Source organism: Neorhizobium sp. JUb45 (genome assembly GCF_004343585.1).
In the GTDB taxonomy this organism is placed as follows: Bacteria; Pseudomonadota; Alphaproteobacteria; order Rhizobiales; family Rhizobiaceae; genus Neorhizobium.
Window position 1 is genome coordinate 863,921 of sequence record NZ_SLYW01000003.1, and the last position, 47,936, is coordinate 911,856.

42 protein-coding genes (1 of these 42 cut by a window edge) are annotated in these 47,936 nt (G+C 60.6%); 27 read left to right on the forward strand and 15 right to left on the reverse strand.

Annotated elements, in window-relative coordinates; all coding sequences use genetic code 11:
- The 8 genes from dgoD to EDF70_RS16570 all read right to left on the reverse strand — a co-directional run.
- Window positions 1-181 carry the 5' portion of a galactonate dehydratase gene (gene dgoD / locus EDF70_RS16535; protein ID WP_132275646.1) on the reverse strand. 968 nt of this gene lie to the left of the window's left edge, so only the first 181 of its 1,149 coding nucleotides appear in the window; it begins with the start codon at window positions 179-181; its stop codon lies beyond the left edge, outside the window.
- 309 nt (window positions 182-490) lie between these two features.
- Window positions 491-1,909 carry a glucuronate isomerase gene (gene uxaC, locus EDF70_RS16540; protein WP_132275649.1) on the reverse strand — a complete coding sequence of 473 codons (1,419 nt, stop codon included), beginning with the start codon at window positions 1,907-1,909 and terminating at the stop codon, window positions 491-493.
- A gap of 197 nt (window positions 1,910-2,106) precedes the next feature.
- Window positions 2,107-3,234: a glycoside hydrolase family 88 protein gene (locus EDF70_RS16545; protein WP_132275651.1), complete on the reverse strand. Its 1,128-nt coding sequence runs from the start codon at window positions 3,232-3,234 to the stop codon at window positions 2,107-2,109.
- Complete coding sequence (locus EDF70_RS16550; RefSeq protein WP_132275654.1) at window positions 3,231-4,796, reverse strand: glycoside hydrolase family 28 protein; 1,566 nt, start codon at window positions 4,794-4,796, stop codon at window positions 3,231-3,233. Before EDF70_RS16550 ends, EDF70_RS16545 begins: the two co-directional genes overlap by 4 nt.
- Window positions 4,797-4,863: 67 nt before the next feature.
- Window positions 4,864-6,132 (reverse strand): ABC transporter substrate-binding protein, encoded by a 1,269-nt coding sequence (locus tag EDF70_RS16555; RefSeq protein WP_132275657.1) that lies wholly within the window; start codon window positions 6,130-6,132, stop codon window positions 4,864-4,866.
- A 21-nt stretch (window positions 6,133-6,153) separates the two neighbouring features.
- A complete protein-coding gene (gene ugpC, locus EDF70_RS16560) occupies window positions 6,154-7,272 on the reverse strand; it encodes a sn-glycerol-3-phosphate ABC transporter ATP-binding protein UgpC (RefSeq protein ID WP_132275659.1) in 1,119 nt (372 codons plus the stop codon).
- A gap of 1 nt (window position 7,273) precedes the next feature.
- Window positions 7,274-8,107 carry a carbohydrate ABC transporter permease gene (locus EDF70_RS16565; protein WP_348639723.1) on the reverse strand — a complete coding sequence of 278 codons (834 nt, stop codon included), beginning with the start codon at window positions 8,105-8,107 and terminating at the stop codon, window positions 7,274-7,276.
- Window positions 8,108-8,182: 75 nt separating this feature from the next.
- Window positions 8,183-9,064: a sugar ABC transporter permease gene (locus EDF70_RS16570; protein WP_132275665.1), complete on the reverse strand. Its 882-nt coding sequence runs from the start codon at window positions 9,062-9,064 to the stop codon at window positions 8,183-8,185.
- Between the two features lie 212 nt (window positions 9,065-9,276).
- Here EDF70_RS16570 and EDF70_RS16575 point away from each other — a divergent pair, with 212 nt between their 5' ends.
- A complete protein-coding gene (locus tag EDF70_RS16575; RefSeq protein ID WP_132275668.1) occupies window positions 9,277-10,188 on the forward strand; it encodes an AraC family transcriptional regulator in 912 nt (303 codons plus the stop codon).
- A gap of 54 nt (window positions 10,189-10,242) precedes the next feature.
- Here the strand turns inward: EDF70_RS16575 and EDF70_RS16580 are convergent, their stop codons facing one another.
- From EDF70_RS16580 to EDF70_RS16595, 4 genes are all read right to left on the reverse strand, one after another.
- Window positions 10,243-10,599 (reverse strand): DUF6665 family protein, encoded by a 357-nt coding sequence (locus EDF70_RS16580; protein ID WP_132275671.1) that lies wholly within the window; start codon window positions 10,597-10,599, stop codon window positions 10,243-10,245.
- Between the two features lie 126 nt (window positions 10,600-10,725).
- The gene (locus EDF70_RS16585) at window positions 10,726-11,433 is read right to left on the reverse strand and encodes a GntR family transcriptional regulator (RefSeq protein ID WP_132275674.1); all 708 of its coding nucleotides are present in this window, start codon (window positions 11,431-11,433) and stop codon (window positions 10,726-10,728) included.
- Window positions 11,426-12,100: a GntR family transcriptional regulator gene (locus EDF70_RS16590; RefSeq protein WP_132275677.1), complete on the reverse strand. Its 675-nt coding sequence runs from the start codon at window positions 12,098-12,100 to the stop codon at window positions 11,426-11,428. The genes EDF70_RS16585 and EDF70_RS16590 overlap by 8 nt, the downstream gene beginning before the upstream one ends.
- A 110-nt stretch (window positions 12,101-12,210) precedes the next feature.
- Window positions 12,211-14,100, reverse strand: a complete 1,890-nt coding sequence (locus EDF70_RS16595; protein WP_132275680.1) for a sugar phosphate isomerase/epimerase and 4-hydroxyphenylpyruvate domain-containing protein — start codon at window positions 14,098-14,100, stop codon at window positions 12,211-12,213.
- Window positions 14,101-14,292: 192 nt separating this feature from the next.
- On the opposite strand from EDF70_RS16595, the gene EDF70_RS16600 reads away from it, so the two are divergent.
- The 7 genes from EDF70_RS16600 to EDF70_RS16630 all read left to right on the forward strand — a co-directional run bounded on the left by EDF70_RS16600 (window position 14,293) and on the right by EDF70_RS16630 (window position 19,944).
- Entirely contained in the window at window positions 14,293-15,123 is an 831-nt protein-coding gene (locus tag EDF70_RS16600) for a transporter substrate-binding domain-containing protein (protein WP_132275683.1), read from the forward strand.
- A gap of 245 nt (window positions 15,124-15,368) precedes the next feature.
- Window positions 15,369-15,812: a type II 3-dehydroquinate dehydratase gene (locus tag EDF70_RS16605; protein ID WP_132275686.1), complete on the forward strand. Its 444-nt coding sequence runs from the start codon at window positions 15,369-15,371 to the stop codon at window positions 15,810-15,812.
- 21 nt (window positions 15,813-15,833) lie between these two features.
- Window positions 15,834-16,502 (forward strand): amino acid ABC transporter permease, encoded by a 669-nt coding sequence (locus tag EDF70_RS16610; protein WP_132275689.1) that lies wholly within the window; start codon window positions 15,834-15,836, stop codon window positions 16,500-16,502.
- Window positions 16,503-16,515: 13 nt separating this feature from the next.
- Complete coding sequence (locus EDF70_RS16615; RefSeq protein ID WP_132275692.1) at window positions 16,516-17,157, forward strand: amino acid ABC transporter permease; 642 nt, start codon at window positions 16,516-16,518, stop codon at window positions 17,155-17,157.
- 97 nt (window positions 17,158-17,254) lie between these two features.
- Window positions 17,255-17,986, forward strand: coding sequence for an amino acid ABC transporter ATP-binding protein (locus tag EDF70_RS16620; protein WP_132275929.1), 732 nt, complete (start codon window positions 17,255-17,257; stop codon window positions 17,984-17,986).
- Between the two features lie 64 nt (window positions 17,987-18,050).
- The gene (locus EDF70_RS16625; RefSeq protein ID WP_132275695.1) at window positions 18,051-18,878 is read left to right on the forward strand and encodes a shikimate dehydrogenase; all 828 of its coding nucleotides are present in this window, start codon (window positions 18,051-18,053) and stop codon (window positions 18,876-18,878) included.
- Window positions 18,879-18,888: 10 nt separating this feature from the next.
- A complete protein-coding gene (locus EDF70_RS16630; RefSeq protein WP_132275698.1) occupies window positions 18,889-19,944 on the forward strand; it encodes a Gfo/Idh/MocA family oxidoreductase in 1,056 nt (351 codons plus the stop codon).
- A 122-nt stretch (window positions 19,945-20,066) separates the two neighbouring features.
- Here the strand turns inward: EDF70_RS16630 and EDF70_RS16635 are convergent, their stop codons facing one another.
- Complete coding sequence (locus EDF70_RS16635) at window positions 20,067-21,089, reverse strand: LacI family DNA-binding transcriptional regulator (protein WP_132275701.1); 1,023 nt, start codon at window positions 21,087-21,089, stop codon at window positions 20,067-20,069.
- Between the two features lie 168 nt (window positions 21,090-21,257).
- On the opposite strand from EDF70_RS16635, the gene iolG reads away from it, so the two are divergent.
- The 10 genes from iolG (at window position 21,258) to EDF70_RS16685 (ending at window position 32,736) form a co-directional block, all read left to right on the forward strand.
- Window positions 21,258-22,250 carry an inositol 2-dehydrogenase gene (gene iolG, locus EDF70_RS16640; RefSeq protein ID WP_132275704.1) on the forward strand — a complete coding sequence of 331 codons (993 nt, stop codon included), beginning with the start codon at window positions 21,258-21,260 and terminating at the stop codon, window positions 22,248-22,250.
- Between the two features lie 145 nt (window positions 22,251-22,395).
- Entirely contained in the window at window positions 22,396-23,319 is a 924-nt protein-coding gene (locus EDF70_RS16645; RefSeq protein ID WP_132275707.1) for a sugar ABC transporter substrate-binding protein, read from the forward strand.
- Window positions 23,320-23,399: 80 nt separating this feature from the next.
- Window positions 23,400-24,506: an ABC transporter permease gene (locus tag EDF70_RS16650; RefSeq protein ID WP_132275710.1), complete on the forward strand. Its 1,107-nt coding sequence runs from the start codon at window positions 23,400-23,402 to the stop codon at window positions 24,504-24,506.
- A 3-nt stretch (window positions 24,507-24,509) separates the two neighbouring features.
- On the forward strand, window positions 24,510-25,289 hold the full coding sequence (locus tag EDF70_RS16655; protein WP_132275713.1) for an ATP-binding cassette domain-containing protein: 780 nt from the start codon (window positions 24,510-24,512) through the stop codon (window positions 25,287-25,289).
- A 10-nt stretch (window positions 25,290-25,299) separates the two neighbouring features.
- Entirely contained in the window at window positions 25,300-26,433 is a 1,134-nt protein-coding gene (locus tag EDF70_RS16660) for a Gfo/Idh/MocA family oxidoreductase (RefSeq protein ID WP_132275716.1), read from the forward strand.
- Window positions 26,430-28,355 carry a 5-dehydro-2-deoxygluconokinase gene (iolC, locus tag EDF70_RS16665; protein WP_132275719.1) on the forward strand — a complete coding sequence of 642 codons (1,926 nt, stop codon included), beginning with the start codon at window positions 26,430-26,432 and terminating at the stop codon, window positions 28,353-28,355. The genes EDF70_RS16660 and iolC overlap by 4 nt, the downstream gene beginning before the upstream one ends.
- Complete coding sequence (gene iolD, locus EDF70_RS16670) at window positions 28,352-30,184, forward strand: 3D-(3,5/4)-trihydroxycyclohexane-1,2-dione acylhydrolase (decyclizing) (protein ID WP_132275722.1); 1,833 nt, start codon at window positions 28,352-28,354, stop codon at window positions 30,182-30,184. The genes iolC and iolD overlap by 4 nt, the downstream gene beginning before the upstream one ends.
- A gap of 10 nt (window positions 30,185-30,194) precedes the next feature.
- Window positions 30,195-31,091, forward strand: a complete 897-nt coding sequence (iolE, locus tag EDF70_RS16675) for a myo-inosose-2 dehydratase (RefSeq protein WP_132275725.1) — start codon at window positions 30,195-30,197, stop codon at window positions 31,089-31,091.
- A gap of 35 nt (window positions 31,092-31,126) precedes the next feature.
- Window positions 31,127-31,924: a 5-deoxy-glucuronate isomerase gene (gene iolB, locus EDF70_RS16680; RefSeq protein ID WP_132275728.1), complete on the forward strand. Its 798-nt coding sequence runs from the start codon at window positions 31,127-31,129 to the stop codon at window positions 31,922-31,924.
- A 23-nt stretch (window positions 31,925-31,947) separates the two neighbouring features.
- The gene (locus EDF70_RS16685) at window positions 31,948-32,736 is read left to right on the forward strand and encodes a TIM barrel protein (RefSeq protein ID WP_132275731.1); all 789 of its coding nucleotides are present in this window, start codon (window positions 31,948-31,950) and stop codon (window positions 32,734-32,736) included.
- Window positions 32,737-32,779: 43 nt separating this feature from the next.
- On the opposite strand, the gene EDF70_RS16690 is transcribed toward EDF70_RS16685, so the two are convergent.
- Together EDF70_RS16690 and EDF70_RS16695 are read right to left on the reverse strand one after the other, a co-directional pair.
- Window positions 32,780-33,217 carry a helix-turn-helix domain-containing protein gene (locus tag EDF70_RS16690; protein ID WP_132275734.1) on the reverse strand — a complete coding sequence of 146 codons (438 nt, stop codon included), beginning with the start codon at window positions 33,215-33,217 and terminating at the stop codon, window positions 32,780-32,782.
- A gap of 113 nt (window positions 33,218-33,330) precedes the next feature.
- Window positions 33,331-35,685: a helix-turn-helix transcriptional regulator gene (locus tag EDF70_RS16695; RefSeq protein ID WP_132275737.1), complete on the reverse strand. Its 2,355-nt coding sequence runs from the start codon at window positions 35,683-35,685 to the stop codon at window positions 33,331-33,333.
- A gap of 238 nt (window positions 35,686-35,923) precedes the next feature.
- Here EDF70_RS16695 and EDF70_RS16700 point away from each other — a divergent pair, with 238 nt between their 5' ends.
- From EDF70_RS16700 to EDF70_RS16740, 9 genes are all read left to right on the forward strand, one after another.
- The gene (locus EDF70_RS16700) at window positions 35,924-36,952 is read left to right on the forward strand and encodes an ABC transporter permease (RefSeq protein ID WP_132275740.1); all 1,029 of its coding nucleotides are present in this window, start codon (window positions 35,924-35,926) and stop codon (window positions 36,950-36,952) included.
- A complete protein-coding gene (locus EDF70_RS16705) occupies window positions 36,952-37,833 on the forward strand; it encodes an ABC transporter permease (protein WP_132275743.1) in 882 nt (293 codons plus the stop codon). Before EDF70_RS16700 ends, EDF70_RS16705 begins: the two co-directional genes overlap by 1 nt.
- Before the next feature lie 3 nt (window positions 37,834-37,836).
- Window positions 37,837-39,483 (forward strand): ABC transporter ATP-binding protein, encoded by a 1,647-nt coding sequence (locus EDF70_RS16710; protein ID WP_132275746.1) that lies wholly within the window; start codon window positions 37,837-37,839, stop codon window positions 39,481-39,483.
- 12 nt (window positions 39,484-39,495) lie between these two features.
- Complete coding sequence (locus EDF70_RS16715; protein WP_132275749.1) at window positions 39,496-41,052, forward strand: hydantoinase/oxoprolinase family protein; 1,557 nt, start codon at window positions 39,496-39,498, stop codon at window positions 41,050-41,052.
- Complete coding sequence (locus EDF70_RS16720) at window positions 41,045-42,178, forward strand: DUF917 domain-containing protein (protein ID WP_132275931.1); 1,134 nt, start codon at window positions 41,045-41,047, stop codon at window positions 42,176-42,178. Before EDF70_RS16715 ends, EDF70_RS16720 begins: the two co-directional genes overlap by 8 nt.
- A 38-nt stretch (window positions 42,179-42,216) precedes the next feature.
- Complete coding sequence (locus EDF70_RS16725) at window positions 42,217-43,815, forward strand: ABC transporter substrate-binding protein (RefSeq protein WP_132275752.1); 1,599 nt, start codon at window positions 42,217-42,219, stop codon at window positions 43,813-43,815.
- A gap of 88 nt (window positions 43,816-43,903) precedes the next feature.
- Window positions 43,904-44,980 carry a DUF917 domain-containing protein gene (locus EDF70_RS16730; RefSeq protein ID WP_132275755.1) on the forward strand — a complete coding sequence of 359 codons (1,077 nt, stop codon included), beginning with the start codon at window positions 43,904-43,906 and terminating at the stop codon, window positions 44,978-44,980.
- Window positions 44,977-46,515: a hydantoinase/oxoprolinase family protein gene (locus EDF70_RS16735; protein WP_132275758.1), complete on the forward strand. Its 1,539-nt coding sequence runs from the start codon at window positions 44,977-44,979 to the stop codon at window positions 46,513-46,515. Before EDF70_RS16730 ends, EDF70_RS16735 begins: the two co-directional genes overlap by 4 nt.
- 86 nt (window positions 46,516-46,601) lie before the next feature.
- Complete coding sequence (locus EDF70_RS16740; protein ID WP_132275761.1) at window positions 46,602-47,546, forward strand: isoaspartyl peptidase/L-asparaginase; 945 nt, start codon at window positions 46,602-46,604, stop codon at window positions 47,544-47,546.
- Window positions 47,547-47,936: the final 390 nt, after the last annotated feature.

Here is a 47,936-nt window from a genome sequence, read left to right on the forward strand (position 1 = left end):
CGATCAGAAACGGATCCTTACCGATCAGGTAATCTTCGAGCTCGTGAACGGCGGCCTGAACGGTGAGGGCACGGCCTTCGACAACCGGTTCGCCCCAGCCGAAAATGCCCTCATCCGTCTCGATTTTCAGGAACAGCCAGCGCGGCGGCACGATGTAGGTGGTGAGCTTGGTGATTTTCATGCGTCTATACCCATTTGCCCGGCCGGCGCCGGATTTCTGCATGCGTCTGCGGCCGTGTTGCGGCGTGCCGGATCGTTGGAGATCGTCACGGAGCCTGCAACGCTGCAGGATTTCAATTGCCTCTCCCGCTGCCGACATCTTCGATGTCAGCGGAGGCGAAGCTAAATAAATCATACTTATTGTCAAACTAAATATGATTTTTTGCCGCAGCTTTATCGAGGGTCTCTCCTGCAAGCCGCAAACCTATTCAGCACAAAAAAACCGCGCCCCGAGACAGGGCGCGGCTGCAGGTCTGGACTGTTTACGCGATCACAGCTTGTAAGCTGTCTTCGCCAGGTTATAGGCCAGTTCCCAGGCCAGTTCGTGGGCGTCGTCGATCTCCAGACGATGCTCGGCCACCAGTCGCGCAAGGAAACCGCAATCGATACGGCGCGCCACGTCATGGCGGGCAGGGATGGACAGGAAGGCGCGGGTGTCGTCGTTGAAGCCGACCGTGTTGTAGAAACCGGCCGTTTCCGTCGTCTGCTCGCGGTAGCGGCGGATGCCTTCGGGGCTGTCATGGAACCACCAGGCCGGGCCGAGGCGCAGCGCCGGATAATGGCCCGCCAGCGGTGCCAGTTCGCGGGCATAGGCGGTTTCGTCCAGCGTGAACAGGATGACGGTGAGGCGCGGGTCGTTGCCGAAACGGTCGAGCAATGGCTTCAAATTGCCGACATAGTCGGTTGCCTTCGGAATGTCGGCGCCCTTGTCCTTGCCGTATCGGGCAAAGATCTGGTGGTTGTGATCGCGGAATGCACCGGGATGGATCTGCATGACCAGACCGTCGACAACGCTCATCTTGGCCATTTCCGTCAGCATCTGGCCACGGAAGGTTTCGGCATCGGCGGTAGAAACCGCGCCGCTGATGACCCGCTGGTAAAGTGACGCGGCATCTTCATCGGAAAGGTTTTCGGTACGGGCCGTTGCATGGCCGTGGTCTGTCGACGTGGCGCCGGCCACCTCCTTGAAATACTGGCGGCGGTTCTGCAGGGCGCCCAGGTAACCGGCGAAACTGGAAACGTTGCCGCCGGTAATGCGGCCGAGTTCCGCGACATTTTTCGCAAAATTCGGGAATTCCGGATCAACAACCGGGTCGGGACGGAATGCCGAGACGACGCGGCCCTTCCACCCACTCTCACCCAGTTTGCGATGGTGGCGCAAATCGTCGAGCGGGCTTTCCGTGGTGGCGATCACCTCGATGTTGAAACGCTCGTAAAGTGCGCGCGGCAGGAATTCGGGGCGCTGAAGTGCTTCGGAAATGTGGTCATAGAAGCGGTCGGCGCTTTCCGCAGTCAGCCGTTCCTTGATGCCGAACACCTCGGTGAAGGCATGGGCCAGCCAGATCCAGGACGGCGTGCCGCGGAACAGGTGAAAATTCTCGGCAAAGATGCGCCAGATCTTGCGCTTGTCAGTCTCCACTTCCGTGCCGTCTATGGTCGGAATGCCGAGGCTTTCGAGCCGGATTCCCTGGCTGTAGAGCATGCGGTGGACATAGTGGTCGGGAACGATGAAGAGGCTGGAAGGATCGCCGAACGGCGCATTGTCTGCAAACCAGGAAGGTTCCGTATGGCCATGCGGGCTGACGATCGGCAGGTCGGCAACCTTGGCGTAAAGGCTGCGGGCAATATCCCGCGTGGCGGGCGCATCGGGAAAAAGCCGATCCGGATGAAGTGAAAACGTGTTGGTCATTCGATACCCTTTCTAGACATGCCCCGCCTCCCATGGCTGTGCATTCCGTGATGCTGTCTCCGGCGCGTGGCTTTGTGTCGTGTGGTGACGATCAAAATCCATTCGCCGGCAAGGCTCAGTGGATGTCGTGCCGCGCGCGAGCCTCCAAGGCGCGAAACACGAATCTCAGTGGTGGTCCCGCTTGGCGGGATGCCGCGTCAGTTAGATGCCAAGTGCCGTACAGGTGCAACCTGATCTTTGAGCGACAAAATGACTTGCGCATACGCCATCATGAAAGGGCCCACGCCCTTGGCATCGTCGGACACGACCTCTTCAACGAGGTAATATTCCGGTGAACCATCACGGTAGCGTCCATTGAACGGCCCGAGACCGGCGACCTGGCAAATGCCGGTGAGGCGGGTTTCGCCGTCCTCATCGATGAGCCGCGTATCGGCCAGTGCATCGACTGCTTTTGCGCCTGCTGCGGTAACACGCTGCATGTCCGGTGCATCAAGATGGAGGTCGGTGGCGTAGGAAAGTGCATAGGCAAACATCGCTGAGGCCGAGGTTTCCTCGTAGTTGCCGTCAAGGTCCGGCGCGTCGAGAACCTGGGGCCAGAGGCCTGACGCCTGCTGTCGGTTCGCGATTGCGGTGAGGATGGTGCCTGTCTGCCTTCGCAGCGCTGCCGTTGCGTGATCGTCCGGCAGAACCGCCAGAATATCCACCAGCGCCATTGCCTGCCAGCCCATGGCGCGTGCCCAGACTGCCGGCGATTTGCCGGTGGCGGAATCCGCCCATTTTTCCTTGCGGCTGTCGTCGTAACCGTGAACATGCATGCCGCCGCCGATCGCCGTCAGGGCAAGCGCCGTCGCCATCTGCTGCAATGCGTCGCTGATCCGCGGTGTTTCACCGGCCGCCATCGCGTATTCCACCTGAAACGGCAGGCCCATGTAGAGGCCATCCAGCCAGACCTGGGAATGATACCGCTTCTTGTGCCAGTAATTGCCGGCGGGGATGCGCGGATGGGTGTCAAGCTGGGCGATCAGGCGTTTCGCTGCAGCCATGTAACGCGGATCGCCGGTTTCGCGATCAAGGAACAGCAGGTTGCGACCGGGCAGGATGTTGTCGATATTGAATTCATCCGGCGTGTAACCCGCCAGACTTCCATCCTTGCCGACCTGCGGCGAGATCAGCCGGATAAGGTGGTCGAACCAGCGTTGCTCGCCGGTTGCCTTGTAGAGCAGTTCCAGCCCACGATAGATGCAGCCGTCCTCATAACACCAGGCGCCGTTCTTATAGGCTTCGTAGCGGCTGCAGAATTGGTCGAAATATTCGGTGGGTTTCATGAGGCCGCCAACAGGTTGGAGAGAGAGATCGGATCGGTTGAAAGAAGTTTGAGGTTGTCGCAATCGATCTCGGCATGTTCGCCGAGAATGCCTTCGTGACGCATCGGGCGAACCCCGTCGGCCATGATCGGCGGCATCGGTGTCGCGGTCGGATCATGGGAGTGAACGCGCAGTTGCCGGATGCGAATGTTGCGTATGGGCATTTCCGGCAGGCCCAGAAAAACACCGGTCGCCAATGCGAGGCCATGCACATCGACATCCTCGACGAGGATGCCATCGATCTCCGGCGTGCCTTCGACAACGGCTGCCGGTTCGCGCGATTGTACCCATTCATCATGGCCGTCCGCATCGCAGAAATAATGAGCGTTGGCCGACAGCGGCACCAGTACACCGTCCATCCTGACCCGGCGCATCGCAATATTGCTGATCGCTCCACCGCGTCCGCGCCGTGTCTTGATGCGCAAGCCGCGATCGGTGCCGATCATCTCGCAATCCTCGACCGTCACGTCATGAACGCCGCCGGACATTTCCGAGCCGATGACGACGCCGCCATGGCCGCGTTCCATCATGCAGTGGCGGATGTCGATGCCGCGTGTTTCGCGCAGATGCCCGGCTTCTCCTGAGCGACCGCGTTTCCCGGCCTTGATTGCAATGCAATCGTCCCCGACGGAGAAACGTACACCTTCGACGCGCACATCGGTGCAGCCTTCTGGATCGAACCCATCGGTGTTGGGGCTGTCATGCGGAGCCTGAATATGAAGTCCGACTGCTTTCAGGCCGTCACAGCCTTGCGGATGCACTGTCCATGACGGCGCGTTGCGAATGGTAAAGCCGAGTAGGGTGACATCCCTGCAGTCGATCAGATGCAGACCGCGCGGGCGTCGCGCGCCGTTGCGGGTTTCCTTGGGCCATGTCCACCAGTCGCCGGCATTGCCCGAGCCGTCGAGAACGCCTCTGCCTTCGATGATCAGCCGCTCGGTGCCGATCGCATGCACCGGTGCCGCGAAACACGCGTCCGGCAACCCTTCCCAACTGCCGAGCATATGATCGGCGGCATCATGCGCCGGCAGAATGGGCCAGCCGTCGCGCAGGCTTGGTGCGCGAAGAACGGCGCCCTTTGCCAGATTGAGCGTCATGTCGCTCTTGAGCGCCAGTGGCAGTGTTGTCCAGACGCCCGGGCCGATATGAAGCGTGCCGCCGACAGGAACATAGGCCAGCGCCTCGTTCAGCTTGCTTGCATTATGCTGGGCAGACTCGAGATCGGTCAGCGGCGCATCCGCGACGAGCCCGAAATTTGCGGCATTGACCAGGCCCGCGCAGCCCCGTGTCTGGAAATGGAAATCCGCAAAGCCCTCGACAGAAAGCCGATAGCGCGTGTCGGGTTCGAGTCCGTCAACAAGCGTCACAACCCGGTCGGTCGTACCCTGCTGCGAAAATTCATTGCTTCCGGCCTGAGACAAGCGCCAGGAAAGCGGTTGTGTCAGCTCATAACGTGCGCCGGGCACAGGCAATCTTATGGCCGCGATCCGGCCGGAGATCGCAACTGCAATGGCTTTGTTCATCATCTCTCTCTTGGATTGGTTCGCCACCCGGCATGACGCGCAGCCGGGTGGCGGTTGCCACTGGCGATTAGTCGAACTTGGCGAGAACGTCGTTCACGCCTTCGATGATCTGTTCGGCGGCTTCCTTTTCGTCGATCTGCTCGTAGGCATATTCTTCAAGCGTATCGATGATCAGGCTGCGGATGACCGGGTGTTCGTTGAACGGCGAAATCGTCGGGCCGCTGGCGGCCATGGCGATTTCGTTCGCGGCACGAACTTCCGGCTCTCCTTCCTTGCCGAGGCGGGCGATCGCTGCCTTAGAGGCCGGAATGCCGCGCGACGTGCCGAGAATGTCGATGCCTTCCGGTTCGTTCAGCAGGCAATTGACGATCTGGGCGGCGGCCTCCGGGTTTTTGGAGTTTTTGGAAACGGAGAACACCATCGAAGGTTTGCGATAGACGCCGTCGGTGACGGCATTCGTCAGCTTCAACATCGGAACGGGTTTCAGAACCTGTCCATCCTTGAGCGGGTCTGCATATTTCGAATAGGTCGAATCCCATTCATAGGAGCCGGCAATCTTGCCTTCCGACCATGCCGGCTTTTCGAAAAGGTTGACGTTGCCATCAGCCGCTTCCTGCTTCTGCGAGCGGATGGCACCGGTTTCGACCAGCTTGCCAAGGAAGCTGATGCCGGCTTCCAGTTCTTCCGGCGTCCATGCTACACGGTTGGTCTTCGGATCGACCATGTCCTTGCCGGTTGCCTGGGTGACAGCCAGAATGGTCAAAAGATGCGCCGTCTCCTTGACCGCGTTGAACGTGTAATAATCCGGGCCGAGCTTTGCCTTGACCGTCTTGGTCATCTCGAAGAACTCTTCCCAGGTCTTCGGCACGGCAACGCCCGCTTTCTCAAGCGTCGTCGTATTGAAGAAGAACACGCGGCCGGTCGTCGATACCGATACGCCCTGCAGCACGTTGTTCATCGAACCGGATGCCAGATCTGCGTCCGACCAGTTGGAGAGGTCGATTCCCTTCAATGTGCGCAGGTCGGCAAATCCGTTGCCGTCCTTGGAAAACAGCGGCAGCCATGGCCAATTCACCTGAATGATGTCCGCTTCGGTCTTGCCGGCCATCTGGGTCGTCAGTTTTTCCAGATACCCGTCGAAGCCGGTGAATTCCCCCTTCACTGTGTGCCCGTGTTTGGTGCCGCAGGCGGCAATGGCTTTCTGTGTGGCAACGTGGCGGCTTTCACCACCCCACCATGACATGCGCAGTTCCGCCGCTCCTGCCGACGGTGCCATCGCGATGAGACCCAGTGCCGTACCGGCCATGATGACTGACGATTTGAGTATGCTCTTCATAATCCTGCCTCCTCTTTGAAATTAAGCCGCGATGCTGCTGCCTCCATGCAGCGAAACATTGCGGCCGTCCGATTTATCGAAAATGTGAAGTGTCTTCGGGTCGGGGCGCAGGCGGATCACATCCGACTGTCCGCGTGCCTCGAATTCCGCAGCGCCGACGACGCTGATCAGGCGGCGCCCCTCGCAATCGGCGTGCATGTAGACCTCGTGGCCCATGAACTCGGCATTGACCAGTCTGGCATGCAGTGCCGGCCCTTCCGATACCAGCGAAAACTGCTGTGGCCGAATGCCCAGAACCGCCTGATCGGGCTGCCCCGAAAGCCGGCCGTGCAACTCGCCGCCCAGCGTCAGACGCTGGCTGCCCATGACGAAATCGCCGCCCTCCATCGCCCCTTCCACGAGGTTCATTTCCGGCGTGCCGATGAACCCGGCGACGAACAGATTGGCGGGTGCGTTATAAAGCTCCTTCGGCGTCGCGACCTGCATGATGCGGCCGGCCTGCATGACGCAGATACGGTCACCCATGGTCATGGCTTCCGTCTGGTCATGGGTGACGTAGACGACAGTGGGTGAGCTTCCCTGTGCCTTCAGCTGGCGGTGCAGATCGGTGATGCGCACCCGCATCGAGGCGCGCAGCTTGGCATCGAGGTTCGACAGCGGTTCGTCGAACAAGAAGACGCCGGGATCTTTAATCAGCGCCCGTCCGAGCGCGACACGTTGTGCTTGTCCGCCCGACAACTGTTTGGGCAGACGATCGAGCAGCGGCTCGATTTCCAGAATGGCGGCGACATGAGCGACGGCCGCTTCGATTTCAGCTTTCGGGCGGCCGGCAATGCGCAGGCCGAAGGAAAGATTGCCGCGCACCTTCATATGCGGATAAAGCGCATAATTCTGGAACACCATGGCGATCGAGCGTTTGCTCGGCGGCAGATCGTTGACGCGCTGCCCGCCGATGATGACGTCGCCACCGCTGATGTCTTCAAGCCCGGCGATCATGCGCAGTGTGGTCGATTTGGCGCAGCCGGATGGGCCGACCAGTACCATGAACTCCCCGTCATGGATATCGAGGTTGAGACCGTGAACGACCTTGTTGGTCTTGTTGTAGATCTTTTCGAGGTTTTTCAGTTGAACGTGTGCCATGTCAGCCTTTCCTGCCTCCCGCAGAAATCCCTTCGATGAAGTAACGCTGCGCCACAAAGAACACGACCAGCGCAGGTGTGATGGTGAGCACCGACATCGCCAGGATGCGGTTCCATTCGAAGGCTTCGGTTGTATCGATTGAGAGTTTGAGCGCGAGGCTCACCGGGTATTTGTCGACGGACGAGATATAGATCAGCGGCCCGAGGAAATCGTTCATCGTCCACATGAACTGGAACAGGCAGACCGAGACCAGTGCCGGCCCGAGCATGGGGACGACGATATAGACCAGCGTCTGCAGGCTGTTGGCGCCATCGACGCGGGCAGCCTCTTCCATATCCGTCGGCAGCGAGCGCAAGAACTGCACCAGCATGAAGACGAAGAAGGCATCACCGGCGAGTGCCGACGGCACCCACAGCGGCAGAAAGCTGTCGAGCCAGCCGAGATCCCGGAAGAGAATATATTGCGGGATGCGGGTGACGACGTTGGGCAGCAGCAGAACGGCAATGACCGATCCGAACAGTACTTTCTTGAACGGAAACTCGAAGCGCGCGAAGGCATAGGCCACCATCGTGCAGGAAATCGCCGTGCCTATAACCTTCGGCAGGATGATCAGGAACGAGTTCCAGAAAAACCGGCCGAACGTGTAGGGCGTGGACGTCTGCCAGCCGCGAGTATATCCTTCCAGCGTCGGGCTTGAGGGCAGGAAACCGGCACCGGAGAAGATCTCCGAATTGGTCTTGAAGCTGGCGCCGACCAGCCAGATCAGCGGGTAGAGCATCAGGAAACCGACGCCGAACAGCAGCGCGTAACGGATGACCGATGAGATCAGGTCCATGCGCGCCCGCCGGGCGGCCGCGGCTTCGTCGGTTGTGTGGATCGATGTGTTGGACAAATGGATGTCTGTCATGGCTCAGCTCCTCTTGTCGCCGGCGTAATAGACCCATTTCTTCGAGGACCAGAAGGCCACGAGGGTCAGGACCATGATGATGGCGAAGAGCACCCAGGCGATCGCCGAGGCGTAGCCCATGTTGAACTTCTTGAAGGCCTCTTCGTAGATGTAGAGGGGCAGCAGATAGGTGGATTTCAGCGGGCCGCCCTGGGTGATGATGTAGGGGCCGTTGAACTCCTGGAATGCCTGGACCATCTGCATGACGAGGTTGAAGAAGATGACCGGGGTCAAAAGCGGCAGGGTGACGAAGATGAAGGTCGTGACCTTGCCGGCACCATCGATGGAGGCTGCCTCATAGAGCGACTTGTCGATCGATTGCAGGGCGGCGAGGAAGATCACCATGGCCGAGCCGAACTGCCAGCAACGCAGAAGCGTGATGGTGAAAAGCGCATTTGCCGGATCGCCGAACCAGTCGACAGGACCGAAACCGAGCGTGGCGATCGCCATGTTGACGAGGCCTTCGGTCGAAAACAGGTAACGCCACAGAACGGCGATGGCGATCGATCCGCCAAGGATCGACGGCACGTAAAATGCCGTGCGGAAGATGTTAATGAACTTCAGCTTGTAGTTCAGGATGGCCGCGATGAAGAGCGCGAAGGCCAGCTTCAACGGCACGGTGCTGAACACGTAGAGAAGCGTGACGCTCAGCGATTTTTCAAAAGTACGGTCACGGGTGAAAAGTCGTTGGTAATTGGAAAGCCCGGTCCATTGCGGGCTGCTCATCAGGTCGTAGCTGGTGAAGCTCAGATAAAGCGACGTCAGAAACGGTATCGCCGTGAAAATAACGAGGCCGACCAGATAGGGTGCCAGATAGGCATAACCCAAGAAACGCTGCGACCTCATGTGATACCTCCGGAGGGTGCATGACACCCCGAAAAGGCAAATTCATTTTTGTACAAATTCAATTCCTCCTCCAGCCAGAAAGTGCAAGGCTGTTATGCGTCAAGCACTTAGCTCTCAATCCAAACAAAGATCAATTTGTCCAATTGAGCTGTAATACCCGTGACATAATGGGATTTTTGTCCCAGAATGAATAAACAAACATGGGAAAAAAAATGGACGAAATCGAAGGTGGAATTCTCTCCAGTATTGCACCATCGGCGCTGGCGCTCAGCCTGACGCGTGCAACCATCCGGATGCAGCATTCGAGGGTCTGGAGGATCGATAAAACCAACCCGGTGGAGGATCTGGTGATCTGCCTTGAGGGGCGCGGGCACTATGTGATCGAAGGCGAGCGTTACGTGATGGAGCCGGGCGACGCGATGTTGATCCGGCGGGGGCAGCGTTTCCGCGGCTGGAACCACGGACCGGAAGCCTATACCGGCATCGCCCAGCATTTCATGCTCGACATCTACGGCAAGCACGATCTGATCGCGCAGATGGAATTGCGGCCGCTGGTGCGGCTGAAAAAATGGTCGCTGCTGGAGCCGCTCGTGCGACAGTACCGGCAGACCGCGCCGCCGTCATCGATCACGCTCAGCCAGCATCACCTCTTCATGTATCTGCTGATCGCCTATATCGAGGATGCATTCGTTCGCTGGCACGACAGCGCCACCTATCAGGCAGAGGGGGCGGACGCTCTGGATCTGGCGGTCATGAAGGCAGTGGCGATGATATCCGCCAACGCGCTCGATGCGGATATTTCGGAAAAGGCGGTCGATGCCTCGCCGTTCAATGCCGATTATTTTCTGCGTGAGTTCAAGAAAAGGGTGGGGCAGACGCCGCGCAAATATCAGGAACTCAAGCGGATGGAACGTGCCATGCACCTGCTCGAAACCGGAATGCCGGTTGCCACCGCGGCCGCGGAAGTGGGCTATGGTGATCCCTATTATTTCTCACGCATGTTCCGCCGCACGACCGGCATGAGCCCGCGCGACCATGTGAACCGCGTGAAGCGAAATCGCAATGGCGGGCTGATGGGGCTGGACGAGCCGGAACAGCAGCGCCTGATGAATGCCGAGCCGTAATCGCGAGGCTGCGCTTCGATATGTGCGGCGCCACATGGCGCCAACGGCGTGGTCTCAGAGCTCATCCTTGTCGGGATCGACATGGCGCGGTTTCGCACCCAGCCGGGCCAGCACCTTGCCCGGAATGCCGTATTCCCTGATGACGTCCTCGCCATTGTGAAGCCCGCAAGTCTCGCGATGGACGAAGAAACCCCAGACGGCTTCGGCAGCGGCATCAAGCAGCCGTTCGTGTTTTTCCGTGTCCAAAGCCTTGCTCTCGCCGGCAACGAGCGCGGCAATCGCCTTTTCGACGGCTTGTCCATGACGGCCAAGCGCGCTGGCACGCTCTGCCATCAGTTCATATTCAAGGACGGCAAGGCCGCTTTTCATCGGATCGGATTTTCCAAAATTCCCCGGTGGGCGAACTGTCATGTCGATCTCCGTGGATGATACCGTGCCCGATATGGGCGCGATGACAAGCACCATCATGGCCCGACATGGCCGGTATCGCGACCGGCAATATGACGCATGCGCTTTGAATGCGTTTTAGGACGCGCGTCAGAGAAACGTTTTGCTCTGAAGAATATGCTCCACACCGCTGCGGATATGCCTGCGTAAAATGTCCTTGGCCGCAGCGACATCTTTTTTGAGGGCGATCTCGAACAGCATCCGGTGATCATCGACGACCGGCTGGCCGCGAAAACTTTCGGCCAGCATGTGGTAGCGCAAAAAGCGGTCAAAGACGGATGAGAGGTTCTGCATCAGCGCCGCCGAATTGCAGGCAGCGACGATCGCCTGATGAAATTCCCAGTCGTAACGCACCCAGTCGATCGTGCGGGAAAAGTCACCGCTCAGGAGCCGGCGCTCCACCGCAGCTAGTCGGTGGTGGGCGGCGACGATATGTCCCTCCCATTCCAGATCACCGGCGGCAAAAGACAGTTCGATCGCGTGACATTCGAGCAGGATGCGCAGGTCGGCGAGTTCCATCAGCTCCTGTCGCGATACGGGACTGACCTCGAAGCCGCGCTGGCCCTCGGCAATCACCAGATTTTCCGCCGTCAGCCGATAGAGGATTTCGCGCAGCGACGACACGCTGACCGAATATCGCTGCCGGGCCTGTTCCAGCTTGATCTTGCTGCCCGGTGGCAGGATGCCGAGGATGATATCCTCGCGCATCTGCCGGAAAACGGCGTCGCTGACCGTCTGTCCCAGCTCGTTTTCAGGCGAAGACAGAAGCGCTTCAAGCGTGGTCGATTTCTTAGCCATCCGTCAGCGGCCTTCTTGCAAGCGCATGTTCGACACCGCCCTGGATATGCCGGGCCAGCAGTTTTCGTCCGGTTTCCTGATCACGTCGCATGGCCGCGTCGAGAAGCTGCTGGTGCTCCTCGGCTGCGACATCGCCGCGATAGGAGAGCGCCACCATCTGATATCGCAGGTATTTGTCGAACACGGCGGCATGCGTATTCATCAGCAGCTTCGAGCCGCAGGCGGAAATCAGCGCCTGATGAAATTCCCAGTCGTAGCGCTTCCAGTCTTCGGCCTGGCTGGTGTCGCCGGACGCCATCACCTGTTCCATGCGGGCGAGCTTGTAATGCGCGGACACCAGCCGTGCTTCCCATTCGACATCGCCGTTTTCAAAGGATTGGGTGAGCGCATGCGTTTCCAGAAGGAGGCGGAGTTCGGCGGTTTCGCGCAGATCCGCTTCGGAAATGCCGGCGACCTCGAAGCCGCGCTGCCCTTCGGCGGCAACAAGCCCTTCGGAATGCAGTCGGTTCAGTATCTCCCTCAGCGTGCTGACGCTTGTGGCGTAATCGTCCTTGAGTTTGTCGAGTTTCAGCTTTCGGCCGGGCAGCAGGCGACCGAAAATGATATCCGCCCGAATGCGCTTGTAGGTACTTTCGGCGACAGTCTCGTTGCTTGGGTCGATAGACATATGTGAATCTCGGGCATTTCCTTGATCCTCGTATAGTCTGCCAAACGCCATCTGCTCAAACGATATCGTCATTGCTTGCCAGACTTTCGAATGCAGGTGGTTTCACGCGCCTAGAGTTTCGGGACGCCTTCCGGCCGAAGCGCCTTCTTCAAGGCCGCGATACGGAAGATTGCGTTGGCCGCACCATAACCGCGATAACCGCTGCGCTGGACGATCTCGAAGAAGAAACCTTCGCCGAAGGTGGTGCTGTAAAGCTGAAAATATTCGCCGTGGTCGTCGCGGTCATAAAGGATGTTGTCGGCCTTCAACCGCTCGGTCAGATCGGGATCAAGGCCGAACCGGGCTTCGACATCGCCATAATAATTGGGCGAGATCGGCAGGGGCCGGAAGCCATTGGCTTTCAGCGCTGCCGCCGTCGCAAAGATATCGTCGGTGTGGAACGCGAGATGCTGAATTCCCGAGCCGAATTTTTCGGCGATGAAATGTCCGGCCAGCGTGCGTCGGTTTTCTGCGCCGTTGAGGGTGATGCGCAGGCTGCCGGAGCCGTTTTCCACCACCTGGCTGCGCACCACGCCTGCCGGGTCGATGATATCCACCATCGGCGTCTTGTCGGCGTCGAAGATGGATGTGTAGAACAGCAGCCAGGTCAGCATTTCGTCATAAGCGACGGTCTGGGCGAAATGGTCCACATGTCGAAGATGGGTCGGTGCGACCTGCGGACTGTCAGCGACCGGCAGGAAATCGATTTCTGCGAAACGGCCAAGATCGCTTCGGTCGTCGATCAGATAGATCAACCCACCACCGACGCCACGAATGGCGGGGATTTCGACCTCGCCTTCGGCAACGGCCTGAGCAAAGGGTTCCGCACCGAGCGCGATGGCGCGGGCATAGGCCTTGGCGGCGTCATCGACGATGAGCGCCACCGCATAGGCCGAGGTGCCGTGAACCGCAAAGGATGCGTTGGCAAAGCCCTGCTCGTCGGTATTCAGCATCAGGCGGATATCGCCCTGTTCGAACAGCGAGACTTTTTTGCTGCGGTGCTCTGCCGTTCTGCGAAAACCCAGCGTCTGCAGAATGGTCGTCAGATTTTCCGCGTCCTTTTCGTCGGCCGAAAACTCCACGAAACCGACGCTTTTGACCGTCGCTCGATCCGGCATGTCGGCGACAGTCAATGCTGACGCTTCGGGAATGCGACGCACCTTGTCGCCCAGATAGATCAGCGATCGATGTCCATCGGCGGCAATCGCCTTGGGCGAGCCGCCGCGGAACTGGTCGTTGAAGATTTCCAGCGAGAGATAACCGTCATATCCGGTTGCGGCGACGGCGGCGGTAAACTCCGTCACCGGCAGATCACCTTCACCCGGCATGTTGCGGAAATGGCGCGACCAGTAGAGCAGATCCATGTCGATCAGCGGCGCATCGGCCATCTGCACGATAAAGATCTTGTCCTTGGGGATGGAGCGGATCGAATTGATGTCGATCTTGCGCGACAGGGTGTGAAAACTGTCGAGAATGATGCCGATATTGGCATGGTCGGCGCGTCGAACGATTTCCCACGCGTCGCGGTGGTCGTTGATGTGGCGACCCCAGGCAAGTGCTTCATAACCCACCCGCAAGCCACGTTTCGCCGCCCGTTCGCCAAGCTCGTGAAAATCCGCTGCTGCCCGGTCGATGCCGCCAAGCGATGCCGGCGAGACATTCGAGCAGACAAGAACGAGATCGGTTCCGAGTTGCTGCATGATGTCGAACTTGCGCTCCGCCCGATCAAAGGTGCGGCTGCGCAACGGTTCCGGCATGCCCTCGAAATCGCGAAACGGCTGGAACAGGGTGATCTCCAGTCCATGGTCGCGCACCATGCGGCCGACATCGGCCGGACTGCCGTCGAAAGCCAGAAAATCATTCTCGAATATCTCGACCCCGTCGAAACCGGCGGCGGCAATGGCCGCCAGTTTTTCGGGAAACTCTCCGCTGATTGAAACGGTGGCGATCGACGTTTTCATCGCTCTCTCCTCGCAAAGCTCCTCCCGAGCCATTGCCGTTCATATAATAGACGCAGGTTTTAAGGTGCAAATGAAAAATATCATATGTTTTTGATAAACTCGGTTGAAATGAGAATTATCTCGTGGCAGTTTGACAATTGTCAGCGGGAGGAGCTGGCAAGGCCGACCAAGGCCTGCAAAGGGAGGAGCACCATGTTCAAATTCGCATTGAAGCGCCGTCAGGCGCTGCTGGGCGCACTTGCGCTCGCCGCCGCGACGTCGCTGTCGCAGCCCGCCGCTGCCATCACGCCGGACGAAATCAAGGCCAGAGGCAAGCTCATCGTCGGCATCCAGGGTGACAATCCGCCCTGGGGTTTTGTCACCAGTGCCGGCAAGCAGGACGGTTTTGACGCCGAAATGGGCGCCTTGTTCGCCAAGGAGCTCGGCGTCGAGGTCGAATTCGTCCCGCTGGAAGTCAACAACCGCATTCCCGCGCTGACATCCGGTCGCGTCGACATCCTGTTTGCGACGATGGCCATGCTGCCGGATCGCGCCAAGGCCGTGCAGTTCAGCCAGCCCTATAATGCCAATGCCATCGTTCTGATCGGCCCCAAGGACAAGTCGATCAAGACCAACGAAGACATGGCCGGCCTGACGATCAGCGTCGCCAAGGGTGCTGCCCAGGACACGCAGGTGACCAAGAATGCACCGCCCACCGCCACCATCCGCCGTTATGACGGTGATGCTGCCAGCGTTCAGGCGCTTGCTTCCGGCCAGACGGATGCGCTCGGCGGCAACATCTTCTATCTCGATCGCGTCGAAAAGGCCGTGCCCGGCAAGTTCGAAAACAAGCTCGAGTTCCAGAAGCTTTATAACGGCGCCTGCACCCGTCTGGGTGAGAAGGAGCTCAACGTCGCGGTGAACGCGTTCATCGACAAGATCAAGACCAATGGCGAGCACAAGAAGATCTACGACAAGTGGATGAAGGTGCCGGTGCCGGAATTCCCCAAGAGCCTCGAAGGCATTTCGTTCACGGCGAACTGAGCAAGAAAAGTCCCCCTCTGGCCTGCCGGCCATCTCCCCCACAAGGGGGGAGAAAACCTGCCGCATTCGCCTGCCTCGATTGGGCTTCAGCGGATCGGCTGGGTTAAGCCCTCCCCCTTGTGGGGAGGGTGGGGAGGGGTCTTCTTCAAGTGTTGGACCTGCCTGATCCGTCAGTACGTCCGTGCCAACACCGGCCGCCGTTCCCGGCGGCGGTTATCAAGGCATTCACTGCCCGGAGCATTGCAATGAGCAAGACCATATTCGTGCTCAACGGTCCCAACCTCAACCTTCTGGGCGAGCGGGAACCGGAGATCTATGGCACGACGACACTCGCCGACATCCGCGACGCCTGCCATGCCAAGGCGGAAAGCCTCGGCTTCTCGGTCGATTTTCGGCAGACGAATTTCGAGGGTGAACTGGTGGAGTCCGTCCATCAGGCGCGCCGCGAGGCCTGCGGCATCATCATCAATCCGGCGGGCTACACGTTCACGTCCATCGCACTTCTGGATTCGCTGAAGATGTTCGATGGCCCCAAGATCGAGCTGCATATCTCCAACGTGCATGCCCGCGAAAGCATCTACCACAACTCGCTGATCTCCCGCACCGCGACCGGCATCATGATCGGTTTCGGCGCGCGCGGTTATGAGCTCGCCATCGAGGCGATGGCCGGAATGGTCAAGCCATCCTGAGGCCTATCTGCAGGAAACGCCATGAACTACACATTGGATTTTACACCGGTCATCGATGGCCTTCCGGATCTGCTGACGGCTTGTCTGGGCACATTCACGCTGGCGATCTGCGGCATGCTTCTGGCCACCGTCATCGGCATCGGCGGGGTCGTGCTTCGCCAGTCGCCGATCAAGGCGCTGCGCTGGCTGGTCATCGGTTTCGTCGAGATCATCCGCAACACGCCGTTTCTGGTGCAGATCTTCTTCATCTATTTCGCGCTTCCGCTCGCCGGCATCCGGCTGGACCCGACGCCGACGGCCATCATCGCGCTCGGCATCAATGGCGGTGCCTATGCGATCGAGATCATTCGCGGCGGCGTGCAGTCCATCTCGAAAGGCCAGATGGAAGCCGGGCTGGCGCTCGGTCTGCACAAGGCGCAGGTGTTTCGCCTGATCATTCTGAAGCCGGCACTGCGGGCGATCTATCCCTCGCTCACCAGCCAGTTCGTGCTGCTGACGCTGTCCACCAGCATCGCCTCGGCCATCTCGGCCTATGAGCTGACCTCGGTATCGCAGCGGATCGAATCCGACAGCTTTCGCAGTTTCGAAGTCTATTTCACCGTGACGGCTTTCTACCTCGTCATATCCTGGGTGATGATGCGCATCTTCGCGTTCTTCTCGGCCCGTTATTTCGCCTATCCGGTCAAGTGAGGAGAACGGCACCATGGGTCGCGATGAATTTCTCTTCCTTCTGATCGGTCTGAAATGGACCGTTGCCCTGTCGATCGTCGCCTTCATCTGCGGCTCTATCGCAGGCCTTGCCGTGGCGCTGGCGCGCACATGCGGCATCGCCATCATCGAGCGTGTGACCGCCGGTTACATTGCGGTGTTTCAGGGTACGCCGCTGCTGATGCAGCTCTTTGTGGTCTATTACGGACTGGCGCTGATCGGCATCAAGATGGATGCCTGGGCCGCCGTCTCCGTCGGCCTGACTTTGCATGCCAGTGCCTATCTGGGTGAAATCTGGCGCGGCTCGATCGAGGCTGTGCCGCGAGGGCAGACGGAAGCCGCCAAGGCACTTGCGCTGCGTTATGTCTCGCGCATGAAAGAGGTCGTGTTGCCGCAGGCGATCCGCATCTCGCTGCCCGCGACGATCGGTTTCCTCGTGCAGTTGATCAAGGGCACCTCGCTTGCCTCGATCGTCGGGTTCACCGAACTCACCCGTGCCGGCAACATCATCTCAAACCAGATCTTTCAGCCGATCACCGTCTTCGGCGTCGTCGGCATCCTCTACTTCCTGATGTGCTGCCCGCTGACGATCTATGGCGCCCATCTCGAACGCAAGTTCGCGACCGAGGTCCGCTGACCGTGACCCCGACCGTTTTCTCTGCTGCCCATGCCGGCAAAATTTTGGAGTTTTACCCATGACCCAGGCCGCGATCCGCACGGATGTTCCCGAGCAGATGATCACCATGACCGGAGTCGGAAAATGGTATGGAGCCTTTCAGGCGCTGCACAATGTCGACATCACCGTCAACAGAGGTGAAAAGATCGTCCTCTGTGGCCCCTCGGGCAGCGGAAAATCGACGCTCATTCGCTGCATCAACCATCTCGAAGCTTATCAGGAAGGCCAGATCCATGTTGGCGGGATGTTGCTCGGACATCAGGCGAAGACGATCGACGCGGTGCGCCGCGAGGTGGGCATGGTCTTCCAGCAGTTCAACCTGTTTCCGCATCTGACCGTCTTACAGAACTGCATGCTGGCGCCGGTCAAGGCGCTGGGCCTCAGCAAGGCCGAAGCGGAAGAGCGGGCGCGGCAATTGCTGGAACGCGTGAAGATTTCCGAGCAGGCGGAAAAATATCCGGCCCAGCTTTCCGGCGGCCAGCAGCAGCGTGTCGCCATCGCGAGGGCGCTGTGCATGCGCCCGCAGGTGATGCTGTTCGACGAGCCGACCTCGGCGCTCGACCCGGAAATGGTCAAGGAAGTGCTCGATACGATGATCGCGCTGGCCGAAGAGGGCATGACGATGATCTGCGTCACCCATGAAATGGGCTTTGCCCGTCAGGTCGCCGACCGCGTCATCTTCATGGCCAGCGGCGCCATCGTCGAAGAGGCGCCGCCGGCCGAATTCTTCTCCAATCCGCAGCACGAACGCACCCGCAAGTTCTTGGGCGAAATTCTCGGACGGCATTGATGCCGTCCGCATTCCATTCACGTGTCAGGAGCGATCTCATGTCGCGGCCGGAAGGTAAAAGCCGATGATCAACGGCAATACGAAACTCATCGCGCATCTCGGCTTTCCGACGCACACGTTCAAGGCGCCGCTGATCTACAATCCGTATTTCGAAAAGAACGGCATCAATGCTGTCGTCGTGCCGATGGGCTGCCGGCCGGAGGATTTTCCGTCTTTTCTGAAACACGTGTTTCGACTTTCCAATATCCATGGCGCTCTCATCACCATGCCGCACAAGATCACGACCATGGCGCTGCTCGACGTGATCTCCAAAAATGCCCAGGTGGCCGGCGCCTGCAATGCGGTGCGTCTCAATGCCGACGGCGCCTTGGCCGGCGACATGTTCGATGGCGAAGGTTTTGTTCGCGGGCTTGTGCGTCGGGGGCGAAAAATCGAGGGCGCCCGCGCAGTCATGGCCGGTGCCGGCGGCGTGGGTTCGGCGATTGCCGCCTCGCTTGCCAATGCCGGTCTGTCGGAACTGGCGCTCAGCGATGCCTCCGCGGTGATGATGGACGGTCTGGCCGATCGGCTGCGCCTCCATTATCCGGCGCTGCAGGTGCAAACCGGAATTTCCGACCCGGTTGGTTATGACATCGTCATCAATGCAACGCCGCTCGGCATGAACGACAATGATCCGCTGCCCTTCGATGTGTCGCGCATAGCCCCCTCGGCCTTTGTCGGCGAGGTGGTGCTGAGCCGGGAAATCACGCCCTTCCTCGCCGCCGCCAGCGCGCGCGGTTGTCAGTATCAGGTCGGCACCGACATGCTGTTCGAGCAGATTCCCGCCTATCTGGAGTTCTTTGGCCTGCCGACGACAAGCGCCGAGGAACTGCGCGCCGTCGCGAGACTGTGAGGACAAGACGATGATCTATTCCCCGCAAAGGATCGGCCTGATGGGGGCCGGCCTTATCGGCCGCGAACATGCCGTTCTGCTTTCCAAAAATCCCGGGACGGAACTGGTCGCCATTGCCGATCCGGCGGATGCGGCAGCGGTTATGGCCGCCGAATTCGGCGCGCAGCATTATGTCGATTTCCGCCGGATGCTGGATGAAGAGCGTCTCGATGGTGTGATCATTGCCCTGCCGAACGCGCTTCATGCCGATGCGGCGATTGCATGTCTGGAGCGCGGTATTGCCTGTCTGGTGGAAAAGCCGATCGCCGACACGCTGGAGGCAGCATTGCGGGTGGTCGAGGCTGCCGAGCGCACGGGTGTCCCGGTGCTGGTCGGCCATCAGCGCCGCCACAGCCCGGATATCGCCAAGGCACGCCGGATGGTGGCGGGCGGCGAACTGGGCAGGCTGGTCGCCGTCAACGCCATGTGGATGGCGGATAAGCCGGACGCCTATTTCGATGCGGCATGGCGACGCCAGTCGGGCGGCGGGCCATTGCTCATCAATCTCATCCACGACATCGATTGCCTGCGGTTCATCTGCGGCAATATCGAAGAGGTCATGGCCTTCACCTCGAATGCGGTGCGTGGCTTCGAGGTGGAGGATACGGCGAGTATCAGTGTCCGCTTCACCTCCGGTGCGCTGGCAACGATGGTGATGAGCGATGCGGCGGTCTCGCCATACAACTGGGACACGGCGGCCGGGCAGGCGCTGTATTTTCCGCACCAGCCGGAAAATGCCTATTTCTTTTCCGGCACCAAGGCCGCGCTGGCCGTTCCCGGTATGGACCTTTGGCGACATGAAACCGAGGACGGGCACTGGCAGCATCCGCTGGTTCGCCGCCACATCACGCTCGATGGCAGTCGTGCCTATGACAATCAGCTTGCGCATTTTATTGAGGTTATCGCACGACGTGAGAAACCGCTCGTTTCCGCGCGCGACGGCATGACCACATTGGCAAGCGTGCTGGCAATCAGCAGGTCCGCGGCAGAAAGGCGGCCTGTCAGGCCCTCGGAAATGCTTGGCTGACTGTCACGATCGGCCGCCTTCGAGGCTGGCTGCAGCGGACGATGGCTTTGATCCCTCGAATAACGGATCGTTTCTGATTGGCGTATTTCGCGCCGGATTCCGGCGACGGAGTGGCCGCGTCGTCAGGCGCTGTCGCGCACCATCAATTTTCCTGCAAATAGCCGATCGAAATCACGGTCTTCCTCGCTGCCGAGAACCTTTACGAGATATTCGGCCATATCCGTCAGTGGCTGCCGGTAGGTGGTCAGCCGGTAATTGGCGCCTTCCGCCTGCGGCACGTCGTCGAAGCCGGTAATGGCAATGTCCTCGGGGATGCGCAGACCAAGCTTGTGGCGGATAACATCGGTTGCGCCGATCGCCAGCGCATCGTTTTCGCAGACAAGAATATCCGGCAGCCTCGCCCGCGGCCGATCACCAAGTGCGTCTTCGACAATGCCTGCGGCAAGCGAAGGATCATAGGCGGAAACGGAGACGGTTTCCGGCTCGTTGCCAAAATGCTGGCGCCAGTAATCGACAAACGTTTCCTTTCGCAGCAGGTGCGCCGACGAGGTGCGCGGACCCGCCAGAAACATGGGACGCCTGTAACCGCGTTCATGCACGTAGTTGGCAATCTCCTTCATCGCATGAACGTCATCGACCGCGATCGAGATCGTGTTCGGATTTTGCGATGTGCGGGCAAAGATGATCAGCTTGCGGAAGCGGCGGGCGTGCAGCGCGGTGTCGAGAACATCGTCATCGAACTGGATGCCGATCAGGATCACCGCATCGACCCGGCGCTGACTGGCGTTCAGAAGCGCATGGCCGGCATCGGCGCGGTCCAGCGTGTTGACCAGCAGGATATCCCAGCCTTCACGCCGGAGAATCCGCGTCAACCGTTCCATCATCACCAGCTTGTGGGGATTGGCAAAGTCGTCGATCAGCAGGGCCACCAGATTGGAGCGATCGGAGGCGAGGCTGGCTGCGCGCAGGTCCGGCACATAACCCAGTCGTTCTGCCGCAACCCGCACCTTTTCAAGACTTTTCGAAGAAATCGAAGCATCCTTGCGGAAGGCACGGTTGACCGTCCAGCGGGACACGCCGGCCTCGGCTGCGACGTCGTCTGCAGTGATGTTGCCCGCAAAGGCAGGTTTTTTTTCGTCCGGCATTTCCGCTCCCGAATCCTCTGGTGGACCGGCTGGCACCATTCATAGCGGGTTTTTCCGTTCGCCTGAAATTATTTTTGCTCCCGCGAGCAAAATGCTCTTGCTCGCGGGAGCAAAAATTGCAATGTTCAAATCAAGGGCGGTCGGGAGCTGCCTTTCGGGAGGATAACAGTGCTGAAAATCGGATTGCTCGGCGCCGGCCGTATCGGTCGTGTGCATGCCATCAATATTGCCGGTCACGCTCGCAGCCAGCTGGTTGCCGTGTCGGATGTTAACGAAGACTCGGCGCGGTCACTGGCCGACGCTTATGGCGCAAAGGCCGCCAGTTCGGATGCGATCCTGTCGGATGCCTCGATCGATGCTGTGTTGATCGCCACCTCGACCGACACCCATTCGGACCTGATGGAAAGAGCCGCTGCCGCCGGCAAGGCGATCCTCTGCGAAAAGCCGGTCGATCTGTCTCTGGAGCGGGCGCAGGCGTGCCTGGAAACCGTCAGCAAGACCGGCGTGCCGGTGATGATCGGCTTCAATCGTCGTTTCGACCGCAATTTCGCATCCATCAAGGCGTCCATCGCGGCCGGCGAAATCGGCAAGCCCGAGCTTCTGTCGATCACATCCTTCGATCCGGCCCCGCCGCCGGTGTCCTATGTCAAAGTGTCCGGCGGCCTGTTCCGCGACATGATGATCCATGATTTCGACATGGCAAATTTTCTGATGGGCGATGTGCCGAAGACGGTGCACGCCGCCGGCACCTCGATCGTCGATCCCGAGATCGGCAAGGCCGGCGATGTCGATACCGCCGTCGTGACGCTCACCTATGCCGATGGCCGTATCGCCGTCATCAAGAACAGTCGGCGTGCTGTTTACGGGTATGACCAGCGGGTCGAGATCCTCGGCTCCGAAGGTCTGTTGTCCGCCGGCAATGTGCTGGAGAATACGGTTTCGAAAGCGACCACGCAGGGCGTGATGAGCGCCAAGCCGGAGTTCTTTTTCCTCGAGCGTTACATGCGCGCCTATGCGACCGAATGGGATGCGTTTGTCGCTGCCATTCTCGATGGCGCTGCCATTCCGGTATCGCTCAAGGATGGTGTTGCCGCGCTCGCGCTCGCCGAAGCCGCGACCCAGTCGGTGAAATCGGGTCAACCCGTTTCTTTGGTTCGATAAGTCGGAAGGCGGCGGCGAATGCCGTCGCCACAAGAGATTGCTGCGGAGCAGGGGAGTGTGCCGCAGACTTTCGGTGCCGGTCCCGTGTGACCGGATGGACGGGGTGTCGGGGAGTGACACGCCGGAATTCACTTGGGAGGAAGTCATGAAGAAATTGCTTGCCGCAGCCGCAACGATTGCGCTCATTGCCGCTGCCAGCCCGGTGCTCGCCACCGATATCATCGTCGTCGCACATGGTCAGGCCAACGACCCGTTCTGGTCGGTGGTCAAGAACGGCGCCGAAAAGGCTGCCAAGGATACCGGCGTCAATGTCGAGTTCCGCTCGCCGGAAACCTTTGACATGGTGGCCATGGGCCAGCTGATCGACGCCGCCGTCAATCAGGATCCCGATGGTCTCGTGGTCTCGATCCCGGATGGCGATGCGCTTGGTCCGGCGATCAAACGCGCCGTGGATGCCGGTATTCCGGTCATCTCGATGAATTCCGGCTCGGATGTCGCCCACAAGCTCGGCGCCAAGCTGCATGTCGGCCAGTCCGAGTTCGATGCCGGCAAGGTGGCCGGTGCCAAGCTCGCCGAAATGGGCGGCAAGAAAGCCATCTGCGTCAATCAGGAGGTCGGCAACGTCTCGCTCGACCAGCGTTGCGCCGGCTTCGCCGAAGGTTTCGGCAAGAACGTGAAGGTGCTTCCGACCAGCAATGATCCGACCGAGGTCGAATCCAAGGTGCGCGCGGCATTGGAATCCGACAAGGATCTTGATGTCATCCTGTCGCTCAATGCCTCTCTGGTAGGCGAGCCGGCCGTGAAGGCGGCCCAGGCACTTGGCCGCGACAAGGTGCTGATCTCGACCTTCGACATGTCCGCCGGTTTCCTCAAGGATATCGCCGACGGCAAGGCCGCCTTCTCGATCGACCAGCAGCAGTATCTGCAGGGTTATCTGCCCGTCTCCTTCCTGGCGCTGCATGCGCAATACGGGCTGATGCCGGGTGGTGACGTTGCTTCCGGTCCGAACCTCGTGACCAAGGAAACCGCAGCGCAGGTCATCGAACTGTCCTCCAAGGGCATCCGCTAAGCACATCCTCTTCCGGGTCGCCGCAGTTTTTGCCGCGGCCCGGTCATCGATCCCAGGGGACAGACCCAGGAGACATATCCATGTCGACAGACACGCTGGCGCTTAGCGACGAGCGCATCAAATCCGAGCCTTTTCTCACCAAACTCATGAAACGGCCGGAACTCGGCGCAATCGGGGGCGTGGTCCTCGTCACAATCTTCTTCATGATCACCGCCGATCGCACGATGTTCACGCTGTCGGGCGTGATGAACTTCATGACGCCGGCAGCCCAGCTCGGCATTCTCGGCATTGCCGCGGCCATGCTGATGATCGGCGGCGAATTTGATCTGTCGATCGGTTCCATGGTTGCCTTTGCCGGCATGGTGTTTGGCGTCTTTGTCGTCAATATCGGCATGCCGCTTGTCATCGCCATTCCGCTGACGCTCGCTCTGGCCGCCGTACTCGGTGCCACCAACGGCATGATCGTGCTGCGCACTGGCCTGCCGTCCTTCATCGTCACGCTGGCGGGCCTGTTCGTGCTGCGCGGTGCAGCCCTTGTCGGCCTGAAACTTTTCACCGGTGGCTCGACGCAGCTGCGCGGCATTCGTGAAGCGGTGGAAGGCGATTTTCTGGCGCCGATCTTTTCAGGCGATGCCTTTGGCTTCATCATGCGCTGGCTGGCGGAAGCCGGCATCGTCGATAGTTTTAAATCGGGCGTGCCAAAGGTGCCGGGCATTCCGGTGGAAATCATCTGGTTCGTCGCCTTTGCCGCGATCGCCACCTATATCCTCCTGCGCACCCCCATCGGCAACTGGATCTTTGCGACCGGTGGCGATGCGCTTGCGGCGAAAAATTCCGGCGTGCCTGTGCGCCGTGTCAAAATCTCGCTGTTCATGCTGACGGCCATGGCCGCTGCGCTCGTCGCCATCATCACCGTCATCGATGCCGGTTCCACCGATGCCCGCCGCGGCTTCATGAAGGAATTCGAGGCGATCATCGCAGCCGTTATCGGCGGCTGCCTGCTGACGGGTGGTTACGGCTCGGCGATCGGTGCCTTCTTCGGCGCAATCATCTTCGGCATGGTCACGATCGGCCTGACCTACACCAAATTCGACCAGGACTGGTTCCAGATCTTTCTCGGCACGATGCTTCTGCTGGCCGTCATCTTCAACAACGTCATTCGCCGACGTGTGACCGGGGAGCGCTGAACGATGACCGCACCCATCATCCACATGGAAAACATCAAGAAGCACTATGGCAATGTCATTGCGCTCAACGGTGTGACCTTCGATCTACGTCCCGGCGAATGCCACTGCCTGCTCGGCGATAACGGCGCCGGCAAGTCCACCTTCATCAAGACCATGTCGGGCGTGCACAAGCCGACCGAGGGTTCGATCACCTTCGAAGGCAAGCCGCTGTCCTTCGGCAGCCCGCGCGACGCGATGGAGGCGGGCATCGCCACCGTGTTTCAGGATCTCGCGATGATCCCGCTGATGTCGGTGACGCGCAATTTCTTCATGGGGCGCGAACCGACCAAGGGCAGGGGCATCTTCAAGCGGTTCGATATCGACACCGCCAACGAGATCACCATGGCGGAGATGCGCAAGATGGGCATCAACCTGCGTGGTCCCGATCAGGCTGTCGGCACGCTTTCGGGTGGTGAGCGGCAGACCGTGGCGATTGCCCGCGCCGTCTATTTCGGCGCCAAGGTTCTCATCCTCGATGAACCCACCTCGGCGCTCGGCGTGCGTCAGACCGCCAACGTGCTTTCCACCATCAACCGCGTGCGCGAACAGGGCATCGGCGTGGTGTTCATTTCTCACAATGTCCGCCATGCGATGGCGGTCGGTGACCGGTTCACGGTTCTGAACCGTGGCCAGACGCTCGGCACCGCGACACGCGGAGACATCAATGCGGCCCAGTTGCAGGACCTGATGGCGGGCGGACAGGAAATGGCCGCGCTCGAAGGTTCGCTCGGCGGAACGATCTGAGGCATTTTTCATGGTACAGACTTCAACTCTCCCGGATCGTCCGCTTGGTATCGCGCTGATCGGCACCGGTTTCATGGGCAAGTGCCACGCCATGGCCTGGCGCAATGTGGCCGCCGTCTTCGGAGGTGCACATCACCGGCTGGAAATCCTGTCCGACGCCACGCCGGAGAGTGCGCAACGTTTTGCCGATCAGTTCGGCTTTGCGCGTTCCACGGCCGCTTGGCAGGAAGCCGTCGGCGATCCGAATGTCGATGTCGTCTCGATCACGGCGCCAAACGGCATGCACCGGCCGATGGCCGAGGCGGCGCTCAAAGCCGGAAAACATGTCTGGCTGGAAAAGCCGATGGCGCTGACGCTGGCCGATGCTCAGGCAATGGCCGCAACCGCCGCCGCCTATCCGCGCCAGGCAACGATGCTCGGTTACAACTATCTCAGAAGCCCCGCCTTTCAGGCTGCACGCAATCTGATCCGCGATGGCGGGATCGGAAAACCGCTCGCTTTCCGCGGGGTTTATGACGAGGATTATTCCGCCGATCCACTCCTCCCGTGGTCGTGGCGGATGACTCACGAAGGTGGCGGTCTGGGCGCGCTTGGCGATCTCGGCTGCCATCTCGTGAGCCATATGCTGGCGCTGATGGGGCCGGTGGCCGAAGTGGTCGCCCAGACCCAGGTTGCCATTCCCGCGCGTCCGTCGCCGGAGGGTCCCAAGCCGGTTGAAAACGAGGACAGCGCGCTGGCCATGCTGCGGTTTGCCTCCGGCGCGCAAGGCTCGTTTGCCACGTCGCGCGTGGCGCGTGGCCGCAAATGCAGGCTGCAATGGGAAGTGCATGGCAGCGAAGGCACGATCGTTTTCGATCAGGAAAACATGAATGAACTCTGGGTTCATCGTGCTGGCGAGGCGGGTTTCACCCGGCACCTGACCGGCCCGGATCAGCCGGATTTTGCCGCCTTCTGCCCGGCACCCGGTCACAACTTTGGTTTCAACGAACAGAAGGTGGTGGAAGCCCGCGATCTGCTTGTCGCGATTGCCGGCGGGCCGAATTCCGGTCCTGATTTCGGCCACGGGTTGGAGATCGAAAAGGTCATTCACGCCATGGCCGCCTCCAACGGCAGCACCATCCGCATCGAAAGGGTGACGACATGACGAAGACACTCGACGTCATCACGATCGGCCGCGCCGGTGTCGATCTGTATGGCGCCCAGATCGGTGGACGGCTGGAAGACATGGGCTCGTTCGAAAAATATATCGGCGGCTCGCCCACCAACATCGCCTGCGGCAGCGCGCGGCTTGGCCTGAAGACGGCACTGATCAGCCGGGTCGGCAATGAGCACATGGGCCGCTTCATCCTCGAGCAATTGAAGCGCGAGGGAGTTTCGACCGAGGGTGTAAAGACCGATCCGGAACGGCTGACGGCGCTGGTCATTCTCGGCATTCGCGACGACACCCAGTTTCCGCTGATCTTCTACCGCGAAAACTGCGCCGACATGGCGCTGTGCGAAGACGATATCGATGAGGACTTCATCGCCTCCGCCCGCGCCGTTGTCGTCACCGGCACGCATCTGAGCAATAACCGTACCGAAGCCGCCGTGCTCAAGGCGCTGACGCTCGCCCGCAAGCACGGTCTGCGCACCGCGCTCGATATCGACTATCGCCCCAACCTCTGGGGTGTCGCCGGTCATGGCGATGGCGAAAGCCGGTTTGTCGAAAGCGCCAGGGTCACGGCCCGTTTGCAGACAAGCCTGCACCTGTTCGACCTGATCGTCGGTACCGAAGAGGAATTCCATATTGCCGGTGGCTCGACGGACACGCTGGCGGCCCTCAACGCCGTTCGCAAGGTCAGCGCCGCGACGCTGGTGTGCAAACGTGGTCCGCTTGGCGCCACCGCCTTCGAACATGCCATTCCGACCAGCCTGGATGATGGTCAGAGCGGTCAGGGTTTTCCGATCGAGGTGTTTAATGTGCTCGGCGCCGGCGACGGCTTCTTTTCCGGGCTTCTGCGTGGCTGGATGACCGGCGAGGACTGGCCGACATCGCTGAAATTCGCCAATGCCTGCGGCGCCTTCGCCGTCAGCCGACATGGCTGCACGCCGGCCTATCCGAGCTTCGAGGAACTGGAATTTTTCCTGAAGCGCGGCGTCGTGCGTCCCGATCTGCGCAATGATGCGGAACTGGAGCAGCTGCACTGGTCGACCACGCGTCAGAGGCGGGTCGATGGCGACTGGTCGACCATGCGGGTGTTTGCCTTCGATCACCGTGTCCAGCTGGAGCAGATGCCCGGATACACGTTGCAAAAGGGCGCGGCCTTCAAGGAATTGTGCCTTCAGGCAGCGCTTCGCGTGCAGGCGGGCAAATCCGGTTACGGCATTCTCTGCGACAACCGCATCGGCCGGTCGGCACTGCACAAGGCTTCGGGGTCCGGGCTTTGGATCGGCCGTCCGGCCGAGTGGCCGGGGTCGCGGCCGCTGACGCTGGAACCGGAGCTGGGTACGGATTGCGGCACGCTGTCCGAATGGGCGCGCGAGGATGTGGTCAAGGTTCTGTGCTTCTGCCATCCGGATGACGATGCGCAAACGCGGGCGCAGCAGGAAGCGACGGTCAAGAGATTGTTCGAAGCGGCACGGCGCAACCGGCTGGAATTTCTTCTCGAAGTCATCCCGTCCAAGGTCGGACTAACGGATGACCACACGGTTGCGACGCTGATCCATCAATTTTATGCGGCCGGCATCTATCCCGACTGGTGGAAGCTGGAGCCGATGAAAACCACGGCCGGCTGGCGAAATGCCATCGCAGCCATCGAGGCGCATGACCGCCATACACGCGGCATCGTCGTGCTCGGCCTGGATGCGCCGGAAGCGGAACTGTCGACCAGTTTCGAAGTCGCGGCAGGTTTCGATCTGGTGAAGGGCTTTGCGGTCGGACGCACGATTTTCGGCGAGGCCGCCAAACGCTGGCTGGCGGGTGACATCACGGACGAGACGGCCGTTGACGACATGGCCAAACGGTACCAGCGGCTGTGCACCATTTGGGACACGGCACGCGAAAAAGCACAGGAGCAGGCGGCATGACCACGTTACGACTGACGGCGGCGCAGGCCATGGTGAAATGGCTCTCGGCACAGATGACCGAGGATGGCGAGCGTTTCGTCGATGGCGTCTGGGCGATCTTTGGCCACGGAAATGTCGCGGGTCTTGGCGAGGCGCTGCAGAAGGCCGGCAACAGCCTGCCGACATGGCGCGGCCAGAACGAACAGACCATGGCGCATGCCGCGATCGCCTATGCCAAGGCGAAAAAGCGTCGGCGCATTCAGGCGGTCACGTCCTCGATTGGGCCGGGCGCCACCAATATGGTGACGGCGGCGGCACTCGCCCATGTCAACCGACTGCCGGTTCTTCTCATTCCCGGCGATGTGTTTGCCAATCGCCGACCCGACCCGGTGTTACAGCAGATCGAGGATTTCGATGACGGCACCGTCTCGGCCAATGACTGCTTTCGCCCGGTCAGCCGTTATTTCGATCGCATCATGCGGCCGGAACAGCTTCTGACGGCACTGCCACGCGCTTTGCGCGTAATGACCGATCCGGCAAATTGCGGGCCGGTAACGCTGTCCTTCTGCCAGGATGTGCAGGCCGAAGCATATGATTGGCCGGATGCCTTTTTCGAGCCGAAGGTTTGGCGCATTCGCCGGCCTGAGCCTGACGCCCGAGATCTCGATGAGGTGGCGGCGCTTGTTCGTGCAGCGAAAAATCCCGTCATCGTCGCGGGTGGGGGCGTGATCTACAGCGATGCGGAACAGGATCTTGCCGAGTTTGCCACACACCACGCCATCCCGGTGATCGAGACGCAGGCCGGCAAATCGGCACTCGCCCAAAGCCATCCGATGAATTTTGGTGCGGCTGGCGTCGATGGTTCGGCCGCCGCCAATGCGCTTGCCCGCAAGGCTGATCTGGTCATCGGCATCGGCACGCGGTTTCAGGATTTCACCACCGGATCGTGGTCGCTCTTCGAGGCGAAGGACCGAAAACTCGTTTCGATCAACGTGCAGGCCTATGATGCCGACAAGCACGGTGCCATCGGCGTTGTCGCGGATGCCAAGGTTGCGTTGGCGGCACTGGGCGAAAAGCTGGGCGGCTATCGCGCGCCGGAATCCGATGCCGTGTCCCGTAGCGAATGGCTTGCCGCCGTCGATCAGCATTGCGCCGCACCGTCGCAGGAAGGTCTGTCGACGGATGCGCAGGTGATCGGCGCTGTACAGCGGGCAACGGGCGAAAACGCCATCGCCATGTGTGCGGCCGGCACCATGCCGGGCGCGTTGAAACTTCTCTGGCAACCGAGCCAGGGCGGCTACCACATGGAATACGGTTTCTCCTGCATGGGTTATGAAATCGCCGGCGCCATGGGTCTGAAACTGGCGAGGCCGGACCGCGAGGTGATCTGCTTCGTCGGTGACGGTTCCTACATGATGGCCAATTCGGAGCTGGCGACGGCGGTCATGCGCCGCGTGCCGTTCACCGTCGTGCTGACTGACAATCGTGGTTACGGCTGCATCAACCGGCTACAACGCGGCACCGGCGGCGAGCCGTTCAACAATCTCTACGCAGACTGCAATGTCGAGCAGCAGCCGGAGATCGATTTCGTCGCACATGCCGCGTCGATGGGCGCGGCATCCGTGAAGGCCAAGGACATTGCCGATCTCGAAGCGCAGATCGCACAGGCCCGTGGCCGCGATATCCCCACCGTCATCGTCATCGACACAGATCCAACCGATGGCCCTGGTTTCGGCGATGCCGGCCACTGGTGGGATGTCGCTGTGCCGGAAGTGAGCACCACCGACAAGCTGAAACAGACCTATGCGCGCTATCTGACAAGTGTCGCCAAGCAGAACACCGTGAATTGAGGACAGGACCATGATCCGCTTCGGCACCAATCCCATCGCCTGGGCCAATGACGACGACCAGACCCTTGGCGCCAACATTCCGACCGAGCAAATCCTGCGTGAAGCCGGCGAGATCGGTTTTGACGGTATCGAAAACGGCCATCGCTGGCCGAACGATCCGCAGGCGCTGAAAGAACTGCTCGGCGGCCACGGTCTGGCTTTCGTTTCCGGCTGGTATTCGCTGAACCTGCTGACGCAGTCGGTGGAGGAGGAAAAGAAGGCCATCCAGCCGCATCTCGACAAGCTGAAGCACAATGGCTGCACGGTTTGCATCGCCTGCGAAACGTCGAACAGCGTGCAGGGGCTGCAGGTGCCGCTTTCGCAAAGCCCGGTTCTTTCCGAGGCGCAGATGAAGGCTTTTGGCGCCAAGGTCGAAGAGCTTGCCGCCTTCACCGCCAGCCAGGGCATAGCGCTCGTCTACCATCACCATATGGGGACAGTGGTCGAGACCCCGGAAGAAATCGATGCCTTCATGGCTGTGACGGGACCTGCCACACGTTTGCTGTTCGATGCCGGTCACTGCTTCTTCGGCGGCAATGGTCGCGATCCCGAAACCGTGCTTGCTCGCCATGTCGATCGCGTCAGCCATTTTCATGCCAAGAACGTGCGCCCCGCCGTCATGCGCCAAGTGCGCGATGAGGGCCTGTCGTTCATGGACGGCGTGCGTGCCGGCGTGTTCACCGTGCCGGGTGACGAGGAAGGTGGCGTCGAATTCGAGCCGCTTCTGAAGATCCTCAAGAGTGCCGGGTATCACGGCTGGATCGTCATCGAGGCCGAACAGGACCCGGATGTCCGCAATCCGTTTGATTATCAGTCGCTTGGCCTGAAGACGTTGAAAGCCGCTGCCGCCAAAGTCGGACTTGTCTGAACAATCGGGTCTGAGAAAACAGCAGGAGTTTCGAGATGCCCAATCTTCTCCACCGCCCATTCGGCAAACACGGCAAGGTGCACGAGATCACGCCTGCATCGGCAGGTTGGCGGTATGTCGGTTTTTCGCTTTACCGGCTGCGGGCCGGTGAAGCCGTGACCGAAGAGACCGGTGACCGTGAGGTCATTCTGGTTATGGTCGAAGGAAAGGCGGCGCTGGAAGGTGCGGGCAAGGATTGGGGCGTGCTTGGCGAGCGCATGAGCGTGTTCGAAAAATCGCCGCCGCATTGCCTCTATCTGCCGAACGGCAGCACATGGAAGGCCGTTGCTGAGACCGATTGTGTCATCGCCGTCTGCTCCGCCCCCGGCATAGGCGGTCACGAGGCGCGGCGGATCGGCCCGGCCGGTATAACGCTCACCCAGCGCGGCGAGGGCACGAACACCCGCTACATCAACAATATCGCCATGGAAAACGAGGATTATTGCGACAGTCTTCTGGTAACGGAGGTGTTCACGCCGGCCGGCCATTGGTCGAGCTATCCGAGCCACCGCCACGACGAAGACGATTTTCCGCGCATCACCTATCTCGAAGAGACCTATTACCATCGCCTCAACCCGGCTGACGGTTTTGGTATCCAGCGCGTCTACACCGACGACCTGCAACTGGACGAGACCATGGCCGTGCATGACGGCGATGTCGTCTGCGTGCCGCGCGGGCATCACCCCTGCGGCGCACCGCACGGTTTCGAGATGTATTATTTGAACGTCATGGCCGGTCCCCTGCGCAAATGGCGTTTTGTCGCCGCGCCGCCGGTCGAGCACCTGACGCGCTGACCCTCACACAAGCGGATAAAACAATGGATCAACCTTTTACGCTGGCCGCCTGCGCGGAAATGCTCTGGCGCGACAAGCCGATCGAATGGCGCTGCTCGGCACTCAAGGAAATGGGTTTCGAGGTCGGCTTATGGAACTGGCCGGAGCATGATCTCGCTGCGCTCGAAAAGTCCGGCGCGACCTTTTCCATCATGAATGGCTATCTGACAGGTCGTCTGGCCGATGATGAAGGGGCCGACGAATTGCTGCGTTCGGCCCGGGAGACGGCGCAGGTCGGTAAACGGCTCGGTGTCGCCCGGCTTAATCTGCATGGTACAGGCCTTGGTGAGGGCGGTTTGCCTGTTCGTCCCAGTGAAGTGACGACCGGACGCATGTGGCTGAAAGCGCGTGACACGCTGGCGCGTATCGCCGATATGGCGGAAGAGGAAGGCGTCGTCTTCACGCTTGAAAACCTCAATCTGCCGGTCGATCATCCCGGCACGCCGTTCGGCCGTGCGGAAGATACGCTTGCCTTGGTCGAAAGCGTCAATCATCCGCGCCTGCTGCTCAATCTCGACCTTTATCATGTGCAGATCGGCGAGGGGAATTTGATCGAAACCTGCAGGGCTTGCCTGCCTTTCATCGGCGAGGTGCAGGTAGCGGATGTTCCGGGACGGTGCGAGCCGGGCACCGGCGAGATAAACTACCCGTCGATTGCCAGATCGCTGGTCGATATGGGGTATCGCGGGCCGGTGGGGCTCGAGGCTTTTGCGAAGGCCGATCCCGTCGTCGCATTGGAAGCGTTTCGCGCCGCCTTTACGATGAGAAACTGACCAATTGCGTCTCGCTGAGGATTGGCGCGCGGAGCGGGTCGCGTCAGTCTTTCAGCGTGTCGAATGTGGCCCGCGCGGCATCGACCGCTTCATGATTTTCGACCGCCCAGATCCACACGTTGCAGAATGCTGCACCAAGCGTCAGCCCGAGAGGCGAAAGGCTATATTCGACCTTCGGCGGTACGCAGGCGTAGATCTTGCGCACGACAAGGCCGTCCCGCTCCATCCGCCGCAGGGTTTGCGTCAGCATCTTCTGGCTGATGCCGGTGACATGGCGGGCGATATCCGAAAAGCGCAACGTGCCTTCATCCCAAAGCGTGTCGAGAATGACGACGGTCCACTTGTCGGCAAAGCCGGAGATCATTTCCCGCACCAGCCCTTCGATCTTCGGATCGACATTCTGCGGATAATCGCGTGCCTTATACGATTGCGCGCGTTGCAGATCGTTGGCGGTGTAGGTCGAAGGCTGCGGTTTGGTCATCGGTTCTGGCCCATAAGTTTATATCGGAAACTTACTCTACAAAAGAGAGTTAGGCAACGCTCTGCGGCTATTCAGACCTTGACCGTCCGTTCTCGTGGGCCGTTTCAACGTGTTCATATCCAGCCGAGCGCCTTGGCGGCCCGGATCGCTTCGGCCCGCCTCGAGCAGCCGAGTTTCCGAAACAGATTGCCGACGTGGAATTTCACCGTCACCTCTGAAATGCTGAGCGTGTGGGCGATCTTCTTGTTGGGCATGCCGGCGGCAACCAGTTGCAGCATCTGTGCCTCGCGCTGCGACAGGCCGCCGTGAAGGGCGCGGGCATGCGGCGAGTTGACCGATGAGGCAAAGATCGACAGCGCCATGCGCACATCGGAGGATGTCTCGATGAAGGCGCGGATGCGCTGGTCGTTCAGGAGCGGCGACAGAAATAGCCGTTCTTCGGAGAGCACGCCGTTGCAGCCCAGCCGCGTCGCGGTCTCCAGCGCGGAAAGAAGCTGCGCGCGAGCTGCGGCATTGTCGCGCCGCTGGTGCGAGACGTAGCTCTGCCAAAGCTGAAGGGCCACCTTCTCACGGTTGGTCACTTTTGGATTGGCGATCAGCGCATCGATCTGGCGGGGCAGGTAGGCGCGGGGCGTGGCGATGTGCACGGCGTCGCGCAGCCATGCCATCGCATAGGCAATCTCGTCGCGCCGGGAGAGGCGGGTCAGTTCGTCGGTGGCGCTGTCCACCCAGTTGCGGCCGATCGGCATGCGCACGGCGGTCAGGGTGGCTGCCGCATCGGTCCAGCGATTGGCGTTCTGATAAGCGATGGCGGTGCGGATCTCCATCATCGCATGAAACTGCAGGCCCTCGGACAGATGGATCCACAGACCATCGAGGAAACCGGGACGGATGGTCATGGCGAAATGATCGCCCAGAACCTGCGAAGCATAATGCAGGGCAAACTGCATCAGGCTCGGCCAGATTTCGGCGGCGGCAAAGGCCTCGAAATCACTCTGCACGAATTCCAGAAGCTCGCGCGGCCGACCGGATTCGTAGGAAAGGCAGGCTTCCGCCAGCCGCAGCATACGAAACTCCTGCACGGCTTCGTGTGGCACGGCCTCCAGCCGGTCACGTGCGTCTTTCGCCGCGCGGCGGGCCAAAAGGGCATCGCCACTCATCAGCCGCAGCACGATCTGGTGCAGGTGGATGAAAAATTCCAAGAGCGGCTGGCCGCCAGGTTTGCGCAGGTAAACGAGCGCGCGGGCAGCGGCGGCTTCCGCTTCTCGAAAATTGCGCCGCCGCACCTCGAATTCCAGGATGGCGTTATAATAACCCGACCATTTTCCGTAATCGCCAAGCGGATAGTCCGCCATGAATTCGCCCAGCCGGGTGATCATCGCATCTGATGGCGTCAGATCCTCGCAGATCATCAGGTTGAGGCGAAAGGTGCGTGCCGCAAACGAAAAACGCGAATTCCGGTTCAGGACTTTCAGCGGATCGAGGTAATCGTGGCCCAGATGCCGCGAGACCAGATGCCGGACGCGGGAAAGCTCGCCTTGCTTGAGAAGGCTGCGTGCCACTGCGAACAGAACCGTTTCGTTGGTGGCCATGATGGGCTGGGAGAAGCGCATGATGATGGTCTGAAACGCTTCCACGCTGCTGCGATAGATCAGCTCGCGGCCATGGGCGCGTTCGAGGATTTGTGCCGCATGCTCTTCATGACCGTGATCGAGAAGCAGGTCCATCGCGGCCAGCGGTCGTTCGGCCCGTTCCAGTGCCGAGGCGATGTCGATGACGGCGCCGCCCGTTACCAGTGTATGAAAACGCTCCTGAACGGCGATGCGCAGAAGGCGCAGCAGCTCGGTGTTTCGTTCCGGGGTTTCCGTCAAGGCCGGCGGAAGGGCTGCTTTCCAGTCTCCGACGGCATCCGCGGATGGGGCTTCCAGCCAGATCGAAAGGTCGGCCGTCTGCGTCGGTGAAAGCGAGGTCAGAAACGTTTCCCGCAGATATTCGGTACAGGCGTCGTCGTCAGGGTTTTGGCAGAGAGGAAGGAAGGCTGGCCAGCCCGCATATCCTTCAGCCAGGAGCTGGCGTGGTGATGCGGGCAGGGGAGCGAGTTCCCGCGCCGTAAACGTCAGGTCCTCCGCCGAAAACGTCACGGCCCCGTCATGCATGATGCGGCGCGCCAGTCCGCTGATCCGCTGTTCGGGGCGGCAGGCGATGATGATGCGACGCGCATGATCCAACACCTGCGCCGGCAGCCGGGCTGAGCGAGCCGCAACCGGCACATCCCAGATCAGGATGCCCTCTTGTACGTCGTCCACGCGCGGCTGGTGAGCGCAGGATACCTGCAGGCCAAGTTGTTCAGCCACCATGCGCAAAGCCACGGATTTCCCGGCGCCGGCCGGTGCACGCAGGAAGGTGATCGCTGCGGTTTTGCGGGCGATATCACGGACAATCTGCGGGCGTGGCAATAAATCAGGCATCTGCATGCGATACCGCGAAACGGGTTCATAACCTATACCACGACGTCAAAAAACTATACTTTTGAGCTGTTGCTGATACGGCCGTGCTGCGAAATGCTAAACCTCGATCCGGACATGCTGCGTCCGAAAGCCATGACGGCTTTCAAATGCTGGATGTCAGACTTGAAGAGTTGCAGCGTCCCTTGTGCGTCAAGTCTGGCGCACGGCGCTGCAATGATGCACGAGGACCAATCCGCCGATGCAGCAACATCCATTGATCGCCATTCTCACCAGACTGGGCACGTTCGTGCTGGTGATGATTGCTCTTTCGATCATGATCTTTGTGCTGGCGCGCGTCGTGCCCGGCGATCCCGCCCGCATGGCGCTTGGCCCGGCCGCGACGGTCGAACAGGTCGAGGCGCTGCGGCTGCAGATGGGCCTCGATCAGCCGCTGGTGTTCCAGTATGTCGATTATATCGGCAAGGCGCTGCGCGGCGATCTTGGCATGTCGCTCGTGTCGCAACGGCCTGTCACGACCGATCTTGGCCAGACTGTTCCGGCAACGCTTGAACTGGTTCTGGTGTCGGTGATCTTCATGTTCATCGTGGCGATCCCGCTCGGCGTCATCATGGCGCATTACCGTGATCGTGCCGTCGATCACATCGGTCGCCTGTTGTCGCTGACCGGCGTCACCATCCCGAGCTTTCTGTTCGCCATCACGCTCCAGCTCATTGCGGCCCGCTTCCTCTCCGGCTGGCCGATCATCGGCAGGCTCGATCATAACCTCGGCTGGACCGGCGGCCCGACCGGGTTGCTGATCCTCGATGGTCTGTTGACGGGGCGCCCGGACGTGTCGCTGAATGCGCTTCAGCATCTGGCCTTGCCTGCCTTTGCGCTGTCCATGGCCGGCATCGGCCAGATTACCCGCATCACCCGTTCCGCCATGATCGAAAACCAGCGCAAGGATCATGTGCTGACGCTGAAAAGCTTTGGGGTGCCCGAGCGCGTGATCATCTTCAAATATCTTCTAAAGCTGTCGTCGATCGCACCGCTCACCATCATGGGGCTGGAATTCGCCTCGCTGATCGGCAACGCCTTCGTCATCGAGATGGTGTTCGCCTGGGGTGGTTTTGCCTCCTACGGCCTCCAGTCGATCCTGCAGAAGGATCTCAACGCCGTCACCGCCGTGGTTCTGGTTGCCGGCCTGTTCTTCATCGTCGCGAACCTGATCGTTGATGTTCTCATCACGATGATCGACCCGCGCCTTCGCCGTAAGGAGGCCCGCTGATGGCCGATATCAAGATGCTCGATGCCAGCGATCGCGGTTTGAGCGCCGGTTACATGATGTGGTACCGGTTCAGTCGCAATCCGGCCGCCGTGATCGGCGCGCTGATCATCTTTTCGGTGATCTTTCTCGCCATCTTCGCGCCGCTTTTGACGCCTTATCCGAAACATGTCGGTGCGGTCGTGGATTTCCGCGCTCGCCATCTGCCGCCGGATGCCGCCCATTGGTTCGGCACCGACAAGGCCGGCCGCGACATCTTTTCGCGTACGATCTTCGGTCTGCGCATCTCGCTTCTTCTGGTGGTCGGCGTGCTTGGCATCTCGGTGCCGGTGGGTGCGGTTCTGGGCCTGATGGCCGGTTATTTCGGCGGCTGGACGGAAAAGGTCATCAGTGGCCTGACCAACGTCATGCTCGCCATGCCGCCGCTCGTCATGGCGCTTGCCGTCTCCAACCTGCTGGAGCCGACGCTGACGAATGCGATGATTGCCATCACCCTTCTGTGGTGGACCTGGCATGCACGCCTCATCTATGCAGTCTCCAAGCAGATCGCCTCGGAAGATTATATCGAGGCGGCCCGTCTTGCCGGTGCCGGCCCGATGCACATCCTCTTCCGCGAAATCCTGCCCAATTGCGTGCCGGTGATTTCGGTGAAGACCACGCTCGATGCGGCTTTCGTCATCCTGTTCGGCGCAACGCTCAGCTTCCTCGGTTTCGGCGTCAAGCCGCCGACGCCGGACCTCGGCTCGATGGTTGCCGATGGCCGCCAGTTCATGCCGGATTTCTGGTGGGAAGTGCTGTGCCCCGGTGCCGCCGTCTTCTACGTGACCCTCGGTTTCAACCTGCTGGGCGATGGCCTGCGCGACATGTTCGATGTGGAGAACTGAGCGATGAGCCAACCGCTTCTGAATGTCGAGAACCTCACGGTCTCGTTCACCACCTACGGCCGCACGCGCCAGGTTCTCAACAATGTCTCGTTCAGCGTGTCTGCTGGCGAACGCGTGGCTCTGATCGGCGAAACCGGCTCCGGCAAATCGGTGACGGCCAAGGCGATCATCGGCACGCTGCCGAAAAATGCCTCCGTCCAGTCCGGTGCCATCTCCTTCGGTGGCCGCAACGTCTTCGAAATGCCGCGCGGCGAGCGCGAGAGCATGAAGGGCAGCGCCTTTTCGCTGATCATGCAGGACCCGCTGTCCTCGTTCAATCCGGTCTTCAAGATCGGCACCCATCTCGATGACGTCATGCGGTTCGCCGACAAGCGCGCCGGCAAGTCGTCGTCTCGCTCGGAGCGCCGCACCCGCATCGCCGCCGTGCTGCGCCGGGTGCAGCTGGCCGATACCGACCGCGTCATGAACGCCTATCCGTCGGAACTGTCGGGCGGCATGCGCCAGCGCGTGCTGATCGGGCTGGCGCTTCTGCACCAGCCAAAACTTCTGATCGCCGATGAGCCTGGCACCGCGCTGGACGTCACGACACAGGACGAGATCCTCAACCTCATCAACCAACTGGTTGTCGAGGAGAACATGGCGCTGCTGATGATCACCCACAATCTCGGTGTCGTGCGCAAGGTCGCCGACCGGGTCGTGGTCATGCATCATGGCGATATCGTCGAGACCGGCCCCTGTGCGGAAATCCTGTCGGCGCCGAAACAGCCCTATACGATCTCGCTGCTCGATGCGGTGCCGCCGCTTTATGGTTCGCGTGTCATCGACCAGAAGGGCAGTGAACGCCCGCCAATCGTCACCGTCGATGGCCTCAACAAGATTTATGGTCGCCGTCCCGGCTACCACGCGGTGCGCGACGTCAATCTGACGCTGCGCGAAGGCGAGGTTTTGGGGCTTGCCGGTGAAAGTGGTTCGGGCAAGACCACGGTCGCCCGTATCATCATGGATCTCATCGACCCGACCACGGGAAGCGTGTCTATCGATGCGCCGGCGTCGGCCAAGGGCAAACGCCTGACGCAGATCGTCTACCAGAACCCCGGCACCTCGTTGAACCCGAAACGCACGGTCAAACAGACGCTCAGCCTGCCGCTGAAATCGATTGGTCTCGACGGCGCCGCCCGCGAGGCGCGCATGAACGAGCTGATGGGCCTCGTGCGGCTGCCGCAATCCTATCTCGGCAAATATCCGCACGAGCTTTCCGGCGGCCAGAAGCAGCGTGTGGCGATTGCCCGTGCGCTTGCGGCGGAACCAAAGATCCTGATCCTCGATGAACCGACCGCGGCACTCGATGTATCGGTGCAGAAGACGGTGATCGAGCTGCTTCTGCAGCTGCGCGAGGAGCTTGGTCTCACCTATCTGATGATCTCCCACGATCTGTCGCTGATGCGCAATTTCTGCTCGCGCATCGCCATCATGCTGCGCGGCGAAATCATCGAGGAGGGGGCCACCCCGGACGTTTTTGCCGAACCGAAACATCCCTATACCCGCGCGCTGATCGCGGCGATCCCGGTCGTCAGCGATGAGGAGGAGCGCCTGAAACCTGTCGTGACGGAGGAAGAGCGCACGCGCTTCCTCGTCAAGACAACCGATTGAGAGGAGCCTGACGTGTATCGCGTTGGAATTGACGTTGGCGGCACCAATACGGATGCTGTCGTTCTGCAAGGCAAGACGGTTCTGGCCGGCGTAAAGGCTTCGACCACCGAGGATGTGACCTCGGGCGTGATCGAGGCGCTGGAAAAGGTCATCGAAGCCTCCGGCATCGACCGGCAGCGCATCGGCGCCGTGATGATCGGCACCACGCATTTCACCAATGCGGTGATCGAGCGCCGGCATATGGAAGAGGTCGCGGCGATCCGTCTTGGCCTGCCGTCCGGTGCCGGTCTGCCGCCGATGGTCGATTGGCCGGATGACGTGCGCGAGATCGTCGGCAACCACGGTTATCAGGTGCGCGGCGGTTACGAATTCGACGGGCGTGAAATCTCGCCGCTCGATGAAGACGAGATCGTGCGTATCGCCGGCGATATCCGCGCCAAGGGTCTGAAGGCTGCGGCCGTCACCTGCGTGTTCAGCGGCATCAACGATGCGATGGAACAACGCACCAAGGAAATCCTGCAACAGCATTGCCCCGGCCTGCCGGTGGTGATGTCGAAGGATATCGGTCGTCATGGTCTGCTTGCGCGCGAAAGTGCTGCAATCATGAATGCCAGCCTGCTGTCGCTGGCCGACCGCACGGTCGCCGCTTTCGGCAAGGCGCTGGAAACGGCCGGCATCACTGCGCCGTTCTACATCACCCAGAACGACGGAACGCTGATGGCAGCCGATGTCGTGCGTGGTTTCCCGGTTCTCACCTTCGCTTCCGGCCCGACCAATTCCATGCGGGGTGCTGCCTTCCTCACCGGCATCAAGGATGCCGTCGTGGTCGATGTCGGCGGCACCACGTCCGACGTTGGTTCGCTGTCGCACGGTTTTCCGCGCCAGGCATCCACGACTGTCGATATCGGCGGCGTGCGCACCAATTTCCGCATGCCGGACGTGTTTTCGATCGGCCTCGGCGGCGGTTCGCTGGTGGTCGAAACCGATAAGGGCGTGACCATCGGCCCGAAATCAGTGGGCTACCGTGTCCGTCAGGATGCGATCTGCTTCGGCGGCAAGACCCTGACGGCAACGGATATCGCCGTTGCTTCCGGCAAGGCGGATATGGGCGATGCCGGTTTGCTGGCCGGTCTCGATCCGTCGCTGGTGGAAGCGGCCGCGAAAAAGATCGATGCCATGCTGGAAGCCTGTGTCGAGCGCAGCCGCATTTCCTCGACGCCGGTTCCGGTCATCGCCGTTGGCGGCGGATCCATCCTGATGCCGGACAAGATCGGTGATCTCGATGTCATCCGCCCGGACAATTTTGCTGTCGCCAATGCGGTCGGTGCTGCAATCGCCCAGATCAGCGGTGAAACCGATCGCGTCTTTTCGCTGATCGATGGCCGCACCCGCGAAAGCGCGCTGGCTGAAGCCGAAGCCGAAGCGCGCGAAAAGGCGATTGCCGCGGGAGCGCTCGCCGAAACACTCGAAGTCATCGAACGCGAGGACACGCCGCTGGCCTATCTGCCCGGCAATGCCACCCGCATTCACGTCAAGGTCGTTGGAGAAATGGGAGGCCATGGTGGCTGAACCGCGCAAGCTGAAATACGACGAAGCCGATCTGCGTACGCTCACCGTCGAGGATTTGGATGCGCTGGAAATCGGGGCCGGCATTCTGGGCACCGGCGGCGGCGGCAATCCCTATCAGGGCAAGCTTCTGGCACTGGAAGCCATGAAGGCCGGTTACGAACTAAAGATTCTCGCCACCGACCGGATCGAGCCGGATGCGCTGTGCATGTCGATCGGCGGCATCGGTGCCCCCGTCGTCGGCACCGAGCGTCTGCGTGAGGGCCGCGAGGGCCTGCGTTGCCTGCGCGCCATGGAAGACCTGATCCGTCAGCCGATCGATGCCATCGTCTGCGAGGAAATCGGTGGTGCAAACGCCATTAACCCGCTGGTGACGGCGGCGCTCGGCGGTCTGCCGATCCTTGATTGCGACGGCATGGGCCGCGCCTTCCCGGAAATGCAGATGACCACCTTCTCCATCTACGGTCACAGCTCGACGCCATCGGTGATGTGCGACCTGCACGGCAATGCCGTCATCTTCAGCCACGCGGTTTCCGAAGTCTGGCATGAACGCATGGCGCGCGCCTGCGTGGTGGCGCAGGGCGGCGGCGCGATGCTGGCAACGGCACCGATGCAGGCGCATTTCGTGCACCGTTACGGCATTCCGAAAAGCTACACCAAGGCGATTGCGCTCGGTCAGGCCGTCATCGACGCTCGCAAGGCGCAGGAAGATCCGATTGCCGCAGTCTGCAATCTTGAAGGCGGACGTCGCATCTTCAACGGCAAGATCACCGATCTGAAACGCCATCTGCGCGGCGGCTTTGCGGTCGGCGAAATGGAACTGGCGGGCTTTGACGATTGCACCGGCCAGACCGCCGGCGTCGCCATCCAGAACGAGTTCCTGATTTTCCGCCGTAACGGCAAGGTCGAGGTCACTGTACCGGACCTGATCGTGCTGCTGGATGTCGATACCGGTTACCCGATCACCACCGAAATGCTGCGTTACGGCCAGCGTGTCGCGGTGCTGGCCATCCCCTGCCACGATCTGCTGCGCAGCGCCCAGGCACTCGACGTCGTCGGCCCGAAGGCCTTTGGCTACCCCGAGCTTACCTTTTCTCCGCTGCCATCGATCGCAAGTCAGGCAGCCTAATCATAAGCGGGTGTTCCGCATCTAAGAGAGGAACTAGCATGAAAACCACGTCGAAAATGTCTCGCCTTGCCGCGCTTGCGCTTGGCACCGCGCTTACGCTTACGATGCATTCCGCATCGGCCTCGGCTGCCGACGAAAAAGTGTCGATGGCCGTCAACACGATGCAGATCTTCTCGTCGCTCGATCCGGCCAAGGTGACCGATTACACCGGCTACATGGCGATCGTGAACATGTATGATGGCCTCACCACCGTCAGCCCGTCGGGCGAGATCGTGCCGCATCTGGCAAAATCCTGGGAGATTTCGCCGGACGGCCTGACCTACACGTTCCATCTGCGCGATGATGCAAAGTTCCAGGACGGCACCGCCCTCAAGGCTTCCGATATCGCATGGTCGGTGAAGCGCCTGATCGGCATCAACAAGGGCCCGTCCAACCTCGTCGTCGGCCTGATCAAGCCGGAAAACATCACCACGCCGGACGATGCGACTGTGGTCTTCAAGCTCGAGCGTCAGTTCGCACCGTTCATGTCGGTCACGCCGATCTTCATGGCGCTGAACCAGAAGCTGATCGAAGCCAACACCAAGGCCGAAGACAAGTGGGGCGAGGCCTATGTCGGCGAACATTCCGCCGGTTCCGGTCCCTACAAGCTGATCAGCTACAACCGCTCTGCCGATATGGTCATCGCCCGCAATGCCGATTATTTCCTAGGCTGGACCAAGGGCAAGCCGATCGACGAAGTCCGTTTCGTGCAGACCAGCGACGATGCCACCGTCAAGGCTCTCGCAGAGAAGGGCGAACTTGGCCTGACCTCGCATGGTCTCGGCAACGACACCTATGAGGCAATCGGCAAGATGGATGGCTACAAGCTGATCCAGACCCGCACCGCCGGCGGCTTTGTCATCAAGCTCAACACCAAGGTTTACCCGACCGACGACGTGCATGTGCGCCGCGCCATCGCTTACGCCACCGACTACAAAACCATTCAGGAAGTCATCTATCCCGGCTTCGACATGAAGGGCCCGCTGTCGGACGCTTTCAAGGACGCGCACAACGATGGCATCGAGCCGGGCGTCTTCGATCTTGAAAAGGCCAAGGAAGAACTGGCCAAGTCGAAATATGCCGGCCAGAAGATCACGCTGGTCAATAGCTACGTCGCTTCGCTTGCCTTCGAGGCGGAAGTGGCACTGCTGCTGCAGGCCAATCTCGAACAGATCGGCATCACGCTCGACATCAAGCCGGAGCCGTGGAACCGCATCGTCGAGCTGTCCGCCAAGCCGGAAACCACGCCAGCCTCGACGCAGGTCAACGTTTCGCCGAGCTACCCTTCGCCGGACGCGATGTTCTACAACCAGTATCACTCCAAGGCATCCGGCACCTGGTGGGCAATGGAATGGCTGCAGAACCCGGAAATCGACGCGCTGATCGACAAGGCGCGCGGCGAAACCGATGTGGCTGCCCAGAACGCCACCTACAAGGAACTGCAGACCAAGATCGCCGATCTGCAGCCGGATGTCTGGGCCGTGGCACCGAACCGTCGTTACGGCGCCAACAAGTGCCTGCAGGGTTATGCCTTCATTCCGATGCAGAGCTGGGACCTGAATTTTTCGAACTTCTATTGGGACTGCAAGGCCAACTAAAGCCTTCGTGATCTCTCACGAAATCCGGTCCGCACAGATGCTTGTCTATGTGCGGGCCGGGCTCTGCCATCGACTGTTTGGGTGACACATGCTTCAGGAATTCCCCGAGGAAAATATCGAACCGCTCGCCACGGGCGCCTGGATTCTGGGCACCGGCGGCGGTGGCAATCCCTATATCTCCACACTCAACCTGCGCCGCCTTTATGCGGAAGGCCGCCGTGTGCAGATCATCGATCCGATGGATCTCGCCGATGACGACATGGTCGCCGTGGTCTCCAAGATGGGCGCACCGCTGGTCGGTCAGGAACGTCTCAGCGATCCCGTCCATCTCGCCCGCGCTGTCGAGGTGATGGAGGATTATCTGGGAAAACCGTTCCGCGCCATCATGAGCGTCGAAATCGGCGGCTCAAACGCGCTCTCCTCCTTCCTCGCCGGTGCGATGCTCGACCGCCCTGTCGTCAATGCCGATGCGATGGGCCGCGCCTATCCCGAAGCGCAGATGACTTCGTTCGCCATCGGCAACCTGCCGATGTTCCCGCTGTCGCTGGTCGATATCCGCGACAATGAAGTGATCGTCACCCGCGCCGCCTCGTGGAAGTGGATGGAGCGTATATCCCGAAAGGTCTGCACGGAAGTCGGCTCGACCGCCGCCACCTGCAAGGCACCTCGCTCCGGCCGCGAGGTCAAGGATTGGGGTATTCATTACACCGTCACCAAGGCAACCGAACTCGGCCGTGCCGTCATCGAGGCGCGCGCGCGTCACGACGATCCGGTCAAGGCGGTGCTCGACCATGAAGGCGGCAAGCAGCTGTTTCGCGGCAAGATCGTCGATGTGGTGCGCGAAACCACCGGCGGCTTCCTGCGCGGCAAGACGGTCATCGAGGGCATCGATGCCGACAAGGGCTCGCGCATGGAACTGGCCTTCCAGAACGAATGGGCCGTGGCCTTCCGCGATAGCCAGCCCGTTGCCATGACACCGGACCTGCTCTGCCTGCTCGACACGGTTTCGGGCGGAGCCATAGGCACCGAATCCGTGCGTTACGGCCAGCGTGTCACTGTCGTGGCACTTCCGGCACCTGAGCTTTTGACCACGCCTGCAGGCATCGCCGCCGTCGGCCCACGCGCCTTCGGTTATGACATCGAATTCACATCGGTATTCCCATGAAACGCATCGGTATTGACGTTGGCGGCACCAATACGGATGCCGTGCTGATCGACGGCGACACGATCCTCTCCTCGATCAAGGTTCCGACCACGCAGGACGTCATGTCCGGCGTCAAGGCAGCACTCGCGCATGTGTCCGGCTCGATCGCTGTAAGTGGTCGTCCGCTCGACGCCGTGATGATCGGCACCACCCATTTCACCAATGCGGTCGTCGAACGCGCTCGGCTGGAACGTGTCGCGGCCATCCGCATCGCGCTGCCGAGCGGCTCTTCCCTGCCGCCGATGTGCGACTGGCCGGAAGATCTGCGCACTGCTGTCGATCCCTTGATCTTCATGGTGCATGGCGGCCATGAATATGACGGCAGCCCGATCGTGCCGATGATCCCGGACGAGATCCGCGAAGCGGCGATGAAGATCCGCGACGCCGGCATTACCTCGATCGCGATTTCGGCAACATTCTCGCCACTCACCACCGAATGCGAAGTGACAGCTGCCGAGATCGTCCGCTCGATCATTCCGGAAGCCCGCATCACGCTATCGCACACGCTGGGCCGCATCGGTCTGCTGGAACGTGAGAACGTGGCGCTGCTGAATGCCGCGCTGCAATCGCTCGGCAAGACCACCGTTCAGGCGTTTTCCGACGCATTGCGTGAAGCCTCGATTGCTGCCCCGTTCTTCCTCACTCAGAACGATGGAACTGTGGCCTTGGCGGATGTGGCGGCAGCCAATCCGGTTCACAGCTTTGCCTCCGGCCCGACCAATTCCATGCGCGGCGCGGCTTTCCTCACCGGCCTCACCGATGCGATGGTCGTCGATGTCGGCGGCACCACGTCGGATATCGGTTGCCTTGTCGGCGGTTTTCCGCGTGAGGCGAACAATATCGTGCATGTCGGCGGAGTGCGCACGCTGTTCCGCATGCCGGACCTGCTGCCGGTAGCACTTGGCGGCGGCACGATCATCGATCCGGAAACCGGCAAGATCGGCCCGCGTTCAGTCGGTTACCGCATCCTTTCGGAAGCCCTCGTGTTCGGTGGCAATACGCTGACGACATCTGACGTGGCTGTTGCCGCAGGTCTGATCGAGATGGGAGACAAGGACCGCGTGAAGGGTCTCGATCCGGCCTTCGTCAAGGCCAGCCTCGAGCGCATCCGCGACATGGTCACCGACAGCTTTGACCAGATGAAGACCTCGGCCGAAGATGTACCGCTGATCGCGGTCGGCGGCGGAGCCTTCCTTATCCCGGAAAAGGTTTTGGGCGCTTCCGAAGTGCTGCGTGTCGAAAACGCCGGTGTCGCCAATGCACTGGGTGCGGCGATGGCGCAGGTCTCGGGCGAAGTGGATCAAGTTTTCTCCGGCATCAGCCGCGACGAGGCTCTGGCCACAGCGGAAGCCGAAGCGCAGGCCGCAGCCGTCGCCTCCGGCGCCAGCCGCGAAAGCCTGAAGACGCTGGAGGTCGAGGATATCCCGATCGCCTATCTGCCGGGCGGCGCGCGTCGCGTGCGCGTGCGTGTCATCGGTGATATCGAACTTAGCTGAAATCTGACTGCTACACCCCGCATTAAAATGCGGGGTGTTTTTCAATGCGGGCCGGAAATGCAGGTAGAGATATGAAGGACAGAGCCATGACAAAAATTGCACTTGCGATACACGGTGGCTGCGGCGTGATGGCCAAAGATGACCTCAGCGAGGTGGAATGGGCAGCGGCGCGTGTCGATCTTCATCGGTCGCTGCAAGCCGGTTGGGCCATCCTGAAAGCCGGCGGCTTGGCGCTCGATGCGGTGCAGGCGGCGGTCGTGGTCATGGAAGACAGCCCGCATTTCAACGCCGGTCATGGCGCGGCACTCAACACCGATGGCGAACACGAACTCGATGCCTCGATCATGGATGGCAGCACGCTCGAAACCGGTGCGGTGACATTGACGCGACACATCCGCAATCCGGTCAAGGCCGCACGCCGTGTCATGGAGAAGGGGGATGCCGTTCTGCTTGGAGGTCCTGCTGCCGATGATTTCGCCAGGGTCGAAGGGCTGGATATCGTCGACCAGAACTATTTCACCACCGAAAAGCGGGTGCAGGCGCTGGCGGCCATGAAAGCGCATGCTGCAGCCGGCACGGCGGCCAAGGCCAGCGAATCCGAAAAACACGGCACAGTCGGTGCCGTTGCGCTGGATGCGTCCGGGCACCTTGCGGCGGCGACATCGACCGGTGGTTACAACAACAAGCCGGTCGGCCGCATCGGCGATACGCCGATTGCGGGGGCGGGGACCTATGCCCGTGATGGCGTCTGCGCCGTATCGGGCACCGGCAAGGGCGAATATTTCATCCGTTATGCAGTCGGCCATGAAGTGGCGAGCCGCGTTCGCTATCTCGGCGAAAACGTCGATCAGGCGGCCACCCAGGTCATCATGGGAGAGCTTAAGCCGCATGCGATCGGTGCGGGCCTTGTCGCGATCGGCGCCGATGGCTCCGTTGCGGCGCCCTATAACACCGCAGGCATGTTCCGCGGCTGGGTGACGCCTGACGGTGATTTTTTCGTCGCAACGCATGACGAGGTTTACGCGCTTTGAACTGTGCCCAGCTGTGTCTCTGCCGCGAGTGACGAGATGATGGTCGATAACATGGCTGCTATGTAGGCCAGGTTTTTCAAAAGGACGCGTTCTTCAGGGCCCATAAGTCCGCAAATACCGCCGGGGCGTGTCCTTGCGCCCCGGCTTCCCGCATTCTGATACGTTGTTTTGTTTGATCAATTGCGGGTCTTGAAAAAAAATTGGCCGCGAAACCCTTGTGGCTCAGGGGATGCGCATTTTTCCGCTTCGAAACATGACATTTTTGCGAAGTTGGTGTTGACTTGAGGAAGTGGTGGGGACTATAACCCGGTCACTGACGAGGGCGGCGGCGCTGCTAGCGACGATGTCCTTCGTTCTAAAGAAACCTACATAAGATTGGCGAATGCTGGT

What these genes read in the sequence shown, in the direction of transcription:
- EDF70_RS16705 (WP_132275743.1), top strand. Translation starts at nt 36,952, where the DNA reads ATGGCCGATATCAAGATGCTCGATGCCAGCGATCGCGGTTTGAGCGCC.
- uxaC (WP_132275649.1), bottom strand. Translation starts at nt 1,909, where the DNA reads ATGACCAACACGTTTTCACTTCATCCGGATCGGCTTTTTCCCGATGCG.
- EDF70_RS16620 (WP_132275929.1), top strand. Translation starts at nt 17,255, where the DNA reads ATGATCACCATGACCGGAGTCGGAAAATGGTATGGAGCCTTTCAGGCG.
- EDF70_RS16730 (WP_132275755.1), top strand. Translation starts at nt 43,904, where the DNA reads ATGCTTCAGGAATTCCCCGAGGAAAATATCGAACCGCTCGCCACGGGC.
- EDF70_RS16605 (WP_132275686.1), top strand. Translation starts at nt 15,369, where the DNA reads ATGAGCAAGACCATATTCGTGCTCAACGGTCCCAACCTCAACCTTCTG.
- EDF70_RS16595 (WP_132275680.1), bottom strand. Translation starts at nt 14,100, where the DNA reads ATGAAAACGTCGATCGCCACCGTTTCAATCAGCGGAGAGTTTCCCGAA.
- EDF70_RS16695 (WP_132275737.1), bottom strand. Translation starts at nt 35,685, where the DNA reads ATGCCTGATTTATTGCCACGCCCGCAGATTGTCCGTGATATCGCCCGC.
- EDF70_RS16580 (WP_132275671.1), bottom strand. Translation starts at nt 10,599, where the DNA reads ATGACAGTTCGCCCACCGGGGAATTTTGGAAAATCCGATCCGATGAAA.
- EDF70_RS16555 (WP_132275657.1), bottom strand. Translation starts at nt 6,132, where the DNA reads ATGAAGAGCATACTCAAATCGTCAGTCATCATGGCCGGTACGGCACTG.
- EDF70_RS16545 (WP_132275651.1), bottom strand. Translation starts at nt 3,234, where the DNA reads ATGAAACCCACCGAATATTTCGACCAATTCTGCAGCCGCTACGAAGCC.
- EDF70_RS16710 (WP_132275746.1), top strand. Translation starts at nt 37,837, where the DNA reads ATGAGCCAACCGCTTCTGAATGTCGAGAACCTCACGGTCTCGTTCACC.
- EDF70_RS16725 (WP_132275752.1), top strand. Translation starts at nt 42,217, where the DNA reads ATGAAAACCACGTCGAAAATGTCTCGCCTTGCCGCGCTTGCGCTTGGC.
- EDF70_RS16590 (WP_132275677.1), bottom strand. Translation starts at nt 12,100, where the DNA reads ATGTCTATCGACCCAAGCAACGAGACTGTCGCCGAAAGTACCTACAAG.
- EDF70_RS16630 (WP_132275698.1), top strand. Translation starts at nt 18,889, where the DNA reads ATGATCTATTCCCCGCAAAGGATCGGCCTGATGGGGGCCGGCCTTATC.
- EDF70_RS16635 (WP_132275701.1), bottom strand. Translation starts at nt 21,089, where the DNA reads ATGCCGGACGAAAAAAAACCTGCCTTTGCGGGCAACATCACTGCAGAC.
- EDF70_RS16625 (WP_132275695.1), top strand. Translation starts at nt 18,051, where the DNA reads ATGATCAACGGCAATACGAAACTCATCGCGCATCTCGGCTTTCCGACG.
- EDF70_RS16690 (WP_132275734.1), bottom strand. Translation starts at nt 33,217, where the DNA reads ATGACCAAACCGCAGCCTTCGACCTACACCGCCAACGATCTGCAACGC.
- EDF70_RS16575 (WP_132275668.1), top strand. Translation starts at nt 9,277, where the DNA reads ATGGACGAAATCGAAGGTGGAATTCTCTCCAGTATTGCACCATCGGCG.
- iolC (WP_132275719.1), top strand. Translation starts at nt 26,430, where the DNA reads ATGACGAAGACACTCGACGTCATCACGATCGGCCGCGCCGGTGTCGAT.
- EDF70_RS16600 (WP_132275683.1), top strand. Translation starts at nt 14,293, where the DNA reads ATGTTCAAATTCGCATTGAAGCGCCGTCAGGCGCTGCTGGGCGCACTT.
- EDF70_RS16550 (WP_132275654.1), bottom strand. Translation starts at nt 4,796, where the DNA reads ATGAACAAAGCCATTGCAGTTGCGATCTCCGGCCGGATCGCGGCCATA.
- EDF70_RS16615 (WP_132275692.1), top strand. Translation starts at nt 16,516, where the DNA reads ATGGGTCGCGATGAATTTCTCTTCCTTCTGATCGGTCTGAAATGGACC.
- iolD (WP_132275722.1), top strand. Translation starts at nt 28,352, where the DNA reads ATGACCACGTTACGACTGACGGCGGCGCAGGCCATGGTGAAATGGCTC.
- EDF70_RS16585 (WP_132275674.1), bottom strand. Translation starts at nt 11,433, where the DNA reads ATGGCTAAGAAATCGACCACGCTTGAAGCGCTTCTGTCTTCGCCTGAA.
- EDF70_RS16565 (WP_348639723.1), bottom strand. Translation starts at nt 8,107, where the DNA reads ATGGACCTGATCTCATCGGTCATCCGTTACGCGCTGCTGTTCGGCGTC.
- iolB (WP_132275728.1), top strand. Translation starts at nt 31,127, where the DNA reads ATGCCCAATCTTCTCCACCGCCCATTCGGCAAACACGGCAAGGTGCAC.
- EDF70_RS16660 (WP_132275716.1), top strand. Translation starts at nt 25,300, where the DNA reads ATGGTACAGACTTCAACTCTCCCGGATCGTCCGCTTGGTATCGCGCTG.
- EDF70_RS16700 (WP_132275740.1), top strand. Translation starts at nt 35,924, where the DNA reads ATGCAGCAACATCCATTGATCGCCATTCTCACCAGACTGGGCACGTTC.
- iolE (WP_132275725.1), top strand. Translation starts at nt 30,195, where the DNA reads ATGATCCGCTTCGGCACCAATCCCATCGCCTGGGCCAATGACGACGAC.
- ugpC (WP_132275659.1), bottom strand. Translation starts at nt 7,272, where the DNA reads ATGGCACACGTTCAACTGAAAAACCTCGAAAAGATCTACAACAAGACC.
- EDF70_RS16570 (WP_132275665.1), bottom strand. Translation starts at nt 9,064, where the DNA reads ATGAGGTCGCAGCGTTTCTTGGGTTATGCCTATCTGGCACCCTATCTG.
- EDF70_RS16650 (WP_132275710.1), top strand. Translation starts at nt 23,400, where the DNA reads ATGTCGACAGACACGCTGGCGCTTAGCGACGAGCGCATCAAATCCGAG.
- EDF70_RS16685 (WP_132275731.1), top strand. Translation starts at nt 31,948, where the DNA reads ATGGATCAACCTTTTACGCTGGCCGCCTGCGCGGAAATGCTCTGGCGC.
- EDF70_RS16610 (WP_132275689.1), top strand. Translation starts at nt 15,834, where the DNA reads ATGAACTACACATTGGATTTTACACCGGTCATCGATGGCCTTCCGGAT.
- EDF70_RS16655 (WP_132275713.1), top strand. Translation starts at nt 24,510, where the DNA reads ATGACCGCACCCATCATCCACATGGAAAACATCAAGAAGCACTATGGC.
- EDF70_RS16740 (WP_132275761.1), top strand. Translation starts at nt 46,602, where the DNA reads ATGACAAAAATTGCACTTGCGATACACGGTGGCTGCGGCGTGATGGCC.
- EDF70_RS16735 (WP_132275758.1), top strand. Translation starts at nt 44,977, where the DNA reads ATGAAACGCATCGGTATTGACGTTGGCGGCACCAATACGGATGCCGTG.
- EDF70_RS16645 (WP_132275707.1), top strand. Translation starts at nt 22,396, where the DNA reads ATGAAGAAATTGCTTGCCGCAGCCGCAACGATTGCGCTCATTGCCGCT.